General features: G+C 68.1%; 47 protein-coding genes (1 of these 47 cut by a window edge). 28 read left to right on the forward strand and 19 right to left on the reverse strand.

Translation table 11 applies throughout. The features are described from left to right. Both D2E22_RS04630 and fmt read left to right on the forward strand, forming a co-directional pair. Nucleotides 1-815, forward strand: partial view of a primosomal protein N' gene (locus D2E22_RS04630; protein ID WP_126031950.1) — the 3' end only. It extends 1390 nt beyond the left edge of the window; only the last 815 of its 2205 coding nucleotides appear in the window; its start codon lies beyond the left edge, outside the window; the stop codon is at nt 813-815. Between the two features lie 141 nt (nt 816-956). Continuing rightward, a complete protein-coding gene (gene fmt / locus D2E22_RS04635; RefSeq protein ID WP_126031951.1) occupies nt 957-1934 on the forward strand; it encodes a methionyl-tRNA formyltransferase in 978 nt (325 codons plus the stop codon). Between the two features lie 73 nt (nt 1935-2007). On the opposite strand, the gene serB is transcribed toward fmt, so the two are convergent. Next, nucleotides 2008-2691, reverse strand: a complete 684-nt coding sequence (gene serB / locus D2E22_RS04640) for a phosphoserine phosphatase SerB (protein WP_126031952.1) — start codon at nt 2689-2691, stop codon at nt 2008-2010. Between the two features lie 120 nt (nt 2692-2811). On the opposite strand from serB, the gene D2E22_RS04645 reads away from it, so the two are divergent. From D2E22_RS04645 to D2E22_RS04670, 6 genes are all read left to right on the forward strand, one after another. Further along, complete coding sequence (locus D2E22_RS04645; protein ID WP_126032103.1) at nt 2812-3435, forward strand: VTT domain-containing protein; 624 nt, start codon at nt 2812-2814, stop codon at nt 3433-3435. Between the two features lie 192 nt (nt 3436-3627). Beyond that, nucleotides 3628-5259, forward strand: coding sequence for a proteasome ATPase (gene arc / locus D2E22_RS04650; RefSeq protein ID WP_241218184.1), 1632 nt, complete (start codon nt 3628-3630; stop codon nt 5257-5259). Continuing rightward, nucleotides 5256-6887, forward strand: a complete 1632-nt coding sequence (gene dop / locus D2E22_RS04655; protein ID WP_126031953.1) for a depupylase/deamidase Dop — start codon at nt 5256-5258, stop codon at nt 6885-6887. The genes arc and dop overlap by 4 nt, the downstream gene beginning before the upstream one ends. Nucleotides 6888-7050: 163 nt before the next feature. Further along, a complete protein-coding gene (locus D2E22_RS04660; protein ID WP_420897238.1) occupies nt 7051-7941 on the forward strand; it encodes an inositol monophosphatase family protein in 891 nt (296 codons plus the stop codon). Nucleotides 7942-8035: 94 nt separating this feature from the next. Further along, a complete protein-coding gene (locus tag D2E22_RS04665; RefSeq protein ID WP_126031954.1) occupies nt 8036-8239 on the forward strand; it encodes a ubiquitin-like protein Pup in 204 nt (67 codons plus the stop codon). Continuing rightward, a complete protein-coding gene (locus D2E22_RS04670; RefSeq protein WP_126031955.1) occupies nt 8239-9726 on the forward strand; it encodes a proteasome accessory factor PafA2 family protein in 1488 nt (495 codons plus the stop codon). Before D2E22_RS04665 ends, D2E22_RS04670 begins: the two co-directional genes overlap by 1 nt. Before the next feature lie 101 nt (nt 9727-9827). On the opposite strand, the gene D2E22_RS04675 is transcribed toward D2E22_RS04670, so the two are convergent. The 12 genes from D2E22_RS04675 to D2E22_RS04725 all read right to left on the reverse strand — a co-directional run bounded on the left by D2E22_RS04675 (nt 9828) and on the right by D2E22_RS04725 (nt 22597). Beyond that, on the reverse strand, nt 9828-10109 hold the full coding sequence (locus D2E22_RS04675; protein ID WP_022857750.1) for an HU family DNA-binding protein: 282 nt from the start codon (nt 10107-10109) through the stop codon (nt 9828-9830). Nucleotides 10110-10271: 162 nt separating this feature from the next. Then, the gene (locus D2E22_RS04680; protein WP_126031956.1) at nt 10272-12743 is read right to left on the reverse strand and encodes a lysylphosphatidylglycerol synthase transmembrane domain-containing protein; all 2472 of its coding nucleotides are present in this window, start codon (nt 12741-12743) and stop codon (nt 10272-10274) included. A 222-nt stretch (nt 12744-12965) separates the two neighbouring features. Continuing rightward, a complete protein-coding gene (gene purB / locus D2E22_RS04685) occupies nt 12966-14408 on the reverse strand; it encodes an adenylosuccinate lyase (protein ID WP_126031957.1) in 1443 nt (480 codons plus the stop codon). 76 nt (nt 14409-14484) lie between these two features. After that, nucleotides 14485-15993 carry an esterase/lipase family protein gene (locus D2E22_RS04690; protein WP_164518419.1) on the reverse strand — a complete coding sequence of 503 codons (1509 nt, stop codon included), beginning with the start codon at nt 15991-15993 and terminating at the stop codon, nt 14485-14487. Beyond that, a complete protein-coding gene (locus tag D2E22_RS10490; RefSeq protein ID WP_164518420.1) occupies nt 15990-16367 on the reverse strand; it encodes a hypothetical protein in 378 nt (125 codons plus the stop codon). The genes D2E22_RS04690 and D2E22_RS10490 overlap by 4 nt, the downstream gene beginning before the upstream one ends. A 208-nt stretch (nt 16368-16575) precedes the next feature. Further along, entirely contained in the window at nt 16576-17160 is a 585-nt protein-coding gene (locus D2E22_RS04695; protein ID WP_126031959.1) for a DUF6466 family protein, read from the reverse strand. Then, nucleotides 17157-18167 (reverse strand): vWA domain-containing protein, encoded by a 1011-nt coding sequence (locus D2E22_RS04700; RefSeq protein WP_126031960.1) that lies wholly within the window; start codon nt 18165-18167, stop codon nt 17157-17159. The genes D2E22_RS04695 and D2E22_RS04700 overlap by 4 nt, the downstream gene beginning before the upstream one ends. Then, nucleotides 18164-19216, reverse strand: coding sequence for a VWA domain-containing protein (locus D2E22_RS04705; protein ID WP_126032106.1), 1053 nt, complete (start codon nt 19214-19216; stop codon nt 18164-18166). Before D2E22_RS04705 ends, D2E22_RS04700 begins: the two co-directional genes overlap by 4 nt. Before the next feature lie 2 nt (nt 19217-19218). Continuing rightward, on the reverse strand, nt 19219-19752 hold the full coding sequence (locus tag D2E22_RS04710; protein WP_126031961.1) for a hypothetical protein: 534 nt from the start codon (nt 19750-19752) through the stop codon (nt 19219-19221). Next, nucleotides 19749-20726: a DUF58 domain-containing protein gene (locus D2E22_RS04715; protein WP_126031962.1), complete on the reverse strand. Its 978-nt coding sequence runs from the start codon at nt 20724-20726 to the stop codon at nt 19749-19751. The genes D2E22_RS04710 and D2E22_RS04715 overlap by 4 nt, the downstream gene beginning before the upstream one ends. Then, complete coding sequence (locus D2E22_RS04720) at nt 20723-21781, reverse strand: AAA family ATPase (protein ID WP_126031963.1); 1059 nt, start codon at nt 21779-21781, stop codon at nt 20723-20725. Before D2E22_RS04720 ends, D2E22_RS04715 begins: the two co-directional genes overlap by 4 nt. Nucleotides 21782-21895: 114 nt before the next feature. Next, nucleotides 21896-22597, reverse strand: coding sequence for a uracil-DNA glycosylase (locus D2E22_RS04725; protein ID WP_126031964.1), 702 nt, complete (start codon nt 22595-22597; stop codon nt 21896-21898). A 144-nt stretch (nt 22598-22741) separates the two neighbouring features. Here D2E22_RS04725 and D2E22_RS04730 point away from each other — a divergent pair, with 144 nt between their 5' ends. The 3 genes from D2E22_RS04730 (at nt 22742) to groL (ending at nt 25802) form a co-directional block, all read left to right on the forward strand. Next, the gene (locus D2E22_RS04730; protein ID WP_126031965.1) at nt 22742-23419 is read left to right on the forward strand and encodes a LytR C-terminal domain-containing protein; all 678 of its coding nucleotides are present in this window, start codon (nt 22742-22744) and stop codon (nt 23417-23419) included. 249 nt (nt 23420-23668) lie between these two features. After that, nucleotides 23669-23878, forward strand: coding sequence for a cold-shock protein (locus D2E22_RS04735; protein WP_126031966.1), 210 nt, complete (start codon nt 23669-23671; stop codon nt 23876-23878). A 310-nt stretch (nt 23879-24188) separates the two neighbouring features. Further along, nucleotides 24189-25802: a chaperonin GroEL gene (gene groL, locus D2E22_RS04740; RefSeq protein ID WP_126031967.1), complete on the forward strand. Its 1614-nt coding sequence runs from the start codon at nt 24189-24191 to the stop codon at nt 25800-25802. A gap of 113 nt (nt 25803-25915) precedes the next feature. On the opposite strand, the gene D2E22_RS04745 is transcribed toward groL, so the two are convergent. After that, nucleotides 25916-26209 carry a WXG100 family type VII secretion target gene (locus D2E22_RS04745; RefSeq protein WP_095613161.1) on the reverse strand — a complete coding sequence of 98 codons (294 nt, stop codon included), beginning with the start codon at nt 26207-26209 and terminating at the stop codon, nt 25916-25918. A 97-nt stretch (nt 26210-26306) separates the two neighbouring features. On the opposite strand from D2E22_RS04745, the gene D2E22_RS04750 reads away from it, so the two are divergent. From D2E22_RS04750 to D2E22_RS10985, 5 genes are all read left to right on the forward strand, one after another. After that, the gene (locus D2E22_RS04750) at nt 26307-27308 is read left to right on the forward strand and encodes a TPM domain-containing protein (RefSeq protein WP_126031968.1); all 1002 of its coding nucleotides are present in this window, start codon (nt 26307-26309) and stop codon (nt 27306-27308) included. An 89-nt stretch (nt 27309-27397) separates the two neighbouring features. Further along, on the forward strand, nt 27398-28135 hold the full coding sequence (locus D2E22_RS04755; RefSeq protein ID WP_126032107.1) for a response regulator transcription factor: 738 nt from the start codon (nt 27398-27400) through the stop codon (nt 28133-28135). A 65-nt stretch (nt 28136-28200) separates the two neighbouring features. Next, on the forward strand, nt 28201-30093 hold the full coding sequence (locus tag D2E22_RS04760; protein ID WP_126031969.1) for a sensor histidine kinase: 1893 nt from the start codon (nt 28201-28203) through the stop codon (nt 30091-30093). Between the two features lie 177 nt (nt 30094-30270). Continuing rightward, on the forward strand, nt 30271-30660 hold the full coding sequence (locus D2E22_RS04765; RefSeq protein WP_126031970.1) for a cold-shock protein: 390 nt from the start codon (nt 30271-30273) through the stop codon (nt 30658-30660). A gap of 3 nt (nt 30661-30663) precedes the next feature. Continuing rightward, nucleotides 30664-32235 carry a DUF3027 domain-containing protein gene (locus tag D2E22_RS10985; RefSeq protein WP_126031971.1) on the forward strand — a complete coding sequence of 524 codons (1572 nt, stop codon included), beginning with the start codon at nt 30664-30666 and terminating at the stop codon, nt 32233-32235. Nucleotides 32236-32347: 112 nt separating this feature from the next. Here D2E22_RS10985 and D2E22_RS04775 read toward each other — a convergent pair whose 3' ends face one another. Both D2E22_RS04775 and D2E22_RS04780 read right to left on the reverse strand, forming a co-directional pair. After that, the gene (locus D2E22_RS04775; RefSeq protein ID WP_126031972.1) at nt 32348-33361 is read right to left on the reverse strand and encodes a hypothetical protein; all 1014 of its coding nucleotides are present in this window, start codon (nt 33359-33361) and stop codon (nt 32348-32350) included. A gap of 102 nt (nt 33362-33463) precedes the next feature. Beyond that, nucleotides 33464-34435: a universal stress protein gene (locus tag D2E22_RS04780; protein WP_126031973.1), complete on the reverse strand. Its 972-nt coding sequence runs from the start codon at nt 34433-34435 to the stop codon at nt 33464-33466. Between the two features lie 205 nt (nt 34436-34640). Between D2E22_RS04780 and D2E22_RS04785 the strand changes: the two genes are divergently transcribed. Further along, nucleotides 34641-37190: an ATP-dependent Clp protease ATP-binding subunit gene (locus D2E22_RS04785; RefSeq protein WP_126031974.1), complete on the forward strand. Its 2550-nt coding sequence runs from the start codon at nt 34641-34643 to the stop codon at nt 37188-37190. Between the two features lie 290 nt (nt 37191-37480). Then, nucleotides 37481-38080, forward strand: a complete 600-nt coding sequence (locus D2E22_RS04790; protein WP_126031975.1) for a hypothetical protein — start codon at nt 37481-37483, stop codon at nt 38078-38080. Nucleotides 38081-38806: 726 nt separating this feature from the next. Here the strand turns inward: D2E22_RS04790 and D2E22_RS04795 are convergent. Continuing rightward, nucleotides 38807-40234 (reverse strand): DUF349 domain-containing protein, encoded by a 1428-nt coding sequence (locus tag D2E22_RS04795; RefSeq protein WP_126031976.1) that lies wholly within the window; start codon nt 40232-40234, stop codon nt 38807-38809. Between the two features lie 118 nt (nt 40235-40352). On the opposite strand from D2E22_RS04795, the gene hisS reads away from it, so the two are divergent. The 8 genes from hisS (at nt 40353) to D2E22_RS04835 (ending at nt 49752) form a co-directional block, all read left to right on the forward strand. Next, nucleotides 40353-41744 (forward strand): histidine--tRNA ligase, encoded by a 1392-nt coding sequence (gene hisS / locus D2E22_RS04800; RefSeq protein WP_126031977.1) that lies wholly within the window; start codon nt 40353-40355, stop codon nt 41742-41744. Between the two features lie 90 nt (nt 41745-41834). Further along, nucleotides 41835-43631 carry an aspartate--tRNA ligase gene (gene aspS / locus D2E22_RS04805; RefSeq protein ID WP_126031978.1) on the forward strand — a complete coding sequence of 599 codons (1797 nt, stop codon included), beginning with the start codon at nt 41835-41837 and terminating at the stop codon, nt 43629-43631. 311 nt (nt 43632-43942) lie between these two features. After that, nucleotides 43943-44725 (forward strand): alpha/beta hydrolase, encoded by a 783-nt coding sequence (locus D2E22_RS04810; protein WP_126031979.1) that lies wholly within the window; start codon nt 43943-43945, stop codon nt 44723-44725. A 318-nt stretch (nt 44726-45043) separates the two neighbouring features. Then, complete coding sequence (locus D2E22_RS04815) at nt 45044-45823, forward strand: amino acid ABC transporter ATP-binding protein (protein ID WP_126031980.1); 780 nt, start codon at nt 45044-45046, stop codon at nt 45821-45823. 92 nt (nt 45824-45915) lie between these two features. Continuing rightward, nucleotides 45916-46764 (forward strand): glutamate ABC transporter substrate-binding protein, encoded by an 849-nt coding sequence (locus D2E22_RS04820; RefSeq protein ID WP_126031981.1) that lies wholly within the window; start codon nt 45916-45918, stop codon nt 46762-46764. A gap of 1 nt (nt 46765) precedes the next feature. Further along, a complete protein-coding gene (locus D2E22_RS04825; RefSeq protein ID WP_126031982.1) occupies nt 46766-47443 on the forward strand; it encodes an amino acid ABC transporter permease in 678 nt (225 codons plus the stop codon). A gap of 3 nt (nt 47444-47446) precedes the next feature. After that, on the forward strand, nt 47447-48553 hold the full coding sequence (locus D2E22_RS04830) for an amino acid ABC transporter permease (RefSeq protein WP_126031983.1): 1107 nt from the start codon (nt 47447-47449) through the stop codon (nt 48551-48553). Nucleotides 48554-48771: 218 nt separating this feature from the next. Then, the gene (locus D2E22_RS04835; RefSeq protein WP_126031984.1) at nt 48772-49752 is read left to right on the forward strand and encodes a PPK2 family polyphosphate kinase; all 981 of its coding nucleotides are present in this window, start codon (nt 48772-48774) and stop codon (nt 49750-49752) included. 40 nt (nt 49753-49792) lie between these two features. Here D2E22_RS04835 and D2E22_RS04840 read toward each other — a convergent pair whose 3' ends face one another. After that, entirely contained in the window at nt 49793-52360 is a 2568-nt protein-coding gene (locus D2E22_RS04840; protein ID WP_126031985.1) for a DEAD/DEAH box helicase, read from the reverse strand. 87 nt (nt 52361-52447) lie between these two features. On the opposite strand from D2E22_RS04840, the gene D2E22_RS04845 reads away from it, so the two are divergent. Together D2E22_RS04845 and D2E22_RS04850 are read left to right on the forward strand one after the other, a co-directional pair. Then, nucleotides 52448-53863, forward strand: a complete 1416-nt coding sequence (locus D2E22_RS04845; RefSeq protein ID WP_126031986.1) for a replication-associated recombination protein A — start codon at nt 52448-52450, stop codon at nt 53861-53863. A gap of 127 nt (nt 53864-53990) precedes the next feature. After that, nucleotides 53991-55445, forward strand: coding sequence for an MFS transporter (locus D2E22_RS04850; RefSeq protein WP_126032108.1), 1455 nt, complete (start codon nt 53991-53993; stop codon nt 55443-55445). A gap of 138 nt (nt 55446-55583) precedes the next feature. Here the strand turns inward: D2E22_RS04850 and D2E22_RS04855 are convergent, their stop codons facing one another. Continuing rightward, a complete protein-coding gene (locus D2E22_RS04855) occupies nt 55584-57461 on the reverse strand; it encodes an AMP-dependent synthetase/ligase (protein WP_126031987.1) in 1878 nt (625 codons plus the stop codon). Nucleotides 57462-57671: the final 210 nt, after the last annotated feature.

Genomic DNA, 57671 nt, shown 5'->3' on the forward strand with positions numbered 1-57671 from the left:
GCCGCTGGTGCGGCGCCCCGGCCGTCGACTGGCACTGCCCGCACTGCGGCGGCGAGCGCATGCGCGTCGTGCGCGTGGGCGCCGCCGGCACCGCGCAGGAGCTGCAGGGGCTGTTCCGCGGCGTGCCGATGATCCTGTCGAGCCCGCATCAGCCGCAGGGCGTCATCGAGCAGGTCGCCGACGCGCCGGCGATCGTCATCGCGACCCCGGGCGCGGAGCCCCGCGTGCGCGACGGCGCCTACTGCGCCGTCGCGATCCTTGACGCGTGGACGAGCCTGTACCGGCAGAACATCGACGCGTACGTCGACGTGCTGCGCGACTGGATGCGCGCGATGGCGCTGTGCGCGCCGCGTGCCGACGGGGGAGTGGGGCTCCTCGTCGGCGAGACCGATCCGGTGATCGCGCAGTCGCTGATGACATGGGATTCGCGCGTCCTCGCCCGCGCCGAGCTCGCGCAGCGGCGCGAGGCCGGTCTGCCGCCGTTCGTGAGCGCGGCCTGCGTGTGGGGGCAGCGCAACGCCGTCGCCGAGGCGCTGCGGCGCATCGGGGTCGTCGGCGGCGGCGACTGGGCGGCGCTGCACATCGGCGACGACGAGTTCCCGGCGGTGCTCGGCCCGGTGCCGATCGCGCCCGAACGTACCGTGGACTCGCGCGAACTCGAGCAGATGCGCGACCGCGTCAAGGCCGTCGTGCTCGTCACGCATGCGCGGCGCGCCGAACTGGCGACGCGGCTGCGCACCGCCGTCGCGAGGCATGTCGCGGCGCGTGAGTTCGGCGAGCTGCGCTTCCGCATCGACCCCAAGGACCTGCTGTAGCGCTCAGCTTACGGCGACACGCGCCGTGCGCCGGCCTCGTCGACTACGATGGGGGACGACCTGCGGCGGATGGCCGGACCGTCCGCCCGCTCGCGATGGCGACGTCATCATGGATGGACAACGGACAAGGAGAACGTGAGGATGCTGCGAGTACTGTTTGCGGGCACGCCGGAGGTGGCGGTGCCCTCGTTGAGGACGCTGGCGAAGGACACCGAGCATTTCGAGGTCGTCGCCGTGCTCACGCGTCCCGACGCGCCGACCGGCCGCGGCCGCAGGCTCATGGCGAGCCCGGTCAAGATGGCCGCGCTCGAGCTGGGGCTGCCGGTCATGGAATGCGATCCGAACGAGGAGGCCTTCCTGTCCGCGCTCAAGGCGACCGGCGCGGAGGCCGCCGCGATCGTCGCCTACGGCAGGATTCTCAAGGAGCCGGTGCTCGAGGCGCTGCCGCTGGGCTGGTACAACCTGCACTTCTCGCTGCTGCCGCAGTGGCGCGGCGCCGCCCCGGCGCAGCGCGCGATCTGGGCGGGCGAGTCGGTGACCGGTGCGTCGGTGTTCCGCGTCACGAAGGGCATGGACGAGGGGCCGGTGCTCGCGCAGTCGACGGTCGAGATCGGCGCGCACGAGAACGCCGGCGAGCTGCTCGGCCGCCTCGCCGAGGACGGCGCGCATCTGCTCGCCGCCTCGCTCGAGGGCATGGCCGAAGGCCAGATCACGCCGGTCGAACAGCCGGCCGGCGCCTTCGAAGTGGCCGCGAAGATCTCGCACGACGACGCGCATATGCGCTTCGACGTGCCGGTCTTCGCGCTCGACCGCCAGATCCGCGCCTGCACGCCGCTGCCCGGCGCATGGTGCGGTCTGCATGCGCAGGGCGACGCGCTCGCACCGACGACGCTGCATGTGACGAAGGCATCGCCGGCGAGCGCCGAGCTGCGCGAAAGCGTCGAGGTCCCCGACGACCTCAAGCCCGGCGAGCTGCGCGCCACGAAGCACCATGTGTGGGTCGGCACGAGCACCGAGGCGCTTGAGCTGCAGCTCGTCAAGGCGCAGGGCAAGAAGGAGATGGGCGCGGCCGAATGGGCGCGCGGCGCGCATCTGGGCCCCGGCGCGTTCCTCGACTGAAGGCTGACGTACGACGACGGCCGCAGGCTCCGCGGAGCCTGCGGCCGTTTTGCATCGTCGCCGCGCCGCGCGCTCAGCGGCGCAGATAGTCGAGGACGCGCGTCAGGTCGCGTTCGTCGATCGTGTGCGGCGCGGCGCGGCGCACGGCCGGCTTCGCGCAGAACGCGATGCCCAAGGCCGCCTCGCCGATCATCGGCAGGTCGTTCGCTCCGTCGCCGACGGCAATCGTCTGGGTGGCGTCGACGCCGTCGGCGGCCGTCCAGCGACGCATCGCGCGCAGCTTGACGTCCTTCGTGACGATCGGGCCGTCGACGCGTCCGGTGAGAGTGCATGTGGATCCGTCCACCTCGAGCCGGTTCGCGATCCGGTAGTCGAGGCCGGCCGCCTCGGCGAGCCGGTCGACGATCTCATGGAAGCCGCCGGAGACGACGCCTACCTTCCACCCGTGCGCATGCAGCTCGTCGATGAGCTGCAGCGCGCCGTTCGTGAAATGCAGCCTGCGGTACACGTCGTCGAAGATCGATGTGGGCAGTCCCTTGAGCAGCGCGACGCGCGCGTCGAGCGCCTGCGCGAAGTCGAGCTCGCCGTTCATCGCGCGCGCCGTCACCGCGCTGATGCGTTCGCCGACGCCGGCGGCCTCGCCGAGTTCGTCGATGACCTCCTCGTCGATCAGCGTGGAGTCGACGTCCATGACGAGCAGGCCGGGACGGCGCAGCGTGGGCGTCTCGTCAAGGATTTGCAAAGGTGTTGGGCTCATGTGACGATTGTCGAAAAACGCTGGGACAATAATGCAATGCGCTTTTCGATGATTCTCTCCCAGATCCCGGTCGACGAGCGGCTGCAGTGCGCGACGAGCTCGGACGGCCTCATCGGCTCGATGACCGCGTGGCTCGTGCAGCTCATGGAGACCGTCGGCGGCGTCGGCGTCGCGCTCGCGATCGCACTCGAGTCGATCTTCCCGCCGATCCCGAGCGAGATCATCCTGCCGCTTGCCGGCTTCACGGCGGCCCGTGGCAGCATGGGCCTCGTTGCCGCGGTCCTGTGGGCGACGATGGGTTCGCTGATCGGCGCGTGGGCGCTCTACGGCATCGCCCGCTGGTTCGGTCTGCACCGCATCCACCGCGCCGCCGACCGCATCCCCGGCGTCAGCCGCGACGACGTCGACAAGGCGAACCGCTGGTTCACGAAGTACGGCAGCTGGTCGGTGCTGCTCGGACGCGTCATCCCGGTCGTGCGCTCGCTCATCTCGATCCCGGCCGGCTTCAATCGGATGAACTTCGCGCAGTTCTCGCTGTGGACCTTCATCGGCTCGGCCGTCTGGAACACGGTGCTCGTCACCGCCGGATACATGCTCGGCGACCGGTGGTGCTCGATCCTCGGCGTGCTCAATGTGTTCGAGGACGTCATCATCGTCGTCTTCGCCGCCGTCCTCGTCCTCTTCGGCGCACGTTGGATTCGCAATCTGATACGCGAGCGGCGAGCCTCGCGCGCCGACGGGTAGCATGGCGGTACGCGTTACGCGTTGAAGTCAAGGCCGGATGGTCGCTTCCGCTACACTGGGATGGGTCGCCTTCGCGGCGACGCCCCGATGCGGCGGCGGAAGCCGTCCGGCCGTTTTTCATGCATGCGCTTCGCCGGACACACCATGCCGTCGCCGCAGGCCGGACACCCGATGAAGCGCATGGCGAGGTGGATGATGCACGTTTGCGACGATTGCGGCGAATCCCGCGCCGACTGCCCCGAGACGCCCGCCGCGCACGCCGACCGCCTGCAGGCGAAGAACCACGCGCTCGCGGCCGCCCTCAGGCGCGCGACCGACGAGCTCGCCAAGGCGAAATCCCAGCTCGAGCAGTTCACGAAGCCGCCGCTGGGCTTCGCGACGATGCTGCGGGCGCACGGCAGCAGCCGCGACGAACACGGCGTACGCCACGCAAGCGTTGAGGTGATGCACGGCGCACGGCGGATGATCGTGCCGGTGGCCGCGCAGGTCGACGCGTCCCGGCTCGAACCGGGCATGACGCTGCTGCTCGACGAGAACCTCGTCGTCGTCGCGACGGCGGCGGCCGAGACCGTCGGCGCCGTGCGCGCCATCGACGACGTGCTCGACGACGGACGCCTCATCGTCGTCGACGCCTCCGGCGACCACCGTCTCGTGCGCCGCGCCCACGACCTGCGCGACGCGCGCCTGACCTGCGCCGACCGCGTCGTCGTCGACCCGTCGAACCGATTCGCCGTGGCGATGGTGCCGCGCGAGGACACGGCGCAGCTGCTGCTCGAGGAGACGCCGGACGTCTCCTTCGCCGACATCGGCGGCCTCGACGCGCAGATCGCGCGCATCCGAGACGCCGTGCAGCTGCCGTTCGAGCACCGCGACCTGTACACGGCCTACGGGTTGACGCCGCCGAAAGGCGTGCTGCTGTACGGGCCGCCCGGCAACGGCAAGACGCTGATCGCGAAGGCGATCGCGCACGAACTCGCCGGGGAGGATGCGCGCGGCGTCTTCCTCGCCGTCAAGGGCCCCGAGCTGCTCAACAAATACGTCGGCGAATCGGAACGGCTCATCCGCCTGCTGTTCGACCGCGCACGCGAACGCGCCGCGGACGGGCAGGCCGTCATCGTCTTCATCGACGAGATGGACGCGCTGCTGCGCACGCGCGGCTCGGGCGTCTCCTCGGACGTCGAGACGACGATCGTGCCGCAGTTCCTCGCCGAACTCGACGGCGTCGAACGGCTCGACAACGTCATCGTCATCGGCGCGTCGAACCGCGTCGACATGATTGACCCGGCCGTGCTGCGCCCGGGCAGGCTCGACGTCAAGATCCGCGTCGAGCGGCCGGACCGGGACGCGGCGCTCGAGATCGCCGCGCGCTACCTGACGCCGCGGCTGCCGTACGCCGACGGCGTCGACGCGGACGCGCTCGCATGCGCGCTCGTCGATGGCGTCTACCGGCGCGACGGGACGCGCAGGCTCGGCGCCCTGCGGCTCGACGACGGCTCCGAGCGGCCGCTCGACCTCGCCGACGTCGTCTCCGGCGCGATGCTGCGCAACATCGTCGACCGCGCCAAGACGGCGGCCGTCAAGGCGAGCGTCGGCCGCGGCGAGCCCGTCGCGCTCGACGCGGCGATGATCGCGCAGGCGGTGGCCGACGAATACCGATCGGCATGGGACACGCTCGGCGACGTCGACGCCGCGCAGTGGGCGAAGGTCAACGCGCTCGGCGACGGCCGCGCCGTCGAACTGCGCAGGATCGGCCGGATCGACGATGATGGCGACGAGGCGGACGTGGCGCATCGCGCGCCGGAATGGGAAAGGACACATGCATGAGCGTCAGAAGGGTGGTCGGCACCGAGACGGAGTACGCGGTCATGGCGGATCGGGGCAACCCGGTGCAGTGGTCCTTCGACGTCGTCGCAGGCGCCGCCGCAAGCGACGATGCGCGCCGCATCCGCTGGGACTACCGGCAGGAGGACCCGGTCAACGACATGCGCGGACGGCGTCTCGACCGCGCCGCCGCGCGCCCGGAGATGCTCACCGACGAGCCGCAGCCGCAGATCACGAACGTGCTCGCCGACAACGGCGGCAGGATCTATGTGGACCATGCGCATCCCGAATACTCGTCGCCGGAGACCGACGACCCGTTCACGGCCGTCGTCTACGACGCGGCGGGCGACGTGCTGATGCGACGCGCCGCCGCGCGCGCGAACGCCGAGGGGCGGGCCGGCGGCACGCTGCGGCTCTACCGTAACAACGTCGACGGCAAGGGCGCGAGCTGGGGGTCGCACGAGAACTACCTGATGCGCCGCGACGTGCCCTTCGACGTGACGGCGGCGATGATGACGGCGCATTTCGTCACCCGTCAGCAGTACACCGGCTCGGGCAGGATCGGCCTGGGTGAGCGCGGCGAGCGGATGGGCTACCAGCTGAGCCAGCGCGCCGACTACTTCCATATGCAGGTCGCGCTGCAGACGACCTTCGACCGTCCGATCGTCAACACGCGCGACGAGGCGCACGCGCCGGCCGACATGCGCCGGCTGCACGTCATCGTCGGCGACGCGAACCGCATGGACGTGCCGCGCGTGCTCAAGCTCGGCACGACGAGCATGCTGCTGTGGACGCTCGAGCACGCCGACGAGGCGGGCGTCGACATCGCCGCGCGCCTCGGGGAGCTGCGCCTGGCCGATCCGGTCGACGCGATGCACCGCGTCTCGCACGACCTGACGCTCTCCGAGCCGCTCGCGATGGCGCACGGCGGCACGATGACCGCATGGCAGATCCAGGTCATGCTCAACGAGCTCGTCTACGAGACGGCCGCCGCGATCCACGGCACCGACACGCGCGGCGAGCCGGTGTGGCCGGACCGCGAGACCCGGTCCGTCATGGCGATGTGGAGACAGGCGCTGCTCGACGTGGCCGCCATCCGCCACGCCGACGACGGCGAACGTTTGCAGTCGCATGCCGAGGCGAGCCGTCTCGAATGGCTGTGCAAATGGCAGCTCATCGAGGGGATGCGCCGCAGGCTGCACCCGGACGAGCCGCTCGCCGACGCATTGGAGGACCCGCGACTGCAGGCGATCGATCTGAGGTGGGCGAGCCTCGACGAGTCCGAGTCGATCTATGCGAAGCTGCGCGGGCGCACCGAGCGCACGGCGAGCGACGAGGAGATCGCCGCCGCCGTGGACGCGCCGCCCGAGGACACGCGCGCATGGCTGCGCGGAACGCTTGTGCGCCGATGGCCCGAGCAGCTGCGCGCGGTATCGTGGACGCATGCCACGACGCGCGACGACGCCGACGGCAGGCAGTGGACGCTCGACATGGCCGACCCGTGCGCCTTCACGAAGGAGGCCTGCGCCGAGGTGCTCGACGGCGCCGGAGACGCATGGCAGGCCGTGCGCGCGCTCGGGGGCGCGCCGGCCGGGCGGCCTCAGGCCGACGGTGACGGGCGTACGCTATGATGGCTGAAGCAGGTATGCAAACGTTATACTTATTCCGGTCGCCGTTGTGTTCCAACCACTTTGCCGACGTCGTATCGAAGCGATGCCGGAGGGACGCGCCGGCCGACGTGAACGCGCCGGTGCGCCGTGCGGACGCAGCCGACGAGAATCGAGGACGGGCACGATGACGATGGAACTGCGCGAGCTGGCGATGCAGGTCGCCCGCATCGCCCAGGACGCCGGCAAGCATGCGCTCAGCAACCAGGTGACGCCCAGAAGCCTGACCGAGATGAGCGCGGCCGCGCGCGACTACTCGCGCGGACTCGAACTGGACGGGCGACTCAGCCAGTTCATCTACAACCGGCTCACCTATGTGGACGCGTTCAACGGGCGCTGGGACGAACGCAGCGACGCATGGCACGCGGGGGATCGCTACTGGTGCATCGGCGGCATCGACGGCGTCATCAACTACACGCGCAACATGGCCGAATGGTCGGTCACCGTCTCGCTGTTCGAGTTCAACGAGTTCGGCTCCGCGCAGCCGATTCTCGGTGTCGTGCACGCGCCGGCGCTGCAGCTGACCTACATCGCCGCGCGCCGCAGCGGCGCGATCCGCATGCGTGCGACGCCGCTCGGCGAGAAGCGCGAGAAGATCATGCCGTCGACGACGCGCAGCCTCGACGGCTCGGTCATCGGATTCGGCATGTCGTTCAAGTCCGTTGAGGCTCGCCACGCGCTCAAGGTCGTCGGCGACATCGCCGGGCTGCCCGCCGACATGAAGCGCATCGGACCGTCGTCGCTCGACCTGTGCAAGGTGGCCGACGGCACCTACGACGCCTACTTCGAGCCGCATCTGCACAAGTGGGACGTGCCTGCGCTCTCCGCCGGCGCCGTCGTGCTGTGGGAGGCGCAGGGGCAGCTGAGCAACTGGCGCGGCGACCTGATCCACTGGCGCAGCGAGAACAACCTCGTCGCCACGAACGGCCTCATCCTCGACGAGCTCAAACCCTACCTCGTCGAATCCTGGGACGCCGGCGACACGGCCGGCGCCGGCTCGCGGCCGCCGACGCGGTAGGCCGGCCGCGCCGCTCGTGCCGATGCAGCCGATGCAGCCGATGCAGTAGTGTGGCAATCGGAGAACGAAACCCGACCCGACGGGAGGAACGACGATGCCACAGGAGCAGCACAGCCAGTCCATGGCACACGACGACCAGCACGAGGAGGACGCCGCGATCGGCGTCGGCACGGCGCGCGAGGCGGCCGCCGACGCCGCGATCGACGACCTCGACGCGATCCTCGACGACATCGGCGCGGTGCTCGAGACGAACGCCGAGGAATACGTCAGCGGCTTCGTGCAGAAGGGCGGCCAGTGATGCCGCAGCTGCACGACAGCGGCAACCGCGGGCACGCCGGCGCCTCGGCCTTGGCGCACGCCGGCGACTTCGCGAGGATCTTCGGCATCGAGACCGAATACGGCCTGAGCGTCACCGGCGCATCGCGACACTGCGACGCCGGTCAGGTCGCGATGATGATGTTCCAGCCGATCGTGCAGCGCGTGCGCTCGACGAACACATATCTGACCAACGGCTCACGGCTCTACCTCGACGTCGGGGCGCACCCCGAGTACGCGACCGCCGAGGCGCGCACGCCCGGCGACGCGACGCTCGCCGACGTCGCCGGCGAGCGGATCATGCGCGACCTGGCGCTCGACGCGCAACGTCGGCTGCGCGCGACGCACGGGCAGGACGCGACGATCCATCTGTTCAAGAACAACGCGGACAGCGCCGGGCACTCCTTCGGCTGCCACGAGAACTACCTCGTGCGCCGCGGCGTCGCACTCGGCCGGATCGAGACGCAGCTGCTACCGTTCCTGATCACCCGCCAGATCCTCACCGGCGCCGGCCGCTTCGACGGCGCCCGCTGGCACATCACGCAACGCGCCGCCTTCGTCGACGAGACCGTCTCGTCGGCGACGACGCGCTCGCGGCCGATGATCAACACGCGCGACGAGCCGCACGCCGACCCCGAATCCTTCCGCCGCCTGCACGTCATCATCGGCGACTCGAACCGCTCGCAGTGGGCGACGATGATGAAGCTCGCGATGACGCACCTCGTGCTGTGCCTGATGGAATGGGGCGCCCGGCACGATCGGCGCACCGGACTCGAATCGATCGCGCTCGCCGACCCGGTCGAGGCGAACCTCGCCGTCGACGCCGACGGCGCCGACGCGCCGCTGCGGCTCGCCGACGGCACGGCGACGAGCGCGCTCGCGCTGCAGCGGCGCGTGCTCGACGCGGTGCTGCGCTTCGTCGACGCGCGGCGTGAGCGGGTCGCCGCATCCTTCGACGGCGACCCGCTCACGACGCTCGACGACGTGCTCGGCGACTGGGAACGCGGCCTCGCCGCGCTCGCCGACCACGACGAGGCCGCGCTCGCCGACCGCGCCGACTGGTCGTGCAAGCGCCGATTCGCGGCCCGGCTCGCCGGCCGCGGCGCCGTCGACCCGATGCGTCTCGCGCAGCTCGACCTCGACTACCACGACATCGCCAACGGCGCATTGTTCGCGTCGCTCTCGCGGCACGGCATGATGCGCGCGCTGTGCGACGACGCGCAGATCGGGCATGCCATGACGACGCCGCCGGCGGGTACGCGCGCCGTGCTGCGCGGCGCCTTCGTCGCGCGCGCCGAGGCCGCGCCGGTGACGTGGTCCTGCGACTGGACGCAGCTGAGGCTCACGGATCCGGTGAAGGACGAGGTCATGCTCCTCGACCCCTTCGACGCCGTCAGCGACGCGCGGTATGCGCGGCTGCTCGCGTTGATCGACGAGGCCCGGCGCACTGGCGCCGACGCGGCCGTATGAGCGTGCACGGCGATCGCCGATAGGCGCGCGGATACGATGAGGCCCCCGACCAGCGCTGGTCGGGGGCCTCATCGGTTGATGCCTTCAGCAGATTCAGCCGATCACTCGGTGACGGCCTTCTTCAGCAGGGAGCCGGCCGAGATGCGCACGCCGTAGGTCGCCGGGATCTCGATGGTCTCGCCGGTGCGGGGGTTGCGGCCGGTGCGGGCGGCGCGCTTGACGCGCTCGGCGGAGAACAGACCGGTCAGCTTCAGGCCTTCGCCGGACTTCATGGCCTCGACGAACACATCCTGGAATGCGTTGACGGCGGCCTCAGCCTGAGCCTTGGTCAGGTGGGACTTCTGAGCGATCTTGGTGACGAGATCAGACTTGTTGTATGCCATGTGAGCATCCTTCTTGGTTCAGGGGTTGAGCCCATTGCACGTCTCAACCACATGTTCAGTAATGAATCTTAGCGCATAAATGTGGCGAAAGCGGCGTTTCGCAAGGGTTTCGGGAACTTTTTTCGCGTTCGGCGCCCTGCGGGGCACCGTCGGGGCGCGAAATCAGATCATATTGTGCTTGTCGAGCCATTTCATTGCGAGCGCGCCGATCGGGATGCGCAGCCAGTAGAAGCCGAGGCGGTAGACGAGCGTCGCCGAGATCGCGATCGTCGACGGCACGCCCACGGCCGTGAACGCTACCGACAGCGCGGCCTCGACGGCGCCGAGGCCGCCCGGCGTCGGCACGGCGGAGCCGAGTGTGTTCGCGAGCAGGAAGAGGAAGGTCGTCTCGATCGGGTTCGTCGAGTATCCGAAGGCCTCGAGGGCCGCCCAGAAGCCGAAGCCGGTGGCCACGTTGAGCAGCAGGCCGCCGGCGGCGCTCACGATGAGCTTCGTCGGCTGCGTCAGCGTCTCGAGCAGGCTGCGCGCATACGATTTGACGAGCGGCAGGTACTTGTCCGTCACCTTCTTGCGCACCGGCGGGATCGCCATCGCGACCGACACGATGAGCGCGACGGCGGCGATGACCATGATCAATGTGTTCGTCGGCACCATGCTCGACAACGAGTTGCGGCCGGTGAAGATACCGATGGCGATGAGCAGCAGCACGGTGACGGCGGCCTGCACGGCCCAGACGGCGCTCATGATCGCCGTGGCGACGGTGTTGCGGTAGCCGCTCTTGCGCAGGAACTGCAGGTTGACGAAGGCCGGGCCGATGCCGGCGGGCATAGAGACGGCGGTGAAGCCGGCGGCCATCTGCGAGAACAGGATGCCGAGCGGATGCCTGCGGTCGGGGTCGATGAAGCCGCCCAGCGAGACGGCCGAGCCGACCCAGGCGAGGAAGCTGAACAGCAGCACGACGAGCGCCATCCAGATGTTCGCGTCGCGCGCCGCCTTGATCATCTCGCTCGGGTTCATCTGCGTGATGACGACGACGACGGCGACGACGAGCAGCGCGAGAGCGAAGAACGAGCGCGCGCTGAATCGCGAGAGCGTCACCTGCTCGAGTGATTCGGAGACCTCCTCGGGCGCGAGCGTGCCCATGGACTTGCGCAGGTCCTCTAGCAGCGTCTTGCTCCATCCGTCGAGCGTGCGCGTGGAGGCGGGCACGGCGGCCTTCTGCACGAAGGGGATCAGGTTGACGAGCGTTTCGTCTCCCCAGACGCGGCGCGCGATGCGGATCGTGCGGTCGATGCCGGCGAGCGCCGCGCACAGCGCGAGCAGCTGCACCTTGTCGAGCGAGACGTTGGCCGGCGAGCTCGCGTCGTCGCCGTTCTGCCATCCGGCGATGACCGGCGCGCCGTGCGCGGTGCGGGCGAGGACGTCGGTCGTGATGCGCCGGTGCGTGTAGCCGCGCCGGTGCGCGCGCTGCAGGTAGGTCATGTATCCGGCGATCGCCTTGTCGTCGAGATGGTCGACGTCGGCGGGGCGCAGCGCCGAGTCGCGGTCGAGCACGAGGATCGACGACTCGCCCGAGTCGACGACGCCGTAGGGGCGCATCGAGGCGAGGCCGAGGTTGCGCAGGCCGAGCAGCATCGCGAAATGATGGTGCGTCGCGCTGACGGCGGAACGGTCGTGGCGCACGGCGACACCGCTCAGCCGGATGAGCTGCCACAGCTGGTTGAGGTAGCCGGTCACGTGCAGCTGGTTGTCGAGGACGGAGACGACGTAGCGCGCGCCGTCCTTCGTGCGGCACGAGTAGATGCGCGAGTTCTCGACGAGGTCGTCCTTGAGCGAGGTGTGCAGGATGCCGTCGTGCGCGCCGTCGGCGTCGCGCAGCCGCAGCTCGGCCGGGTCGAGGCCGATCTGCCGGAGCGCCGAGACGACGTGGACGCCCCAGGCACCCGAGTTCGGCGTGCCGATGGCGAAACGGATGACGAGTCCGACGACGCGGCCGACACAGATCGAGACGATGACGCCGGGGACGGAGTCCCACGAGCTGACGATGAGCAGCAGCGCGCCGACGAGCAGCACGTTCCAGCCCCATTTGACGGTCGAATGCATGCGCCGCGGACCCGCCACCGTCAGGAAGGCGCCGATCGCCGCATAGAAGTCCGGCAGCAGCGACGGGCCGCTGTGCGTGCCGGTCGACAGCAGCGAGTTGACGAGGATCGCCGAACCCTGCGAGGACAGCAGATAGGAGACGCCCCAGACGGCGCCGAAGCCGAGTATGAGCGCGCCGACCGCGCATGCCGAGCGCAGCCAGTCGCGGTTGATGACGAGCTGGATGAGCACGCTGACGACGGTGAACACGACGATGAGCTGCTGCAGGAACGACGCCGGAACGTCGAGCAGCCATTCGAGGGCGCGCGCGGCCGTGTGCGCGTCGCTCTCGACGCCCTGCGTGATGCCGCGCAGGTAGACGGCGAACACGATGATGAGCACGCCTGCAATGAGCGCGGCGGCCGCATGGAGCAGATCGGAGAAGACATGCGCGCGCTGCGGTTCGTTGTCCGCGATGACGACGTCGGCGACCTGCGGCCCGTCGTCGGCGTGCGGCCGGCTCGTCGGCGTTTCCTGTTCAGATGCTTGCATCGGCGTCCTTTTCCCATGGGTGGCGGCGGGCGTCGTCCCCGCCATGTCGTGCCGTCTTCGAACCTTACCATTCTAGGGGAGCGGCTGCCAAAAAAGGCGCCGGCGGCGCAGGGGACGGCCGCGCCTGCACGCCGCCCGCGCAAAGGCCGCCGCCCGGTCGCCGTCGGACCCTTTGGAGGATCGGACGGCGACCGGGCGGCGGCCTGCAGGGGTTTCGACGCGTCAGCGGTCGTGGGAGACGAGCTTCGCGGCGTCGCCGACATAGGTCGCCGGCGTCAGCGCCTTGAGGCGTGCGGCCGTCGCCTCGTCGAAGGCGAGCGAGTCGATGAACGCCTCGACGTCGCGCTGGCCGATCTCATGGCCGCGCATCAGCTCCTTGACCTTCTCGTAGGGCTTGTCCATGCCGGGCAGCCCCGCGAGTTCGCAGGCGCGCATCGCCGTCTGGATCGGCTCGCCGAGCACCTCCCAGTTCTCGTCGAGCTCGCGCGCGATGACGGCCTCGTTCGGATGGATCGACTTGAGGCCGCCGAGCAGGTTGTTCAGGGCGAGCACCGAATAGCCGATCGCCGAGCCGATGTTGCGCTGCGTCGTCGAATCGGTCAGGTCGCGCTGCCAGCGCGATTCGACGAGCGTCGCCGCGAGCGTGTCCAGCAGCGAGCACGAGATCTCGAAGTTCGCTTCGGCGTTCTCGAAGCGGATCGGGTTGACCTTGTGCGGCATCGTCGACGATCCGGTCGCGCCCTTGACCGGAACCTGCGCGAACACGCCGCGCGAGATGTACATCCACACGTCGACGCACAGGTTGTGCATGATGCGGTTCGCGTGGCTCATCGTGCCGTAGAGCTCCGCCTGCCAGTCGTGCGATTCGATCTGCGTCGTCAGCGGGTTCCACGTCAGGCCCATGCGGTCCTCGACGAAGACGCGCGACACGTCGATCCAGTCGACGTCCGGGACGGCGGCCAGATGGGCGCCGAAGGTGCCGGTCGCGCCGTTGATCTTGCCGAGGTACTGCTGCGCGCGCACATGGCCGATCTGGCGGTTCAGGCGGTAGACGTAGACGGCGAGCTCCTTGCCGAGCGTCGTCGGCGTGGCCGGCTGGCCGTGCGTCAGCGACAGCAGCGGCAGGTCCCGGAAACGCTCCGCCTGCTCGGCGAGCAGGTCGACGATCGCGTCGGCGCCCGGCAGCCAGACATGTTCGACGGCGTTCTTGACGCAGCGCGCCGTCGACAGGTTGTTGATGTCCTCGGAGGTGCAGGCGAAGTGCACGAGCGTCTTGAGGCCGGTCAGCTGCGTGGGCCGGCCGAGCACGTCCGCGGCCTTGTCGAGCTGGTCGTCGATGTAGTATTCGACTGCCTTGACGTCATGATGGGTGACGGCCTCGTGCGCCGCATGGCTCCTGATGCCCTCGGCGCCGAACTCCTCCGGGATCGCGCGCAGGAACGCCTGCTCCTGCTCGGTCAGCGGCTCGACGCCGGGGACGATCGGCTTCCAGCCGTTGCCGGCGTAGCCGTTGGCGAGCATGATCATCCATTCGACCTCGACGCGCATGCGCTCGCGGTTGAGTGCCGGCTCGCTGAGGTATTCGACGAGTTCGGCGGTCTGGGCATGGTAACGGCCATCGAGCGGCGTGAGCGCGATGGCTGGGGTGATGTCGGTGAGCTTCATGCTCCTCACTCTACGCAGGACCGTGAACGCGGGGGCGTCCCCGTCCCATCCATGAGACGGGGACGCCCGCCGGCCGTCACTCGTCCGCGTCGTCGCCGAGGCGGCCCCGCCAGTACGTTGTGCCTTGGTAGTCGCCCCCGATCGTTGAGCGCAGATGCGCGTCGTGCCGTTCGAGCGCCGGCGAGCCGAGCTGCGCGGCGCTCGCGTACGCGGCCTCGTGGAATGCGAGGTCGTGCGTCAGGCGCAGCGGCCCGTCATCGATGTCGACCGGGCTCGAGACGAGCGGCCGGTCGTCGCCGGCGTCGGCGAGCCGGCCTCGCACCGTGAGCCAACGGTCGCGCTCCGGGTTCGCGGCCCCGTCGAGCGCGGCGACGAGCTCGTCCTCCATCTCGATGCTCGTCACCCACACGTCCTCGCCGATCGGGTGGTTCGCGATCGGCGAGCCGGCGGTCACGATGTGCTCGACGCGGAACTCGCCGACGTAGTCGCTCGCGAGCGTCGCCGCGACGATGCCGCCCTGTGAATGCCCGACGAGCGCGACCGGCTCATCGGCGCCGACGCCGGCGCGCCTCATCGCCTCGGCGACGAAGCGCGCGCTGTCCGCACGCGCCCGCCGCGCCGCGTCGTCGCCCATGAGCTCGACGTTCTGCTCCCATCCGAACGGCGAGTCCGGCTGGCCGTCGGTGCCGGGGATCGTAACGAGCCATGCGTTCGTGCCGTCCGCGCGCGCATAGCGTGAGATCGCGATCGTCGCATACGACAGCCCGGTGCGCCCGCCGTCGCCGTTCGCGGCGCCGAGCCGGCGCAGGTCGTGCAGCGCCGCGGCCGTGCCGTCGACGTAGCCCACCGGCCGTTCGGAGGCGACCGGCGTGGTCTGCGTCACGACGAGGCGGTCGCCCTGCGCGCGGTCGTTGAGCGGCGCGCTCACGGCCGCGATCCGTCCGGCCGCCGCGGCGACGTGCCTTCCGTCGCCGCCGAGCGCTCCGACGCCCATCAGGCCGGGCAGGCCCGCCATGCCGGACAGATGCGCGCCGATGCCGGCCATCAGCCCCTCCTGCATCCAGGATGTGGCCCGCGACGCATGGGCGATGCCGAAGGACCCTTCGACGGCGTAGCCGTACGCCGCGCCGCACAGGCCGACCGAGGCGCCGATGGCCGTCATCGCCAGCGGATTGAGCGTCGTCAGCAGCTGCACGGCCTTCGACGTCAGTCCGCGGCTGTCCGATTCGGCCGCGCTGTACAGGCCGTGGGCGCGCGCGACGAGATCGGCGAGACGTCCGCATTCATCGCCGACGCGACGCAGCATCGCGCCGATGTCGTTGCAGGCGTCGACGGCGCGTGCGATGCGGTGCGACGCCGTCGCCGACGCCCCCGCCGCGCCGCCCGCCGTCTCGATGGCGGGCAGGCGCGCGAGCATGTCCATCTGTCGCGTCGACAGCGCGAAGGCCGTGCCCGTCCAGGCGTCGGCGCAGGCCGTGAGCGCCCGCTGCGTCGCCTCGAGCCGCGCCCAGGCCTCGAGATACCCGCCGTCGTCGGCGACGCCGTAGGAGCCGCCGTGCACCGAGGAGGTCACCAGTCTGGTCATCGCGCGCCTCCCGTCCCCAGCAGCATCGCCGGCGCGAGCTCGGCCTGCGCGCGTACGATGCGCGCCTGCGTCGAGACCGAGCGGATGCGCTCGCGGTAGAGTTCGCAGGCCGTGCCGTGCCATCCGTCGATCGCACAGGCGCCGAGCGAGGCGATGGCCCCGTCGATCGTCGACGCGCATTCGCGCGCCATCCGCTGCATGATCAGGTGGCAGTCGGCCATGGCGGCCTCGAGCGTCGCCATGGGGTCGTTGCCGCGCAACAGGGGTTCCGGGGTCGTGGGCGGCATGAGCGTCGGCGCGCCGTCCAGCGTTCGTATCGGCCGGCGCCCGTGGAGGGGGCCGGCCGTCCGCATCGTGTCTTGTGTCATGTCCATGCCTCCATTGGACGCCGACCTATACGGACGTGTCCAGCCGTGCCGTCCATGGTGACCGGAAGGCCGGCTCGGCCCCGGAATGTGGACGACACGGCGTGTGGATAACAGCCGCGTGCATCCACACCGCATGTGGACGGGGCCCGTCGCGTCCACGGCATGTGGATGAGACGGGCCCCGGGGGATGGATGCATCGGCGTGGGGGAGCGGCTCACCAGGGTTTGGCGTCGCGATCGCCGGCCGTGCCTCCCTGCTGTGTGCGCGTGCCGTCCTGCGCCGGGTCGGATTGGTCGCTTTCGGTCGGCTCGTTGTTCTTGAGCAGCTCCTCGAGCTTGCGCCGTTCCTGCTCGTCGAGCGCCGGATCGGCGCCGCCCCCGGCGTTCTGCGTCGACGTGCCGCCGGAATCCTGCGGCTGCTTGTCGCGCTCCTCCTGCGCGATGCGTTCCTCGAGCCGCCCCGTCAGCGCCTTGGAGACCTCGGCGTTCGCCTCGACGGACGAGGCGAGCTGCGGCAGCAGCGTCGCCTTCGCGGCCATGAGCGCGTCGTAGCGTGCGTCGGTCTGCCGCTGCTGCGTCAGCAGCCGCTTGAGGTCGGCGTCAGATTTGGACGCCTCGTCGATCGTGCGCGTCAGCGTCGCCGTGGCGTCGGCGTTCTCATCGGCGGCGTGGATGTTCCACAGCGACCAGACGGCTGTGGCCACGGCCACGGCGGCGACGACGAGCAGGACGATGCGGGCGGCGAGCGGGAGACGCCGCGTCCGCGCCGTGCGCGGTGCCTCGGATGGTGCGTCGGTCATTGCAGCAGCCTCCTTGATCGGCCGAACCAGGCGCCGGTCTCCCATGCCATGACGGCGAGCAGCGCGAGCACGACCGGCCAGACGACCGGCGTGACGCGCACGCGTTCCTTGTACGTCGTCGTCGAGCGCCAGCGCCGCGATTCCTTCGCGATCGCCGACGAGGCGACGGTGCCGCCGTCCTCGGTGAACAGCGCCGTGCCGCTCAGCTCGTCGGCGATCGACTCGATCTGGCTCCTGTCCATGATCGAGACGCCCGGCTGCCCGGTCGACGGGTCGACGACCCAGCCGCCGTCCGCGCCGTCCGCCGCCGGCTTCGGCACCTTGCCGCCGGACTCGGTGCCCACGCCGATGACGCAGGCGTCGTCGAGATAGCGGCGCAGCGACGAGAACGTGCGCCGCGACGTCGGGATCGTCTGCTCGCCGTCGGTGATCAGATACAGCACGATGCGGTCGTCGGGATGCGCATCGCGGATCGACTTGAGCGTGAGCAGCAGCTGGTCGATCGCCGCGTCCGCCGACGATCCCGACGACGCGGCCGTCGCCTCGGCGCGCAGCGACGCCGCCCAATGGTCGATCGCCGCCGCGTCCGGGGTCAGCGGCACGTCGAGCGTGCCCGCCGAGCCGAAGCTGACCGCTGCGAAGCTCGAGTTCGCGTAGGACGCCGTGATGTCGTCGATCGCGGCCTTCGCCGCATCGAGGCGGCTGATGTCGCGCCGGTCGCCGTAGGTCGCGTCGCCCACGCCCATCGATCCGGTCACGTCGGCCGCGATGACGACGTCGGTCGCGTTCACGGCGCGGCTCGTCGTCGTCGCGGCGACGCTCGGCGTGAACGCGAGCACGGCGAGCAGCACGCAGATCACGACGCGCCTGACGCACATGCCGAGCGTCTCGTCGCCATGCCGTCGCGCATACAGCGCGACGACGCCGACGGCGAGCGCGACGAGCGCGGCCGCGATGATCGACGCGGCGACCCATCCGAGCGCGGGAGCGAAGGTGAATCCGTTCATCGTCCCAACCTCCATGCCACAAGCAGCCATGCGCCGACGAGCACGGCGAGTGCGAGCGTCCACCAGCCCGGCGCGTCCGTCCATGCGGCGCGGCCCTCATCCTCGACGTCCTTCGTGCGCCGTGCGTCGATTGAGCGCACGAGCTCGTCGACCGAATCGCCGTTCGAGCGCGTCAGGAAGACGCCGCCGTGCTCCTCGATGAGCGTGCGCATCCGCGTCGTCGCCTCGTCGCCTTCGCTCTGGGGAGGTCCGGAGAACAGGCCGTCGACGGCGATATGCGCCTTCGACGTCATCGCGAGCGCCTCGTCGAGCGTGTAGGTGGGCGTGCCGGAGACGACGTTGTCGGTCGCCAATACGATCGACGCGTCACGGCTCATGTCCGAGGACGAGCGTCCGTAGGAGAATCCGGGCAGCATCGCCGCGCAGCTGACGAGGCCGTCGCCGATCAGGCTCGTCGCGTTCTTGCGGTTCTGCGTGCCGGCGAGCCAGTCGGAGATCTGCTGGTACTGTTGTTCGCTCATGCCGTCGATGTCGTCCTGCGATTCGACGCCGGCGAGTAGCTCGCTCGCTTCGTCGAGCTGCCGGCTGACCATCGCGTAGTCGTCGGTGAGCGGGAACACGGTGCGCGACGTCGAATTGAAGATGCTCATGCCGATGCGTTCTCCGCGGAAGTGCGCGACGAGCGAGCGGTAGGTGTCGATTACCTGACGGTCGTAGGGCAGCGCCGAACCGGAGACGTCGAGGCACAGCACGATGTCGCGCGTCGCGCTGCGTTCGGACTGCGCGTCCACTTGGGCCGGGCGCGCCGCGAACACGCAGACGAGCATGAGCGCGAGCGCGATGAGCGCGGCGGCTGCGCGGTTGAGCCTGCGCCACAGGCGCAGCAGCCGCGAGCCCTGCTCGGTCCCGAGGCCGTCGTCGACGTCCCACGCCTCGGCGTCCGCCGGGTCGGCGCCGCCGCGCGCGTTGAGCCAGAAGGCGAACGCGCCGATCGCGCACGCCGCGGCGAGGGCGACCGGGATCACCCAGGGCCATTGCCAGTGCAGCATCGTCAGCGCCACCTTTCCACGAGATCGGACACCCAGCCGGCGGCCGTCGCCACCGACGCCTCACGCACGCGCGGATGGTCGGCGTCGGCGAATTCGGGCGGGTAGAGCGCGGCGATCGTCATGCGCAGCGCATCCCAGTTGCCGGCGTCGCCGCCACGTGGTTCGCGTTCGAGCTCGCGCAACGTGCGCGTGGCGAGCGGACGGCCCGAGCGCGCCGACGCGAAGGCGCGCGCGATCGCGGCGAGGCGCGCATAGGCATCGTCGGCCGTGATTCGCCGCGCGTCGTAGTCATGCACGACGGCGTCGATACGCGCAAGCCAGGCGCGTTTGTCGGAACCATCGGCGTGCGCGCCGGCGGGGCGTCGCCTCGCGTCCGCGCGCCGTGGCATGAACGCGAGCGCGATGCACACGGCGGCGAGGGCGAGCGCGACGGCGCAGCAGATCCACAGCGGCGTCGCGAGCTGTGGCGCCGGAACAGGCCTGAGCTCATCGGAGGCGGCGAGACCGGACGGCATCATCATGACGGATGGTCTCATGCGGACACCCCCTTGCGCGGTCGCGCCGCGCCGACGCGCAGATGGGAGCGCGCGCCGGGCGCGCCCAGACGGCTCAGCGAGATCAGACGGACGAAATCGTGGAACATCGCCTCGCTCGAATCGGCGTGGATGAGGCGTGCGCCGGCGCGCGACAGCTCCTGGCGCAGCGCCGAGACGCGGTATGCGCGGTGCGTGGCGACCTCGTCGGTGAGCGTGCGGCGCGTCAGGAACGCGGGGATGCGCCGGCCGCTCGCTCCGTCGACGACGCGCATGCCGCGCCTGCCCGCGACCGGCTCGGCGGCGAAGGGGTTGATGGTGGCGACGTCGATGAGGACGAAGGGATGGGTCTGCGCGATGCGGCGGACGCGGCGCAGCTCGTCGTCGCCGACGGCGCCGCCGCAGGTCGCCAGCACGATGAGCGCGTGGCGGTCGCGCAGACGGACCGCGTAGTCGAGCAACGCGCCGAGGTTGCGCGGGCAGCGCCACGGGCGGTCGAGCGTCTCGTCGATCCTGCGCTCGAACTGCGCGAAGCCGCCGTGGAACGGCACGCGCATGATGCGCGACGCGTCGCCCAGCACGAGGGAGACGTTGTCGCTGCGGCGCAGCGTCAGCGCCGCGAACATGCACAGCGCGTTCGCGGCGACGGCGTACGCGCGTTCGCCCGACGGGCACGTGGCCGTCATCTCGCGGCCGGCGTCCATCAGCAGATGGACGCGGCTGCTCGAGCAGCGCTCGCGCTGCACGACCATCGTGCGGCCGGAGCGCGCGCTGATCTTCCAGTCGATCCGGCGCGCCTCGTCGCCGATCTCGTAGGCGCGCACGTCGAGCAGGTCGTCGGTGCCGCCGCGCCGCGGCGAGCGGTGCTCGCCCTCGAGCACGCCGAGCGCGCGTGCGACGGTCGGCAGCGACATCGACGTGCCCAGGGCCTCGATGCGCCGGCGCACCGGGTCTTCGTGTCGGCGGGCGTCGATCATGGAACCGGGACCGCCCTGACGATCTGGTCGACGACCTGATCGGCGTCGACGCCGTCGGCGAGGGCCTCGAAGGTCAGCAGGATGCGGTGGCGCAGCACCTCGTGCGCGAAGCGCTTGAGGTCCTCGGGGATCACATAGTCGCGGCCGGCCATCAGCGCCGAGGCCTGGCCGATGCGCACGAGCGCGATCGAGGCGCGCGGCGAGGCCCCCAGGCGTACGAGCGACGACAGCCCCTGGACGGGCTTCGGGCCGCCGCCGCGGGACGTGTCGGCGATGTCGACCGCGTATTTCATGATCGGGTCCGAAACGTGGACCTTCCGGGCGGCGGCGCACAGGAACTCGACGTCGGGGATTGAGACGACGTCCGGCGTCACGGCAGTCGGATCGAGCGTGTCGGAGCCGCGGCGCGCGAGCATCGCGAGCATCGCGACCTCCTGCTCGGGCGTCGGGTAGGTCATGACGGCCTTCATCATGAAGCGGTCCATCTGCGCCTCGGGCAGGTTGAAGGTGCCCTCCTCCTCGATCGGGTTCTGCGTGGCGATGACCATGAACGGCTTGGGCAGCGGGATGCGCTGGCCTCCGATCGTCGTGGCGCCCTCGGCCATCGCCTCGAGCATCGCCGACTGCGTCTTCGCGTTCGAACGGTTGATCTCGTCGAGGAGTACGAAGTTCGCGTGGATCGGACCGATCTGCGTCGAGAAGCGCTGCGTCGAGAAGTCGAAGACCTGCGTGCCCACGAGGTCGGAGGGCATCAGGTCGGGTGTGCACTGGACGCGTTTGAAGGTGCCGGAGACCGAGGTGGCGAGCGTCTGGGCGGCCGTCGTCTTCGCGAGGCCCGGCACTGATTCGATGAGGATGTGGCCGCCGGCGACGAGCGTCGTGATCAGCGATTCGCGCAGGTTGTCCTGTCCGACGAGCGTCGCCGCGAAGCGGTTGCGGATCTGTGCGACGAGCTGCTGCGCACGCGCCGCGTCCTGGGCGGACAGCGCCGGGGGTTTGGGGGCGGCCGGCGGGGCGGCCGGCGGCGTCTGTGGTTGCTGTTGGAACAAGGCCATGGCATGCACTCTTCTGTAGTTCGGATGGGTTCGAGAGCACATTGTACTTGCCGTGCTTGAGCGTGGGCCGTGTTCACTGGGGGCGGCGCCGGCCCTCCGATGCCCCGGCGGCGTCTAGAGCGACCAGTCGATCGGGGAGGCGCCCATCGCCTCGAGTGCGGCGTTCGCGCGCGAGAACGGGCGCGAGCCGAAGAACCCGCGCGAGGCGGACAGCGGGCTCGGATGCGCCGAGGCGATGATGAAGGCGTTCGACAGCAGCGGCGCGAGCGTCTGCGCGTTGCGGCCCCACAGGATCGCGACGAGCGGCAGCGGGCGGCCCTGTTCGTCCACGCGCGCGTTGAGCGCCTTGACCGCGGCGTCGGTGACCGGTCGCCATCCCTTGTCCTGATGGCTGTTCGGATGGTGCGCCTCGACCGTCAGGCTCCTGTTGAGCAGCATGACGCCCCGCCGCGTCCAGGGGCTCAGGTCGCCGTTGCGCGGCGGCGGCACATGCAGGTCGTCCTGCAGTTCCTTATATATGTTGATCAGGCTCTTGGGAAGCGGGCGCACATCGGGCGCCACCGAGAAGCTCAGGCCGACCGGGTATCCCGGCGTCGGATACGGGTCCTGCCCGACGATGAGCACCTTGACGTCGCGCATCGGCGGCACCCGGAACGCGCGCAGGATGTCGTGCGCGGCCGGCAGGATCTGCCTGCCTTCGGCGGCCTGTTCGCGCAGGAAGTCGCCCATATGGTGGATCTGCTCCTCGACGGGGGCGAGGGCGAGCGCCCACTGCGGGTCTATCGATTCGCTCAGTGGCTTGCATGGTCTGCTCATGGCTCCAAGCGTACCCGCGGCGTGGGTCCTGCGGCGTTGCGGCGTGCCCAGTGCCTTCGTTATAGTGAGTTGCGGGAACGTCGTGCGCGCGCCTTGATGACCGCGCCGGCCGCGCACACGCCCGTACGACACGGAAGGACCATTATGGCTCGCAAGGACAGCGAAGGTTACGACTCCTACCCGAAGGACGCCTACGACGACCCGCCCCAGGGGCCGGTCGGCGTGCACCGGGGCGCCCGCCCCTGGGGCGTCAGGCTCACGCCGTTCGCCATCGTCATCATCGCCGCGGTCGCCGCCGGCGTGCTGTTCTGGGGCATCTTCTCCGGCGAGGCGGCGAACCTGCTGCGCGGCCGCGTCTCGTCGTCGGCGAGCTCGAGCGCGCAGGTCGCGCAGACGACGGCGGCCGCCGGGAACGGCGAATCCGCGGCCTCGTCGGACGAATCCTCGTCTGCGTCGTCCGAACCGGCCTCCCCGAGCGAATCGGCGTCGCCGTCCGAACCGGCCTCCCCGAGCGAATCGTCCCAGGCGCCGACGCCCGAGGAGTCGCAGCAGGTCAACAAGGCGGCGGCGATCAGCGTCGTCAACGGCACCGCCCAGGACGGCTACGCATCCACCGAGGCGCAGAAGCTCGTCGCCGAAGGCTACACGAACGCGACGCCGATGAACCCCGGCGACATGGCGCTGCCCGGGCAGAGCGTCGTGTGGTACCAGAACGACGCCGATCTGGCCACGGCCCAGGCGGTCGCCAACACGCTTGGCATCTCCGCCGTCGAGCAGGCGCCCGGCATCGGGGCGCCGGTCGTCGTCGTGCTCATGCAGTGATCCCCGGTTCACGGCAGACGTCACGGGTCCGCGCGCCTTTGGGTGCGCGGACCCGTTTTTCTGCGCCCGGGACGGGAGGAAACGCCGTCCGGGGCGTCCAAATTCGGGGCGTGCGCCGCATCCCGGTCATATGGGTGGCTACACTGGGGTAGCGATTGCGGTCTGATTCCCGATGATTGGGGACGTTTTAGGTCACGGGTCATGCCGATCGTGATCTTCTATGGTTTGGCTAAAGAAAGAAATAGGGAAATGACACAGGGAACCGTCAAGTTCTTCAGTGCTGGCAAGGGTTATGGTTTCATCACGGCGGCGGAGGGAGGAAGCGACGTCTTCGTCCATTATTCGGCGATTCAGTCGGACGGCTTCCGCACGCTGCGCGAGGGCGACGCCGTCGAGTTCGCGCTGGAGGACACGCCGAAGGGGCTGCGCGCGACGAAGGTATCGGTGATCAAACGGTAGCATCCCGCCGCAAGCCCCGTCCCGGCCGGACGCCGACCCGCGTGGAACCGCCCGCGGGAACGCCGTCCGGCCTTGTCGTATCCGGGACACACCGATGGGCGCCGGCGCGGCGCGCCGCACATCCGGCCGGTCATATCTTGCCCACAGCGCAATGTGCAGCATGTCGGGTTGGCACTCGAGCGGTGAGAGTGCTAATCTGCGATGTAGCACTCGGGCGATGGGAGTGATCGCCGAAAGCTGACGGTCGGCGGCCGCTTCGATGTCCCGGGTGATGTCGTAATGACGTATCTATCCCATAGCGGAGGAACACATGGCAAAGATCATTGAATATGATGAGGAAGCGCGCCAGGGCATGCTGGCCGGTCTCGACAAGCTCGCGGACACCGTCAAGGTGACGCTGGGACCGAAGGGCCGCAACGTCGTGCTCGACAAGACCTACGGTGCGCCGACCATCACCAACGACGGCGTCTCCATCGCCAAGGAGATCGACCTTGAGGATCCGTTCGAGCGCATCGGCGCCGAGCTCGTCAAGGAAGTCGCGAAGAAGACCGATGACGTCGCAGGCGACGGCACCACCACCGCGACCGTGCTCGCCCAGTCGCTCGTGCACGAGGGCCTCAAGAACGTCGTCGCCGGCTCGAATCCGATCGCGCTGCGCCGCGGCATCGAGAAGGCCTCGGACGCCATCGTCAAGGAGCTCGTCGCCTCGGCCAAGCCGGTCGAGACGAAGGAGCAGATCGCCGCGACCGCGACGATCTCCGCCGCCGATCCCGAGGTCGGCGAGAAGATCGCCGAGGCGCTCGACAAGGTCGGCCAGGACGGCGTCGTGACCGTCGAGGACAACAACCGCTTCGGCCTCGACCTCGAGTTCACCGAGGGCATGCGCTTCGACAAGGGCTACATCTCCCCGTACTTCGTCACCAACGCCGAAGATCAGACCGCGGTCCTCGACGACCCGTACATCCTGCTCACGTCGAACAAGGTCTCGTCGCAGCAGGACGTCGTCCACATCGCCGAGCTCGTCATGAAGACCGGCAAGCCGCTGCTCATCGTGGCCGAGGACGTCGACGGCGAGGCGCTGCCGACGCTGATCCTCAACAACATCCGCGGCACCTTCAAGTCCTGCGCCGTCAAGGCCCCGGGCTTCGGCGACCGCCGTAAGGCGATGCTTCAGGACATGGCCATCCTCACCGGCGGCCAGGTCGTCTCCGAGGAGATCGGTCTCAAGCTCGACTCGATCGACCTGTCCGTCTTCGGCACCGCGAAGAAGGTCATCGTCTCCAAAGACGAGACGACGATCGTCTCCGGCGGCGGCTCGAAGGAGGACGTCGAGGCCCGCGTCGCGCAGATCCGCGCCGAGATCGAGAACACCGACTCCGACTACGACCGCGAGAAGCTGCAGGAGCGTCTCGCCAAGCTCGCCGGCGGCGTCGCCGTCATCAAGGTGGGCGCCGCGACCGAGGTCGAGGCCAAGGAACGCAAGCATCGCATCGAGGACGCCGTGCGCAACGCGAAGGCCGCCATCGAAGAGGGCCTCGTGCCCGGCGGCGGTGTCGCGCTCGTGCAGGCCGCTGCGAAGGCCGAGAAGAACGTCAAGCTCGAAGGCGACGAGGCCACCGGTGCCGCGATCGTCTTCGGCGGCATCGAGGCGCCGCTCAAGCAGATCGCCGACAACGCCGGCCTCTCCGGCGACGTCGTGCTCGACAAGGTGCTGTCGCTGCCCGAGGGCGAAGGCTTCAATGCCGCGACCGACACCTACGAGGACTTGATGGCCGCCGGCGTCACCGACCCGGTCAAGGTCACCCGTTCCGCGCTGCAGAACGCCGCGTCGATCGCCGGCCTGTTCCTGACGACCGAGGCCGTCGTCGCGAACAAGCCGGAACCGGCCCCGGCCGCCGGCGCGGGCCAGGACATGGGCTACTGATCCACGTCCGCTACCATGCGACGATGACCATGGCCGCCTGACCATGGGAAGGTCCCGACTCCCCGGAGGGGGAGCCGGGACCTTCGTCGTTCGGCGAGGGGCGCCGCGCCGCGTCAGCCGGCCGCGAAGAGCCTTGCGGCCGCATGCTCGGCGTCGGCGTACACCGTCGACGCCTGCGTGAGCGCCTGCTGGATCGATTCCAGCGACCGCTCCATCTGTTGCTGCGCGGCGCGCCACTGCGCGGCGAGCGCCGTGAACTGCGTCGCCGCGGCGCCGTGCCAGCAGTCCTGCAACGCGTTGAGGTTCGCGTACATGCCGCCCACCGCCTGCCTGATCTGCGCGACCGACGAGCACACCGCCGCGCTCGACGCCTGGATGCGTTCCGAATCCACCTGATACTGGGGCATCGTCCCTGTTCCTTTCTTCCGTTGTTCCGATGAACTGCCGCTCCGCCTTGGCGGAACGCCGGAGGGCATGTGACCGCCGACCGGTACTGTGGAATGTATGACAACGCGAATCGAGAACCAAGGCGAGACGACCCCTGTGTACGGACGGAACGGTCGTCCACATTCCACCGACGGCGTGATGCGGCGGCTCGCGCGCCGATGCGCGGCGTCCGCGCTCGCCTTCGTCCTCGCCGGCGCGCTCGCCGGCGCGCCCGTCGCCCTCGCCGACGACCCGTCGCCCTCGCCGACGACGTCGCAGACCGCCGACGGCGCCGCGACCGACGACGCGACGACCGCCGTCGACCCCAACGGCGGCTACATCCTCGACACGCAGAACCTGCTCGGCAACGACATCGCGAAAGTCTCCGACGCGATCACGCGCACGCGTGAGCAGACCGGCGTGCAGGTGCGCCTCATCTACGTCGATTCGTTCAACTCGACCGACCCGCCGGACGAATGGGCGCGCCAGACGCTCCGGTCGCTCGATCCGGAGCCGAACACCGTGCTGCTCGCCGTCGCGTCGAACGACGGCAACCTCGCCGTCGTCGTCTCGCCGGGCTCGGACGAATGGCTGGGCAGCCAGAAAAGCGTCGACGCGCTCTCCGAGGCGGCGTCGGCCCCTCTCACCGACGTCAAGGCCGGCGAAAGCCCCGACTGGGCGCGTTCGGCGATCGACATGATGGACGTCATCGCCAAGGAGAAGGACACGGCGACGTCCCGTTCGGCCGTCGCGGTCGGCCTCATCGCGTTCGGTGGCGCCGTCGCGCTCGCGGCCGTCGTCGTCGGCGTCGCCGTCGTCGTGCGCCGCCGGCGCGAGGTCGCCGCCAGCGCGGAAGCGGGGGTCCGCGACGAGGAGCAGGTTGCGCATGACAATGCGTCCACTGATGCCACTGATGCCACTGATGCCACCGATGTCACCGAGGGCACTGATGCCGCCGACGCGGACGCCGCATCGGCGGGGACGGACGCCGCGGCCGTGGCGCCCGCGGCCGATGCCGCCTCCCCAACCGCCGAGACCGCCGTCGAGGGCGCCGATCCGCATGCGAAGTACAAGGGATGAGCCGGCGGTCGCGAGGATGCGCCGGTATGCGACGGAACTCACAGAGGACATTCAGGAAACCTTCAGACGGCGAGTCCATCATGAGCGGTATGAACGCGAGCAAAGGTACTGAAGCAAAGATCGTCGTCGTCGACGACGAGCCGTCCATCCGCGAGCTCCTCGTCGCCTCGCTGCATTTCGCCGGCTACGAGGTCGAGACCGCGGCCTCCGGGTCCGAGGCGATCGAGGTCATCGAACGCACGAAGCCGGACCTGATCATCCTCGACGTCATGCTGCCGGACATCGACGGCTTCACCGTCACGCGCCGCATCCGCCAGGAGGGCATCGACGCGCCGGTCCTCTTCCTGACCGCACGCGACGACACGCAGGACAAGGTCATGGGGCTGACCGTCGGCGGCGACGACTACGTGACCAAGCCCTTCAGCCTCGAGGAGGTCGTCGCGCGCATCCGGGCGATCCTGCGCCGTACGCGCGAGCACGTCGAGGACGATCCGGTCATCCGCGTCGGCGATCTCGAGATCAACGAGGACTCGCACGACGTGACGCGCGCCGGCCAGCCCATCGACCTGAGCCCCACCGAGTACAAGCTGCTGCGCTACCTGATGGACAACGAGGGGCGCGTGCTGTCGAAGGCGCAGATCCTCGACCACGTCTGGCAGTACGACTGGGGCGGCGATGCGGCGATCGTCGAATCGTACATCTCCTATCTGCGCAAGAAGGTCGACGACCTCGAGGTGACCGACGAGGACGGCACGAAGCGCAAGGTGCAGCCGCTGATCGAGACGAAGCGCGGCATCGGCTACATGATCAGGGTCCCGCGCAGCTGAACGCGCCCGGGACGGCGGGTGGATCCTCACGGGGGAACGGCAAGGAACGGCAGGAGGCACGGACGATGGGCAGGACCGGCACAGGCGCGGCCTCGCGAGGCGAGGGCGGGCCGCTTGCGCGTGTCTCGTTGAGCGCGAAGCTCGTCGCCTCGATCATCGTGCTGCTGTCGGTGGGCACCGTGTGCATCTCGCTGGCGCTCACGCAGCTCGTCAGCAACTACATGATGCAGCGCACCGACAGCCAGCTGCTGCAGCAGGCGGAGCTCGTGTTCAAGAACACGGTGCTGCTCAACGACAAAGCGAACGCGTCGAATCCGATGATCAGCTACTATGTGCAGGCCTACGACGCGTCCTCGCACACGTCGACGGTGCTGCTGCAGCCGGTCTACAAGGACGGCGTCGTCTCCCGCCCGCAGCTGCCGGCGAACGGCGACCTCTCCGGCCACGAACTCGCGAAGCCGTACACGACGCCGGCGATCGTCGACACGTCGAACGCGACGCGCACCCCCGACCATTCGACGATGACGATGGCCGAGTATCCGTGGCGCGTCGTCGCGCTGCGCTGGATCAGCGAGGACGCGAACGGCATCCAGCACGACCGCGGCATCATCTATATCGGCCTGTCGCTGGGCAACCAGATCGACATGATTGACAACCTGACGAAGTTCTGCGTCATGGTGAGCATAGCCGTCGTCATGCTCGGCGGCGTCGTCAGCGCGTTGCTCGTGCAGCGCACGCTCGAGCCGCTCAAACGCATCGAGAAGACGGCCGCGAAGATCGCCAACGGCGACCTGTCGCAGCGCATCCCGTCGGCGCCGGAGGGCACTGAGATCGGCTCGCTGTCGCGTTCGCTCAACCTCATGCTCGCGCAGATCGAACGCAGCTTCCGCCAGCAGCAGGCGACGACCGACAAGATGAAACGCTTCGTCTCCGACGCGAGCCATGAGCTGCGCACGCCGCTCGCCGCGATCCACGGCTACGCCGAGCTGTACAAGATGCAGCGCGGAACCGGCGACGCCGCCGACGCGCTCTTGCGCGCCGACGATTCGATCGACCACATCGAGGCGTCGAGCGCGCGCATGACGGTGCTCGTCGAGGACCTGCTCTCGCTCACCAGGCTCGACGAGGGCCAAGGCATCTCGATCACGCAGCGCGTCGACCTCGGCGCCGTCCTCGCGGACTCGGCGAGCGACCTGCACGCGCTCGACCCGGAACGCCGCATCAGTACCGGCGTCGTGGGCCTCGACATGGCCGACCCGGCGCATCCGGCGCTGACGATGACCGACGGGCCGCTGCCGAAGGTCACGATCATCGCCGATGGCGCGCGTCTGCAGCAGGTCGTCACGAACATCGTCGGCAACATCCACCGCTACACGCCGCACGATTCGCCGGTCGAGCTGTCGCTCGGCGTCATCGGTGTGGCGATGGACGTCGACGAACTGGCGCAGCTGCCGCCCGACGACGAGTCGATGGCGCGCGTGTTGCGCGCAGCCGCCGAATACACGACGACGAACCGCGGCATGATGGTCGCCGTCGCGCGCTTCGCCGACCACGGTCCCGGCGTGCCGGCCGAGGCGCGTGCGAAGATCTTCGAACGCTTCTACACCGCCGACCCCTCCCGCGCGCGACTCAAGGGCGGCACCGGACTGGGCATGGCGATTGCGCACTCGGTCGTCAACGCGCATCAGGGCTTCATCTGCGCCGGCGAGAGCGACGGCGGCGGCCTGACGCTGACGTTGGTCCTGCCGCTCACGCGCGGCGACGACACGACGTTGGACGATGCCGCGGGCGCCGATCAGGCGCATAAGGACGCCGACCGCAGGGACAGGACGCGCAAGGGCACCGCGCACAAGGAGGCCGCCGGCAAGACCGTCCGCCGTCCCCCCGCGGCGCGCACGCCGTCCGGCGAAGGCGGAAGGAAGGGCTTCGAGTCCAGGGGACGGCTCCGGACCGCATGAGCGGCGCATGCGCCCCGTACACGCCGGACCCCATGCGCCGCCTATGCCGAACGCAAGCGCTCGACGGATGCGCAGGCGGTGCGGTAGAATGAAGATTTGGTAAGAACGCGGGGAGGTCCCCGCGTCAGGACGGCAACAGTAACAAGACGATAATCTGGTGAACAGTGAGAGGTGGACATGCCTAGCGGACGTGTACGTTGGTTCGATGCGAAGAAGGGATTTGGGTTCATCGCCGGCGATGAGGGTCCGGACGTGTTCCTTCCGCAGACCTCGCTGCCTGCGGGGGTGAGCGAACTGCGCAAGGGCGCCCGTGTCGAGTACTCGGTCGTCGACGGCAACCGCGGACCGGTCGCGATGAGCGTGACTCCGGTCAGGACGGCCCCGTCGCTCGTCAAGGCGACACGGCCGAAGCCGGACGACATGGCTGCGATCGTCGAGGACCTCATCAAGCTCCTCGACGACGCCGGCAACCAGCTGCACCGCCGCCGCTACCCGTCGCAGGCGGACAGCCACAAGCTCGCGCAGCTGCTGCGCGCCGTCGCGGACAACTTCGACGTACAGGAATGAACGATGGCAGAAGAATTTGACCCTGAGGCGCTTGCGCGCGCCGTCGCGATCGACACGGCCCAGGACGCCTCCCACGTCGGCGACTTCGTGACGAGCGAGACGACCTGCGACGGGGTGACCGATTTCCGTTTCGTGGCGACGATGGTCGGCTATGAGGGCTGGCAATGGTCGGTCACGTTGTTCCACGACGTCGGTGCGGACCGATGGACCGTCGACGAGGCGTCGCTGATCCCGACCGACAAGGCGCTGCTGCCCCCGCCATGGGTGCCGTGGAAGGACCGCCTCGAACCCTCGGATCTGTCGGTGACCGACTCGATCGGCACCGAGCCCAGCGACGAACGGCTCGAGGCCGGCGTCACCGAGGAGGCGGTCGAGCGGATCGAGACGACCCATGGACCCGTCGACGAGGCCGCCGCGAAGGACGCCGTCCGGGGGGCGCAGACGGCCGAGACGATCGCCGGGACGCGCCTCGACGCCGCCGCGGCGGTCGTCGAAGGCGTCGAGACGGTGACCGAGGCGGTCGAGGATGTCGAGGAAGGGCGGCGCGACGCCGATGGGGCGGATGGCGCCGGCTCGGCGACGACGCAGCAGGACCTGCATGACGCGATCGAGGAGTTCGACCTGTCGCGGCGTTCGGTGATGTCGCCGATCGGACGCGCGCAGACGGCGCAGCGCTGGTACGACGGGCCGCACGGCCCCAAGTCGCTTTCGACGAAGACGGCGAACGGCAACGTGTGCTCGACCTGCGGTTTCTTCATCTCGCTGCGCGGCGACCTGTCCGAGATGTTCGGCGTCTGCGCGAACCGTTGGAGCCCCGACGACGGACGCGTCGTCTCGCTCGACCACGGCTGCGGCGAGCATTCGCAGATCGAGCCGCCCGAGCCGAGCCGTCTGTGGATCCAGACGAAGCCCGCCTACGACGACGTGCATATCGACATCGTCGCGCAGAGCCCGCGCGAGGAACGCGGCGAAGTCGAGTTGATCGAAACGATCGTCGACGCGAAGAGGCACGGCGTTGCCGGCGGCCTGCACGGCGCGGACGCGGCGGACGGCGACGACGTGCGCCGCGAGGAGCGGCGTGCCGTGCAGGGCGCCGTCGTGCCGATGCCCGACGCCGACGCGCAGCGTGAGGCGGCTCGTGACGCGATCGCCGACGAGGCGGCCGCCGATGCGCCGCGGCAGGCCCAAGCGCAGCAGATCGTCGACGCGGCCGAGGACATCGTCACCGACGAACAGCGCGAGACGGTCGCCGCCACCGGCGACGAGGACACGATCGGCCACACACAGGTCGTCGCCGAGTTGACGACGGACGCCGAAGGCGAAGGAGAGGACTTCGTCGATGCGCTGGAGGCGAAGGCCGAGGCGGCGCAGGACGCCGATGCCGCTGCGACGACGGCGGACGCCGGGGCGTCGGCCGTCGTCGAGCCGGAGGACTCCGCCCAGATGGAGGACGCTGCGCAGCAGGAAACGCTCGAGCGTGCCGAGATCGAAGTCGAGAACATCGCCGGGGCCGCATCCGACGCGACGCAGGGGAATGAGGACGTCGTCGAGCCGTATCAGGAGGCGCACGACTGACCGATCCGCGGCGCCGCCGATGCGGATGACGGCGGATACGGCGGGGGCGTGTGACGGCATCATCCGTCACACGCCCCCGCCGTATCCGCGAAGACTGGGCTCCTTCCCGCCGTCAGCGGTCCGCCGCCGACGCCGTATCGCGCCGCGCACTGTTAGACTGCGTGTCCGACTGCGCCGCCGCCGACTGCCGGGCGGAGGAATCGGGCGACGGCGACGCAGCGCCGGTCTGGGTAGGCGTCGGCGTCGCGCTCGGCGAGGAGGTCGGCGAGGCCGACGTGCTCGGCTCCGGCGAGGATGTGGCCGTCGCGTCGGGCGTCGGCGTCGCGCTCGCCGACGGGTCGCTCGTCGCGCTCGGCGCCGGCGACGGTTCCTCGGTGACGGTCGCGGTCGGCTCCGGCGTCGTCGCATCGGAGGAGGACCCGTTGTCGAGGCCGTCGATTGTGCCACCGGTGATCGCGAGCAGCTCCTTCGCGATCGTGATGTAGACGTCGTGCAGCTCCTTCGACGTCTTCGCATGCGCCTTGAGATCGTTGTCCCGCGTCGTGATCGTGCATGCCGGGATCGCCGGTTCCTTGCCGGCGTCGTCCATCAGGACGTTGAGCCTGCGCAGGTCGTCGGTGTCGATCCGCGTCTTCGTGTCGTCGATGTACGTCTTCGTCGAGTCGATCGCCATGTCCGCGAGCCGTTTCGCCTCGGCGGCCTGCGCCGCCTGCGTCTGGCACGAGGCCATCGCCTTCGCGCGCGGCGTGCCGCTGATGTTGCCGTTCGCGTACAGGTAGCCGAAGGCCGCGCACAGCACGAGCACGCCGACGACGGCCGTCAGCCACGGCAGGCGCCGGCGCCGCTTCGTCGAACGGCGCAGCTCGGAGCGGTCCTCATGATCGGGATGGTCGTCGCCGTCCTGATGCTTCGAGCGCTCCGACCTGCGTCCTTCGCCGTCGTCATCGTCATCGTCATCGTCATCGCGCGGTGCGAAGGAGGAAGGCGTCTGCCTGTTGAACTCGGCCGTGTCGCTCGACGCCTCCCGCGTCGCGTCGCATGCCGAGATGGATTCCTCGATCTCGTGCGCCGACGTCGTCTCGTCGTTCGTCGTCTCGTCGTCTCGTGAGTGCGTGTCGTTCGTCATCGTGTCCTCATCAGCCTTCCGGATGCACTCAGTCTATGCGCCGCACGGAGGGACGCGCCGCGACGCTGAGCTCAGGGTGAACCGCGCCGAGGCGCGCGCCGCTCAGTGCACGACGGTGACGTTGCATTCGGCCGAGTTGATCACCTGCTTGGAGACGGAGCCGAGGAAGTGCGCGTCGAGACCGCTGAGGCCGCGTGAACCGACGACGACGTGCCGCGCGTACCGCGACGCGCTCACGAGCCCCTTGCCGGGGGAGATGTGGAACGCGTTCGGCGTCACGTCGAGCGGCTTCGGCAGCTTCACGTCGTCGATGAACCCCTCGAGGCGGCGCATCGCGTACTTCTGGGCGACGTCCATCGGCGCGACGCTCGTCTCATAGCCGGGCACCGTGTCCAGATCCTTGATCCTCCAGAAGAACATGACATGCAGCGGCGCGTCGTTGAGCCTGGCGAGGCCGGCCGCGAACACGAGCGCGCGCCGCGATATGTCCGAGCCGTCGACGCCGACGACGATCGGGCGCGCCGTACGCGGGATCTCGACGTGCGGCGTCACGAAATGCACGTCCTGGTCGTTCGGCGACAGCGCGTTCGCGATCTGGTCCTGCACGTCGATGTCCTCGTCCTGCGCGCTGCGGATGATCGTGACAGGAACACTCGCCTCCTCGGCGAGCGACGAGGAGAGCGAGCCGAGCAGCCAGCGCGCGACGCGGCTCATCGAACGCCGTCCGATGACGATCTGCTGTGCGTTCGCGCCGATCTCGAGCAATGCCGTGCTCGCGGCCGCGCGGAACGACGTCAGCTCGATCTGCTCGTCGGCGAGGTCCATGTCCTTCGACGCCGCCTCGACCCAGACATGCAGTTCGTCGGCGATGCGCTCGCGCAGCGCATCCGCCTTGTTCGCCGGCTCGGGACCCATGTCCCACGAATACGACCACCCGTACACGGCGTTGACTCGCTGCCCGGACAGCCGCGCCTGCTGCAGCGACCAGCGCAGCGCCGAGAACGATTCGGGGGAGCCGTCGACGCCGACGACGATGTCCCCGGAGGGATTGAGGGAATCGATTGCTGCGTTCATGCGTTGCTCCTTCGTTGGTAGTATCGGCCGGCCCGTGCGCATACGGCGCCGGACTCGTTCCTCGTCGCGCGCCCCGCGCGCGGCTTCGCTCACCATCTTCAAGCATAACGTAGTCGTCCGGCGGAGAAACTCGGACGGCATGGAAATAAACGTCATCAGAAATCTGTAGAGTGGTGTGGAATTACTAAGTCATGGAAGGACAAGCATGTTCGAACGGTTCACCGACCGTGCGCGGCGCGTCATCGTGCTCGCGCAGGAAGAGGCTCGTGCCCTCCAGCACAACTATATTGGCACCGAGCATCTGCTGCTCGGCCTGATTCGTGAGGGAGAGGGCGTCGCCGCGAAGGCCTTGGAGGCCAAGGGCGTCACGCTCGAGGACACGCGCAAGCAGGTCGAGGAGATGATCGGCAAGGGCAATGCGGCGCCGAACGGCCACATCCCCTTCACGCCGCACGCCAAGCAGGTGCTGGAGCTCTCGCTGCGTGAGGCGCTGCAGCTGGGGCACAGCTACATCGGCACCGAACACATCCTGCTCGGCCTCATCCGCGAGGGTGAAGGCGTGGGCACCCAGGTCCTCATCAAGATGGACGTGGACCTCGGGGAACTGCGTACCACGACGATCGACATGATCCGTGGCAATTCGAACGGTTCGGAAGACAAGGGCGACATGGCGAACGCCGGCGGCGTGCAGGACAAGCGCGGCCAGAGCGGCTCCGCCATCCTCGACCAGTTCGGCCGCAACCTCACCGCCGAGGCGCAGGAAGGCAAGCTCGACCCGGTCATCGGGCGCAGCAAGGAGATCGAGCGCGTCATGGTCGTGCTCTCGCGTCGCACGAAGAACAACCCGGTGCTCATCGGCGAGCCGGGCGTCGGCAAGACCGCCGTCGTCGAAGGGCTCGCGCAGAAGATCGTCTCGGGGGACGTGCCCGAGACGCTCAAGGACAAGCAGGTGTATTCGCTCGACCTCGGCTCGATGGTAGCGGGATCGCGCTACCGCGGTGATTTCGAGGAGCGCCTCAAGAAGGTGCTCAAGGAGATCAAGACGCGCGGCGACATCGTGCTGTTCATCGACGAGATCCACACGATCGTCGGCGCGGGCTCCGCGGACGGCGCGCTCGGCGCGTCCGATATGCTCAAGCCGATGCTCGCGCGCGGCGAGCTGCAGACGATCGGCGCGACGACGACCGACGAATACCGCAAATACATCGAGAAGGACGCGGCGCTCGAACGCCGTTTCCAGCCGATTCAGGTCGCCGAGCCGTCGATCGCCGAGACGATCGAGATCCTTAAAGGTCTGCGTGCACGTTACGAGAACCATCATCATGTGACGATCACCGACGGCGCGCTGCAATCGGCCGCGGAGCTCTCCGCGCGCTACATACAGGACCGCAACCTGCCGGACAAGGCGATCGACCTGATCGACGAGGCCGGCGCGCGTCTGCGCATCAAGCGTCTCACGGCGCCGCCGGAGCTCAAGGAGCTCGACGGCCGCATCGCGAAGATCGCCAAGGACAAGGACCAGGCGATCAAGGACCAGGAGTTCGAGAAGGCCGCCGAGCTTCGCGACAGCCAGGAGAAGCTGGAGGGCGAACGCAAGGAGAAGGAGAAGGCCTGGCGCGAAGGCGAATCCGACGTCCGTATGGTCGTCGATGAGGAAGTCATCGCCGAGGTCATCTCGCAGAGCACCGGCATCCCGGTGTTCAAGCTCACGCAGGCGGAATCGAAGAAGCTCATGTCGATGGAATCGGAGCTCCACAAGCGCATCATCGGCCAGGACGAGGCGGTCTCCGCGCTGTCCCGTTCGATTCGCCGCACGCGTGTGGGTCTCAAGGATCCGAAGCGCCCGGCGGGCTCGTTCATCTTCGCCGGCCCGACCGGCGTAGGCAAGACCGAGCTCGCGAAGACGCTCGCGCAGTTCCTGTTCGACGACGAGGACGCGCTCATCCGCGTCGACATGTCGGAGTTCTCCGAGAAGTACGCCGCGTCGCGCCTCTTCGGCGCGCCTCCGGGATACGTCGGCTACGAGGAGGGCGGCGAGCTCACCGAGAAGGTGCGCCGCAAGCCGTTCTCGGTCGTGCTCTTCGACGAGATCGAGAAGGCGCATCCGGACATCTTCAACACGCTGCTGCAGGTGCTCGACGACGGTCATCTCACCGATGGCCAGGGACGTAAGGTCGATTTCAAGAACACGATCATCATCCTGACGACGAACCTCGGCACGCGCGACATCGCGAAGGCGGCGAACACCGGCTTCAACATGGGCGGCAACACCGAGTCGAGCTACCAGCGGATGAAGGACCAGGTCTCGAACGAGCTCAAGCAGCAGTTCCGCCCCGAGTTCCTCAACCGTCTCGACGACATCATCGTGTTCCGCCAGCTCACCGAGCCGCAGGTGCGCCAGATCGTCGATCTGGACGTCAAGCAGCTCAACGACCGCCTCTTCGAACGCCACATGGAGCTCGACCTGACGGACAAGGCGAAGGACCTGCTCGCGCAGAAGGGCTTCGACCCGCTGCTCGGCGCGCGTCCGCTGCGTCGCGTCATCCAGCGCGACATCGAGGACACGATCTCCGAGAAGATCCTGATGGGCGAACTCAACGACAACGAACGCGTGGTCGTCGACGCCGAAGGCGACGGCATCCTCGGCGAGTTCACCTTCAAGGGCGAACCCTTCGAGCTGCCGGCGGCCGACGAGGGCGATGCGAGCAAGGACGTCGTCGTCGAGGAGCCGCAGCCGGTGGGCGGCGCCGAATGAGCCTGTGCTGACGACGCGTATCCGCCGCGATGAAAGGGCGCGCACCGAATCCCGGTGCGCGCCCTTTCGTATCGTGCGTCCCGCAGCCCGCGTCAGTCCGGATCATGCGACGACGTGAGAAGGTTCGCCATGCGTAAAAGCGACGGACGGAAAATACGGCAGTACGGCGCGGGAATGACGGCGGACGCGCGGCGATTATCCTGATGGGGAGAATCGGAGGATGTCACGGGCGTCGCGCCTACCATCGTCAATAGTCATCGGAAAGTCGATGAGCACGAAAGGACTTGATTATGGCCACTTTGGAACTTGGTACGATCGACGCGCAGACCATCGATCCGGAGGCGTTGACGCGCGCATACGACGCCTATCAGCATGACGCTTTCGACGGATACTTCCCCGACGAGGAAGGCGTGGGCGCGCTCGCGTCGGGCTTCGTCGGCGCGGCGGTGTCCACGATCGCGGCACATGCCGGATCCGGCGAGGAGACGTCGTTCATCAACGAGGACACGGCGGCGCAGGACGTGGACACGCTGCGTTCGTCGTTGAAGACGGACGGCTTCCGCACACCGCTGCTCACCATCGCCCATGAGACGGTGAAGTCGTGGCTCGCCGCGCAGTTCGAGGACGCTGACGATCCACTGCGCACCGCGATCGGCGCCTACGCCGACGACGTGTTCGCCGCCGCGCCGCGCGACGAGCAGGAGGCTTCGCTCAACGCCGCGCAATACATTCAGGAAGGTCCGGCGCTCGCGGCCATCATCAACGAGATCAGCGAAGTCAACATCGAGCATCTGTCCGGCAACGACCTGCAGTCCGGCGCCTTCCTCGTCTACGACGGCACCAAGTACGGAACCGCCACCGACGATCCGAACATGGTGCTCTTCGAATGACGCATGCCTCCCTGCGCCACCGGTAGCGACTCCTGCCGATGGCATTGCTTGTAGGCGGCGCGCGCCACCCATGACCTAGTGGTTTTGATTGTTGCGATTGCGATTCCCTATCGGTCGCAGTGTTCTTCATGGTGCGGCGGACATCCGATACGGTTGTCCGCCGCACCTTTCCTTTTGCGTCTTTTCGCGGCGCCTGCCTGCTGATGGCGGCGAGGGCGTCGATCGCCGCCGCAAGAGGATGCGGACCAGGGGCATTGCGATCGGAGCCGCCGCCCGTAAGCGGGACGGCGTTGTACGTGCCGTAAGATTCCGCAAGATGATGTGGCGGGAGCGCCGGCGGCGACGATGCCGTCGGCAGGGGGAGGGCGATGGATGCGCCCCGAGCATGTGACTTCTAATCTCAAGTTCGGCGGATGCCGCCCGTAAGCGTTGGATGCGGGCCGCATCCGGGTAAGCCAAGGCCGGGGATGGGCACCGCCGGTAAGGGGCATAGGCGGCGCGTGCCGCCCGTAGCCGGTGATCGGGAACGGTGGCGCCGGTAAACGATCGGAGGCGGCGTCCCGATGAGCGACGGGGGAGCGGAGAGCGTGCGCAGAGGGATGGCGGAAACGTGGCGTCAGGCGATGGACGCGAAAAACGAATGGACAGGAAACGAACAGGAAAACGAAGGAGGGACGCACCATCGGGTGCGTCCCTCCTTATGCGTCGCTCCGGAAGCGGACGCGATCACATGATCGCGTTGAGCCACTGCTCCTTCGTAGCCTTCTCGGCTTCGAGCTTCGCCTTGACCTTCGGGTCGCTCGCCTTGGCGATCCGCTCGTCGAGTTCATCGAGCTGCGCCTTGAGCTGCCCCTCGAAGCTGGACTTGCGGGCGTCGGCCTCCGGATCGCTGCGCTTCCACGCGGCGTCCTCGACGGCCTTGATCTGCTTGTCCACGTCATCGAGACGCGATTCGATGCGGCGCATGTCCTCGCGCGGCACATAGCCGATCTGATCCCATTCCTCCTGGATCTCGGCGAGTTGGCGGCGCGCCTGCTTCGCCTCGGCCTCGTCCTTGACCGGCACGAGCGCCTCGGCCTTGACGAGCAGCGCCTCCTTCTTCGCGAGGTTCTCCTTCTCGGCGCTGTTCATCTGGTCGCGGTCGGCCTGACGCGCGTTGAAGAACGTGTCGGCGGCCTCGCGGAACTGCGCCCACAGCGCGTCGTCCTCCTGGCGGCCGGCGCGTCCCGCCTGCTTCCAGCGGGCCATCAGGTCGTTGAAGCGATGCGAGGTCTCCGCCCATGCGGTCGAATCCTTGAGCTCGTTCGCCTCGGCGATGATCGCCTCCTTGGCCTTGCGTGCGGCCGCGCGTTCGTTGTCACGCGCCTGCGCCCACTTGCGGCGCGACTGGTTGAAGGTCGTGCGCGCCGACGAGAAGCGCTTCCACAGCGCGTCCGCGTCGGTCTTGTCGATGCGCACGGTCGTGCGCTGATGCTGCTGCCACTGGTCGAACAGCGAACGGAACTTGTCCGCCGTGGAACGCCAGTTCGTGTTGTCGCCGAGGCCCGCGGCGAGCTCCTCCGCCTTCTCGACGATCTTCGTGCGTTCGGTGACCGCCTTCGCGACGGCCTCCTTGCGCGCGGCGGCGATCGCCGTCTTCTTCTCCTGCGCCTTCGTCTTGAGCTCCTCGAAACGGCTGCGCAGCGCGGGGATGTCGCCGACGACGTCGGGCTTGGCGAGCTCCTCGCTCAGCGCCGTCACCGTCTCGTCGATCTCGCGCGGCTTGATCGAGTTCGACTTGAGACGCTGCGCGAACAGGTCGAGCTTCGCCTTGAGGTCGAGGTAGCGGCGCGCGTACAGCGAGAGCGCCTCCTCCTTCGAGGCGTCCGGGAACTGACCGACCTCACGTTCCTCGTCGCCGTCCTTGACGTAGACGGCGCCGTTGTCGTCGACGCGGCCGAAGCGCTCCGCGTCCTTGATCTCCGATTCGCCGAAGCCGCCGGTCTTCGGGGTCGGAACGTGCGCCGCGTTCTTCGCGAACGCCGCCGGCGAGGGAGCATGGGCCTTGATGGCCGCCGGCGTCGGCGCTGCCTTCGCGTTCTTCGCCGCTTCGGTGGCGGACGTCTGCTGCGTCGGGTCGTTGGTCTGGGGTTCGGTGACGTTGTTGTCGGCCATAGTCAGCTCCTTAGGCTTGGTGGACACGTAAGAATGGGAACGTATCCACACTCTTACGCCTCTAGTGTAGGCAATGGTATCGATACATTTTCCGCGACATCCCTTATGATGTGGAACCGTGGCAAAAGGTGCATCTATATCAGGTTTCCCAGAGTGGCTCCCCTCTGAACGCGTAGTGGAGCAGCGTGTCATCGACACGCTCCGTGAAGTATTCGAGCTCAACGGGTTCATCGGCATCGAGACCCGCGCGATCGAACAGGGGTCGAGCCTGCTCAAGAAAGGCGAGACGAGCAAGGAGATCTACCTGCTCTCGCGTCTGCAGGAGGTCGGCCATGAGTCGGACACCCCCGTCGAGCAGCGTCTCGGGCTGCATTTCGACCTCACGGTGCCGCTGAGCCGCTATGTCGTCGAGCATTCGGGGCAGCTGCCGTTCCCGTTCAAGCGCTGGCAGATCCAGAAGGTGTGGCGCGGCGAGCGTCCGCAGGAGGGGCGTTTCCGCGAGTTCGTCCAGGCCGACATCGACGTCGTCGGCGAAGGCACGCTGCCCGAGCACTACGAAGTCGAGCTGCCGCTCGTCATGGTCGGCGCGCTCGAGCGGCTGCGCGAGTTCGGCCTGCCGAAGGCCACCGTCCACGCGAACAACCGCAAGCTTTCCGAAGGCTTTTACCGCGGCCTGGGCCTGACGGACATCGAAGGCGTGCTGCGTGAGATCGACAAGCTCGACAAGATCGGCGCCGACGAGGTGGCCTCGCTGCTCGTGTCCGAATGCGGAGCGACGCCCGACCAGGCGAAGGCGTGCCTCGAGCTCGCGCAGATCACCGCGTCCGACGGCGCCGCGCTCATCGACCGTTTCGACGGCCTGTGCGAGATCCACCACATCGATATGGACGGCGGCGACTACGCGATGGCGAAGGAGGGTCTCGACACGCTGACGATGATCGTCGATGAGGCCGCGCGCATCCGCCCGGGCTCGGTCATCGCCGACCTCAAGATCGCCCGCGGACTCGACTACTACACCGGATCCGTCTACGAGACCTTCCTCGACGGCGCCGACTCGCTCGGCTCGATCTGCTCGGGCGGCCGCTACGACAACCTCGCGACGCAGGGCAGCCGCAAATATCCGGGGGTCGGCCTGTCCATCGGCCTGTCGAGGCTCGTCTCCTACATGCTGCACTCGGCCGGCGCGACCGCGTCGCGCATCTCGCCGGCGTGCGTCCTCGTCGCCGTGTGGAACGAGGAGAACCGCGCCGACTCGAACGAGGTCGCGCGCCTGCTGCGCGCGCGCGGCATCGCGGCGGACGTCGCGCCGACGGCCGCCAAGCTCGGCAAGCAGATCAAATATGCCGACAAACTCGGTATCCCCTATGTGTGGTTCCCCAACGAGGACCCGGCGGACGACGGCCCCGACCAGGTGAAGAACATCGTCAGCGGCGAGCAGACCGACGCCGATGCGCGGTCATGGGAGCCGGATACTGTGTATGCCCAGCAAACGGTGAAGACGAACGCCTGAGCCGCCCGCGCCGGCACGCTCTGCGGATGCGGGCGCGCCGGCGCGACGCAGGAACCACAACAACCGAAAAACGAACAGAATAGAGGAAGTATGAGCCAGACGGCTTATCGCACCCATCACGCCACCGAGGTTACCGAGGATCTCGTCGGCGAACGCGTCACGCTCGCCGGTTGGGTCGACCGTCGCCGCGACCACGGCGGCGTCGCATTCATCGATCTTCGTGACAGCAGCGGACTCGTGCAGGTCGTCATCAACGACGAGGAGATGGCGCGGCCGCTGCGCAGCGAATACGTCATCGAGGTCGAGGGCGCGGTGCGCCTGCGTCCGGAAGGCAACGAGAACGACCATCTCGCGACCGGCAAGGTCGAGGTCGTCGCCGACCGCATCGACGTGCTCGCGAAGTCGGACGCGCTGCCGTTCCAGGTGTCCACGGCGCTCGAGAACGAATCCGAGAACAAGCTGCCGGGCGAGGACGTGCGCCTCAAGTACCGTTATCTCGACCTGCGTCGTCCGGCGATGCAGCGCAACGTCAAGCTGCGTTCGGACATGATGCGCGCCGCGCGCGCCGTGCTCGACAAGCTCGGCTTCACCGAGGTCGAGACGCCGACGATGATCAAGTCGACTCCGGAGGGCGCGCGCGACTTCGTCGTGCCGGCGCGCCTCGTGCCGGGTTCGTGGTATGCGCTGCCGCAGTCGCCGCAGCTGCTCAAGCAGCTGCTCATGGTCGCGGGCGTCGAGCGCTACTACCAGTTCGCGCGCTGCTACCGTGACGAGGACTTCCGCGCGGACCGCCAGCCGGAGTTCACGCAGCTCGACATGGAGATGGCCTTCGTCGATCAGGAGGACGTCATGGCGATGGCCGAGCAGGTCATCGCGGCGATCTGGAAGGCCGACGGCTACGACGTCAAGCTGCCGATCAACCGCATCACCTGGCAGGACGCGATGGACAAGTACGGTTCGGACAAGCCGGACCTGCGCTTCGGCAATGAGCTCGTCGAGCTCACCGACTACTTCAAGGACACGCCGTTCCGCGTATTCCAGGCCCCGTATGTGGGCGCCGTGCTCTTCAAGGGCGGCGCCGCCACGCCGCGCCGTCAGTTCGACGCGTGGCAGGATTGGGCGAAGCAGCGCGGCGCGAAGGGACTCGCATACGTCGTCTTCGCCGAGGACGGCGAGCTCAAGGGGCCGGTCGCGAAGAACCTCTCCGAGCAGGAGCGCGCCGGGCTCAAGGAGGCCGTCGGCGCCGAGGACGGCGACGCTGTGTTCTTCGCCGCGGGCGCGCGCGAATCCTCGCAGCTGCTGCTCGGAGCCGTGCGCGTCGAGCTCGCCGAGCGCGCCGGACTGCTCAAGCCCGACGAGTTCGCGTTCACGTGGGTCGTCGACTTCCCGCTGTTCAAGCGCACCGATGATCCGGATGACGACGACGTGGCCGTCGGTCACTCGAAGTGGACGTCGATGCACCATCCGTTCACGATGCCGTCGAAGGATTGGATCGACACCTTCGACAAGGATCCGGAGCACGCGATGAGCGATTCGTATGACATCGTGTGCAACGGCAACGAGATGGGCGGCGGCTCGGTGCGTATCCACCGCGACGACATCCAGGACCGCGTGCTCAACGTGCTCGGCATCACGCCCGAGGAGGCGAACGACAAGTTCGGCTTCCTGCTCGAGGCCTTCAAGTACGGCGCGCCGCCGCACGCGGGCATCGCGCTCGGCTGGGACCGCACCGTCGCACTGCTCGCCGGTGCGGACTCGATCCGCGACGTCATCGCCTTCCCGAAGGCCGGCGGCGGCCGCGATCCGCTCACCGGCGCACCCGCTCCGATCAGCGATGAGCAGCGCGCGGAGACCGGAGTCGACTACGATCCGGAGGAGGACGACTGAGTCCGCGCCGATTCGGATGATTCGGCCGATCTGACCGATGCGAAGAGGGCTGGGCGCAACCATACGGTTGCGCCCAGCCCTCTTCGTCATGCGCCGCTGGCGGCATATCCGCCCCTGCTGCATGCCCTACCGGTTGCGGGCCTATGGGTGGTTGCGATGCTTATCGGCGTCCAGTGCTTATCGGTGGCGGTATTTGGCGTGTCCGCCGCCGGTCGTCTCTCCGGGTTGGCCCTCGGCATGACGGCGGACGTCTCGCGGCCTCGGCGTCTACGATGGCCGGTAGTGCACGCCAATGGTCAGGAGGACAGCAGATGACGGACAGGACAAGCGAGGAAATCGAAGTCAGGCGCGACGGGCTCACGCTGCGCGGACTCGTCGAACGGCCGCAGGATTCGCCGCACGGACCGGCCGTCGTCTTCATGCACGGCTTCATGCGCGACATGGGAGCCAAAGAGGGCGACGTCTACCAGCAGATCGCCGACGGGCTCGTCGGGCAGGGCTTCACCGTCGTGCGCTTCGACTTCAACGGGCGCGGACGCAGCGACGGCGCCTTCGAGGACTCCGACGTGTTCAACCAGATCGAGGACGCGATCGCCGTGCTCGATGATGTGCGCGCGCGCATCCGGCCGGCCGGGATCTCGCTGATGGGCCATTCGCAGGGCGCCGTCGTCGCCGGCATGACCGCGGGCATGTACTCCGACGTGATCAACAACCTCGTCATGCTCGCGCCGGCCGCGGCGATCAAGGACGACGCGCTGCGCGGCACGCTGCTCGGCGTGCCCTTCGACGCGAACCACATCCCCGACGAGATCACACTCAGGAACGGCAAGGACGTCGCCGGCAAGTACGTGCGCATCGCGCAGACCTTGCCGATCTACGAGACGACGGCGATGTTCAGGGGGCCCGCGCTCGTCATCCAAGGCGAGGACGACGCCGTCGTCGGCGACGGGGCGGCCCGTCGGTACGGCGCGGCGATGCCCAATTGCGCGGTGAGCCTGTACACGCATCTCGGCCATCCCCTCACCGGGGCCGACCGCGACGCCGCCGTCGCCGAGGCCGTGCAGTTCCTCGCATCGCACAAGCGCATCGTCTGAGCCGGCGTCCATGCCGTCGCGCAAGTCCATGCCATGCGCATGCGCGACGGGGATGTGGGCACGGCCGTGTCGCGCGCACAAAGCATATGGAACGGAACGTACAGCACGCCTGTGAGGGGACTCGATGAGACGGTGCATGAATCCACTTGCGGGGAGCGTGCGGGGCGCCGATGTTCCGCCTGCGCGGCCATGTTTGCTCATCCGGCAGAGCGGATAATGATACATCGTCCCACAATATGACCGGATGATATTCGGAATCGGCGAACGGGCGTCGTCGCGTTTGCCAGATGAAACATACAAACCCTAGACTGTGCGCCTATGACAGCAACTACAGTGACACAACAGGACGCGCAGGGCGACGACCGTTACCTCGTCGAGCTCGAGCACGTGGAGAAGCACTTCGGCAATCTGCATGTGCTGCGCGACATCAATCTCAAGGTCAAGAAGGGCGAGGTGCTCGTCATCGTCGGGCCTTCCGGTTCCGGAAAATCGACGATGTGCCGCACGATCAACCGTCTCGAGACGATCGATTCGGGCGTGATCCGCATCGATGGGCAGCCGCTGCCGAAGGAGGGCCGCGGGCTCGCGCAGCTGCGCGCCGAGGTAGGCATGGTCTTCCAGTCCTTCAACCTCTTCGCGAACAAGACGATCCTCGACAACGTGACGCTCGCGCCGATCAAGGTCCGCCACATGGACAAGACGCAGGCCGAACGCGAGGCGATGGACCTGCTCGCGCGCGTCGGCGTCGACTCCCAGGCGAACAAGATGCCGTCGCAGCTTTCCGGCGGCCAGCAGCAGCGCGTCGCGATCGCCCGCGCGCTCGCGATGCACCCGAAGGTCATGCTCTTCGACGAGCCGACCTCGGCGCTCGATCCGGAAATGGTCAACGAAGTGCTCGACGTCATGGTCGAACTCGCCCATGAAGGCATGACGATGCTGTGCGTCACCCATGAGATGGGCTTCGCGCGCAAGGCCGCCGACCGCATCATCTTCATGGCCGACGGGCAGATCCTCGAACGCGGCACGCCGGACGAGTTCTTCGAGCATCCGCAGACGGAGCGCGCGAAGGACTTCCTGTCGAAGATCCTCACCCACTGACGGCGCGTGCCGGCGCCGTCCCGCGACGGCCGACGGCTCCCGCGGGAGGAACGGGATCCGGACACGCAACGAAAGCAAGCAAAGAAGGAACAATGACCCAACGAACAAGCATGCGCACGCTGCTGCGCAAAGGGCTCGCCGCGCTGTGCGCGCTCGCGTGCGCCGCGGGGGTGGCGGCGTGCGGCTCGAGCGGCGACGAAGACGGCGACGTCATCAAGGTCGGCATCAAATTCGACCAGCCGGGACTCGGCTTCAAGAAGTCCGGGACCTATGAGGGGTTCGACGTGGACGTGGCCCGTTACATCGCGAACCAGCTCGGCTACACCGATTCGCAGATCGTGTTCAAGGAGGCGCCGAGCAAGCAACGTGAGGCGATGCTGCAGAACGGCGACGTCGACATGATCCTCGCATCGTATTCGATCACCGACGAACGCAAGAAGGCGGTCGATTTCGCCGGCCCGTACTTCGTGGCCGGCCAGGATCTCATGGTCCGCGCGAACGACGACTCGATCAAGGGGCCGCAGGATCTCAACGGCAAGCGCCTGTGCTCGGTCACCGGATCGACGTCGGCGAAGGTCGTCAAGGAGAAGTTCGCGAAGGAGGTGCAGCTCATGGAGCAGCCGGGATACGCGGAATGCGCGACGGCGCTGCTCTCCGGCATCGTCGACGCCGTGACGACCGACGACATCATCCTCGCCGGCCTCGCATCGGCTTCGCGCGGCAAGCTCAAGGTCGTCGGCAAGCCGTTCACCGAGGAATACTACGGCGTCGGCATCAAGAAGGACGCCGATTCCAAGGAGTTCGCGACGAAGATCAACGCGGCCATCGAGGAGATGGAGAAGACCGGCGAATGGGAACGCGCGATCGAGAACGCGACCGAGGGCACCGGTTACAGGCCGAACCCGAAGTACAATCCGCCCAAACCGGACGAGGGGGAGTGACATGGAAGGATTCATCTCGCTGTTCCAGCAGTACAACGTGCCGGCCGCATTCCTTGTCAACCTCGAACTGACGTTCTGGTCGGCGCTGTTCTCGGCGATCCTCGGCATCATCCTCGTGCTCATGCGCATCTCGCCGATCGCGTCGATGCGGCATGTCGCGGGCGGCTACGTCGAGTTCTTCAAGAACATGCCGCTGACGATCATCATGGTCTTCATGGTGCTCGGCGCGTTCGCGCAGCTCAAGCTGAGCTTCTCGGACAACTTCGAGACGAACTTCTTCTGGCTCGCGGTCGTCGGCCTGTCGCTGTATACGGCGGCCTTCGTCTGCGAGTCGCTGCGAAGCGGCATCAACACGGTGCCTCTCGGGCAGGCCGAGGCGGCCCGCGCGATGGGCCTCAACTTCATGCAGTCGGCGACGCTCGTCATCATGCCGCAGGCGCTGCGCGGCTCCGTCGCGCCGCTTGGCAACACGCTCATCGCGCTGCTCAAGAACTCGACGGTCGCCGCGGCCGCCTCGGTCGCCACCGAGACCTCGTCGCTGATGAGCGAGATGATCGAGTTCCGTCCGGACGTCATCATCCAGATCTTCCTGATCTTCGCGTTCGGCTACGTCATCCTGATCATCCCGATCGGTCTGCTGACGACGTTCCTGTCCAACAAGCTCGCGGTTCGGAGGTGAGTCATGGCCGCAAACGAAAGCGCGTTGCTCTTCGACCAGCCCGGTCCGAGGATGCTCCGCAGGATCAAGATCATCAACTGGGTCGCCGCGATCGTGTTCGTCGCGATCGCCGTCCTCATCATCATGCGTCTGCACAACCCGCCGGACGGCGAGAACCAGCTCAGCTGGGAGCTGTGGAAGCCGGCGCTCGACGGCGAGGCATGGGCCGACTTCTATCTGCCGGGCCTGTGGGCGACGCTGCGCGCGACGTTCCTCGCAGTGATCGGCGCCGTCGTCTTCGGCCTGCTGTTCGGCGTGGGCCGACTCATCCCGAACGCCGTCGTGCGCGGCGTGTGCGGCGTCATCATCGAGTTCTGCCGCGCCGTGCCGGTGCTCATCATGATGATCTTCTTCTGGCGTTGGTTCGCGTTCATGGACCTGCCGAGCCCCGCGTACTGGGCGGTCGTCATCTCGCTCGTGCTGTACAACGGCTCGGTCGTCGCCGAACTTGTGCGCTCCGGCGTCGGCAACCTGCCCAACGGGCAGCATGAGGCGGCCGTCGCGCTCGGCCTGACGCGCACGCAGTCGTTGCTGAACGTCGAGGTGCCGCAGGCGATCTACGCGATGATGCCGGCGGCGGTCACGCAGCTCGTCGTCGTGCTCAAGGACACGGCGCTCGGCTCGATCATCATGTACACCGATCTGCTGCAGGAGTCGCGCCGACTGGGCTCGATGTACTTCAACATCCTGCAGACGCTCGTCGTCGCCGGCGTCGTCTACTTCATCCTCTGCTGGCTGCTGTCGAGGCTCGCCGAATGGCTGCCTGTGCGCATGCAGCAGCGCACGATGGCGCCTGCCGCGGCCGAGCCGGTCGCGCCGATCGCGATCCTCGACCCGTCGAACGTCAACCAGATCGCCGTCGCACGCGAGGAGCGCCCGCTGGGCGGTTCGCAGCGCCTCTACCATGTGCATCACCGCGGTTCGAACGCGTCGATCCACAACTGGAGGCGCACGCGCTACACACAGGGCTACGACGAGACGCAGCCGCAAAGCCAGGTCGCCAAGAACGGCCATCAGCATCACCACAGGGGGCACGCCGGCCGTACGAAGCCGGACCCCGGAAAGCAGTGAGGCGGTCACGGTCGTAAGGCGGCCGCGGTCGGAACGGGAATCAGCCACTCCGCTCCGGCCGCGGCCGCTTTCGTCTTTACGGGTGGTGCATCGTTACGGGTGGCGCTGCCAGCAGCCCTCGGGGAAAGGCGCTGCCCGTAATCCTCAAGGGAGGGGGAGGCGGCGGGGCATATGGGGCGATGGGGTCCGGGCGGCGGATCGGGCGTTAGACTGGGGACATGGCGAAGGACAAGCAGTTGAAGAACATCAGGAAGACGATGAAGCGGATCGCCTCGCAGGCCCAGGACGTCAAGGACGCGGACACGATTACCGAGCGCCTCGCGCGTGCGGCGAAATCCAGCGACATGCTCAGCTCGGTGTGGACGCTGCCGCCGGCGCAGCGGCTGCGTTTCTCGGCGAACACCGAGCTCACCGGCATCGACGCCGGCTCGACGCCCGGATTCGATGGCGACCAGGAGGACGGCGAGCGGTTCATCGCGTTGAGCGCCACCGAGATCGCGCGCTACCAACGGCTCATGTACGCCAATGGCATACGTGGGGACCATCACCGGCTGCTCATCGTGCTGCAGGGCATGGACGCCTCCGGCAAGGGAGGCATCGTCCGGCACGTGTTCAGCCAGGTCGACCCGATGGGCATCCACTACCATGGCTTCGGCGCGCCCACGCCGCAGGAGCGCCGTCACGACTACCTGTGGCGCATCCGCAAGGAGCTGCCGGCGAACGGCTGGATCTCGATCTTCGACCGTTCGCAGTACGAGGACATCGTCATGCCGCGCATCCAGGGGACCGTGCCGGAGGAGGTGTGGAGGGAACGCTACGACGAGATCAATGCCTTCGAGCGCGACCTCGTCGCCGGAGGCTGCGCGATCATCAAGATATTCCTCATCTCCAGCAAGGAGGCCCAGCGCAAGCATTTCCTCGACCGCCTCGACGACCCGCGCAAATACTGGAAGTTCGACCCGAGCGACCTTGATGCGCGAGACCGTTGGGACGAATACATGATCGCGTGGCAGGACGTGTTCGAGCGCACGAGCACCTCCTATGCGCCGTGGTATCTTGTGCCGGCCGACAAGCGTTGGTATTCGCGCATCGTCGTCTCCGAGCTGCTGCGCACGACGATGAAGAACTTCAACATGACGTGGCCGCCGCTCGACGTGGACCGCGACGAGGCCATCCGAAGGCTCGCCGCCGATTCGTGATCGCGGCCGGCGAACGCCGTCGTCGGCCGTATCCTGCGGCTCAGTCGGATTCGGTCATGTTCCTGACGCTGTAGTCGCGGAAGACGACCTCGCCCTGCTCCTGCGTGGCGTCCAGGTCGACGACGCCGGTGATCGCCCAGTCGTGGTCGCCGTCGGAGTCGTCGAGGATCTGCCGCACCGTCCACGTATGGCCGCGTTTCTCGTCGCGGTCGTCGATGATGAAGAACTCGCCGCTGCGCGCCTTCATGTCGGTGCCGACGTATTCATGCTCGTCGTAGAACGCGTCGAGCGCGTCCTCCCATTCGTGCACGCCGTAATGCCAGTCCTTGTCGAGCGCGCCGAGTGCCTCGGGGTCGTCGAGGTCGATGAGCTGGACGCGGCGGAACAGCGCGTTGCGCACGAGCACGGTGAGTCCACGGCGGTCCTCGACGACGGCGTCCGCCGTGGCGGGCGCGGCGAGCGTCGCCGCCTCGCCGGCGTCGAGACGGCCGGCGTTCTCCCATTCGTCCACCAGACTCGAATCGATCGAACGGACGACGACACGCAGCCATGCGATGATGTCGTCGAGCCGCTCGTCGCGTTTCTCGGGGGGCACCGTGCGGGACAGCACGCGGTAGGCGTCGGACAGGTAGCGCAGCAGCGTGCCCTCGGAGCGCGCGATGTTGTACCGGGCGATGTATCCGGTGAAATCGGACGCCGTCTCGACCATGTCGCGCACGACCGACTTCGGGCTCAGCCAGTAGTCGTTCGCCCAGGGCACGTCATGGCGGTATTTGGCGAAGGCGGCGTCGAGCAGCTCGGCGAGCGGCTTCGGATAGGTGATCTCCTGGATGCGCTCCATGCGTTCGTCGTAGCCGACGCCGTCCGCCTTCATGTCCGCCATCGCCGCGTCGCGCGCCTGGCGCTTCTGGGCGCGCAGCACCTGCTTGGGGTCCTCGAGCGTCGCCTCGACCATCGAGATCACGTCGAGCGCGTAGGTCTCGCTGTCCGGATCGAGCAGCTCGAGCGCGGCGAGCAGGAACGGGCTCAGCGGCTGGTCGAGCGCGAAGTCGCGCGGGACGTCCACCGTCAGGTAGTAGTCCCTGCCGCCGTCGGGACGGTCCTCGGTCTCGATGACGTCGGTGTCGAACAGCGTAGTGAAGATCTCGTCGGCGCGTGTGTGCAGCTGGTCCTTCTGCTCGGGGGTCTGCTGCGAATCGTCGATGAGCGCGTCGATGCGCCTGCGCGCGTCGCCGCCCTGCTCGACCTCGTTGAGCACCATCGCATGCGTGATCCTCATCTGGGGGACGAGGGTCTCCGGCGCGGCGTCGATCAGCTTGTCGAAGGTCTGCCCGTTCCAGGTCACGAACCCTTCCGGCGCCTTCTTGCGCTTGATCTTGCGCAGCTTCTTCGGGTCGTCGCCCGCCTTCGCGACGGCCTTCGCGTTCTCGATCTCGTATTCGGGCGCCTCGGCGATGACGAGTCCCTCGGTGTCGAAGCCGCTGCGGCCGGCGCGGCCGGCGATCTGATGGAATTCGCGGGCGCGCAGGCGGCGCATGCGCGAGCCGTCGAACTTCGTGAGCTGGGTGAGCACGACGGAGTGGATCGGCACGTTGATGCCGACGCCGAGCGTGTCGGTGCCGCAGATCACCGGCAGCAGCCCCTTCTGCGCGAGCTGCTCGACGAGGCGTCGGTAGCGCGGGAGCATGCCGGCGTGGTGGATGCCGACGCCGTTGGCCAGCAGGCGCTTGAGGATCTTGCCGAAGGCCGTCGTGAACTTCGTGCCGGCGACGGCCTCGGCGATCGCCTTGCGTTGCTCCTTGCTGGAGACGCCGGCGCTTGCGAGCGACTGCGCGGTGTCGAGGGCGGCGTCCTGCGAGAAGTGCACGACGTAGATCGGCGTCTCATGCTTCGCGATGGCCAGTTCGACGGTCTTCTCGAGCGGGTCGAGCGTGTACTCGTAGGAGAGGGGGACCGGGCGCGGCGCATCGGCGATGACGTCGACGTCGGCGTCGGTCATCTCCTCGAGCTTGTCCGCGATCGCGTCCACGTTGCCGAGCGTGGCGCTCATCAGCAGGAACTGCGTCTGCGGCAGCGTGAGCAGCGGCACCTGCCATGCCCAGCCGCGCTCGGGGTCGCCGTAGAAGTGGAACTCGTCCATCGCGACGCAGCCGATGTCCGCGTGCACGCCCTCGCGCAACGCCTGGTTCGCGAGGATCTCCGCCGTGCAGCAGATGATCGGCGCTTCGGCGTTGATATGGGAGTCGCCGGTGATCATGCCGACGTTGTCGCGACCGAACACGTCGACGAGATCGAAGAACTTCTCCGAGACGAGCGCCTTGATCGGCGCCGTGTAGTAGGAGCGCCTGCCGGTGCACAGCGCGGCGAAGTGCATGCCGAGCGCCACGAGGGACTTGCCCGAGCCGGTGGGCGTGTTGAGGATGACATGGTCGCCGGCGAGCAGGCCCATGATCGCCTCCTCCTGATGCGGCCAGGGTTCGACGCCCTTCACGTCGTTGACCCAGGTGAAGAAGCGTTCGTAGATCTCGTCGTCGCTCAGGGGTTCCATATGCGATCCCCAGTTCGGCGCGAGCTCGCCGAGGGAACCGTACTTCGTTGCATCCGTCATACCGTCCAGTCTAATGGGGGGAGGGGCGGGACGCCCGGGCGGCGTGTCGAACAAATGTTCGAATCGAAAGGCGTTAGACTGGAGTCCATGACGGAAGACCTGTTCTCGGCCACGGACGCCGATGATGAACTCGTGCGGCCGCTGGCCGTGCGGATGCGCCCGACGACGCTCGACGACGTCGTCGGACAGCGGCGCGTGCTCGCGAACGGCTCGCCGCTGCGCAGGCTCGCCGACCCCGCGTCACGCGGTTCGCTCACGGCGCCGAGCTCCATCATCCTGTACGGACCGCCCGGCGTGGGCAAGACGACGCTCGCGTACATCGTCGCGCGGCAGTCGGGACGCGTCTTCGAGGAGCTGTCCGCGGTCACGTCCGGCGTCAAGGACGTGCGCGCCGTGCTCTCGCGGGCCCATGAGCGGCTCGTGACCGAGGGGCGCGAGACGGTGCTGTTCATCGACGAGGTGCACCGCTTCTCCAAATCGCAGCAGGACGCGCTGCTGCCGAGCGTCGAGAACCGCGACGTCACCTTCATCGCGGCCACGACCGAGAACCCGAGTTTCTCGGTGATCAAGCCGCTGCTGAGCCGATCGGTCGTCGTCAAGCTCGAACCGCTCGAAGCGGACGAGCTGAGGACCGTCGTCTCGCGCGCCGTCGACGATCCGCGCGGCCTCGACGGGAAGGTCGTGCTCGAGACGGCGGCCCTCGACGACATCATCCGCATGGCCGGCGGCGACGCGAGGAAGTCGCTGACGATCCTCGAGGCCGCCGCGGGCGCGCTCGACGGGTCGCGGGTCGCGGCGCAGGACGGTCCGCAGGCGCCGAAGCCGGCCATCACGCCGCAGGTGGTCGCGCAGGTCATGGACGCCGCCACCGTGCGCTATGACAAGGACGGCGACGACCACTACGACGTCATCTCCGCGTTCATCAAATCGATGCGCGGCTCGGATCCGGACGCCACGTTGCACTATCTGGCGCGGATGATTCGTGCGGGGGAGGACCCGCGGTTCATCGCCCGGCGCATCATGATCGCCGCCGCCGAGGAGGTGGGCATGGCCGCCCCGCAGATCCTGCAGGTCACCGTCGCCGCGGCGCAGGCGGTGGCGATGGTCGGCATGCCCGAGGCGCGGATCATCCTGTCGGAGGCCGCGCTCGCCGTGGCGACGGCGCCGAAGTCCAATGCGAGCTACCGGGCGATCAACGACGCGCTCGCGGACGTGGACGCCGGCCGTATCGGGCAGGTGCCGCTGCATCTGCGCAACGCGCCTACGAAGCTGATGGAAAGCTGGGGCAACCACCGCGGCTACCAGTACGCGCATGATGCTCCCGGCGCCGTCGCCGCCCAGCGGTACATGCCCGACGAGCTGGTGGGACGCGAGTACTATCATCCCAATGACAGAGGCTACGAGCGCGAGCTCGGGCCACGTCTCGAGGCCATCCGTTCGATTCTGCGCCGGGCGCCCGCACCGGGCGCGTCGCAGACGCATGACGGCGCGGCCGACCAGTGAATAGCCGATATGCGTTCCGGCCTTCGCCGTCGCGAAGCGCCGGACAGGAAGGAGCATGCCCGTTTTGAGCGTGAAACAGACGAGATCCGGTGATGCCGGCGAGCACGGAACGGAACACGTCGCCGACATGGCCGTGGCGGCCGATGAACGCATCCCGCGCAGGCTCATCGGCTCGATCGTGGCGGTGGGGTCGCTCGCCTTCATCGGCATTCTCACCGAGACGGTCATGACGGTGCTGTTCCCGCAGCTTATGGAGGAGTTCGGCGTCGACATGGCGACCGTGCAGTGGATCACGACGATCTACCTGCTGTCGGTTGGCGTCACGATGCCGCTGTCCTCGTACCTCAACCGCCGGTTCGCGATGAAGTCGACCTTCGTGGCCGCCGTCGTGCTCGCCGTCGTCGGCTCGGCGATCATGGTCTTCACGTCGGACTTCGCCGTCATCCTGCTGGCGCGCGTCATCCAGGGCGTCGGATCGGGCGTCGCGACACCGTTGATGATGAACATCATCCTTCAGCAGTCGCCGCGCTCGAAGGTCGGTAGGCTCATGGGCGTCGGCTCCCTCGTCATCACCGTCGCGCCGGCGATCGGACCGACGGTCGGCGGCGCCGTGACGAGCGTACTGCCGTGGCGCAGCATCTTCGTGTGCGTCATCCCCGTCGTGCTGCTCGTCTCGCTGCCGATCGGCCTGGTGTGCATCCGTCAGCGGCGTCCGCTCGAGGAGGTGAGGCTCAACCCGCTGCAGTTCCTGGCCATCGTGGTCGGGCTGGCCTCGCTCATACTCGCGATCAACCAGGGCGGCGTCGCCATCAGCGACGCCGTGTCCGGACGCCGCGCCGCCGCCACGGTTGTAGTGGCCGCGGTAGCGTTCGTCGCCGGCGTCGCGTCGCTCGCGTTCTTCGTATGGTCGACGCGGCGCTCGTACTCGCCGCTCATCCGTCTGGGGTGGATGCGCGACCGCGTCGTCATGTTCCACCTCGCCGCCTATCTGCTCATGCCGATGGTCGGCATCGGGTTCGGCTACGTCATCACGAACCTCGCGCAGCTCTCGCTCGGCACGACGCCTCTCGTCGCCGGCCTGCTCGTGCTGCCGGGCGCGCTCATCGGCGCGTTCTTCGCGCCGGTCGGCGGCATGTTCTACGACCGTTACGATGCGCCGCGGCCGATCCTTTCCGCGTTCGCGGCGTGCGTCGTGGCGCTTGCGCTCATGCTCGCGTGCTCGATGCACATGACGCCGGCGCTGCTCGCCGGATTGTATTTCGTCTTCGGCGTGGGATACGCGCTCGGCTATTCGAACATCCTGACCTCGGCGCTGCGCGGCGTCGCGCCCGAATTCTCCCCCGACGGCAACGCCGTGTTCAACACGTCGCTGCAGTTCGGCGGCGCCGCCGGGACGACGCTGTTCTCGACCGTGTTCGCGATCGCGCAGGCGGGTGCGGGCGGCCAGGGCACCGCGCGGTTCGCGCATGCGACCGCTATCGGCGGCGCGTGGACCTTCGCGATCATGCTGCTCATCGTCATGGCGTCGTGGTGCCTGTTGTTCGCCGCCTTCCGGCTGCGGGCGAGGCGCGTCGTCCGCTGATCGCGCCCGCAAGGCGCCGACCCGGACGGTTGGGGCGTTCTCCGACGTTCCGCGGGATGTACGAAGCGGACGGGGGTGCGGTTCGCATACGTTCGATGTGAACCGCGCCCCCGTCCGCTTCGCCGGTGGTCCTGTCCGCTACTTCTTGCGCGGCACGTAGATGACCGTGTCGATGAGCTTGCGGTAGTGGTCGATGATCTGTTTGCGGCGCGTCTTGAGGCTCGCCGTGATCATGCCGTTGTCCTGCGTGAACTCGTCGGGCAGGATTTCGAACTTGCGGATCGATTCGGCGCGCGAGACGCCCTCGTTCGCCTTGTTGACGATGCGTTCGACCTCGGCGTAGACGATCGGGTTCTTCGAGAGCTCCTCGAGCGAGGCCGCCGGCGCGGCGCCCTGCGACGTGAGCCATGCGTTCGCGTCGTCGAGGTCGAGCGTGATGAGCGCGGCGATGAACGGCTTGCGGTCGCCGATGACCAGGCACTGCGCGACGACCGGCGACGTCATGACCGTCGTCTCCAGCTGGCTGGGGGAGACGTTCTTGCCGCCGGCGGTTATGATGAGGTCCTTCTTGCGGCCGGTGAGCGTGATGAAGCCCTCCTCGTCGACGTCGCCGAGGTCTCCGGTGTGCAGCCATCCGTCGGTGATCTGCTGCGCGGTGACCTCGGGCTGGTTGTGGTAGCCCATGCACACGCTTTCGCCCTTGAAGCACAGCTCGCCGTCCTCGGCGACGCCGACCGTCGTCCCGCACAGCGGCTGTCCGATCGTGCCGATGTGGTTGTTCTCCGGCAGGCTCACGCTCACCGGCCCGCAGGTCTCGGTCATACCGTATCCCTCGAGCAGCGGCATGCCGATGCCGTTGTAGAAGTGCGCCAGATCGGGGTCCATCGGCGCTCCGCCGGTGATCGCGAAGTCGGCGTTCGGTCCGAAGACGGTGCGGATCTTCCTGTAGACGACCCGATCGTAGAACGCGTGCCGCATCCTTACAGACATCGGCATCCGCTCGCCGGACTGTTCGTAGGACGACCAGTCCTGCGCCGCCCGGACGCCGCGAAGGAACATGCGCCCGGCGAAGCCGCTGCCGGCGCGCTGCGACGCGGCGTTGTACACCTTCTCGAACACGCGTGGCACGGCGAGCAGCAGCGTCGGGCCGAAGTTCTCGAAGTCCTTGATGATCGTCTTCATGTCGCCGCTCAGGCCGAGCGTGAGCGTGCCCGAGAAGGAGACGATCGTCATGAAGCGCGCGAAGACGTGTGACATCGGCAGGAACAGCAGCAGGCGGCGGTCGGGGATGTCGATCGCGCGCGGCATGTACTGCAGCGCATGCATGCATTCGGCCGCCATGTTGCGATGGCTGATCTCGATGCCCTTGGGCGTGCCGGTTGATCCGGAGGTGTAGATGATCGTCGCGAGCGTGTCGCCGTGCGCGGCGTTGCGGCGCTTCTCGAACTCCTCGTCGCCGACGTGGGCGCCGAAGGCGATGATCGCGTCGACGGCGTCGGATTCGATGATATAGGTCGCGCGCAGCGACGCGACGTCGGCGCCGATCGATTCGATCTTGTCGCGTTGGCCGTCGTCCTCGGCGAACGCTAGCACGACCGACGCGTCGTTGAAGACGGTGCGGATCTGCGCGGGGGAGTTCGTCTCGTAGACGGGGACCGTCACGCAGCCGATCGCCATGATCGCCAGATCGAGCGCGACCCACTCCCATCGGGTGTGCGCGATGATCGCGATCGATTCGCCCGGACGCGCGCCCCAGCCGATGAGGCCCTTCGCGATCTGGACGACCTTGTCGCGGAACTCGGCGGCCGAGAACGTCTGCCATGTGCCGGCGTCGTCCTTGTAGCAGACCATCGAACCGTCGGCGTCGCGCTGCGCTCGGCCCGCGAGGAAATCGAAGAGGTTGATATCCGGATCGATCGGCTTGTGCAACGGTGTCGTGTATTCCTTGACGATCGCCGTCGCGTTGGTGACTTCGTCGTCGGTGCGCCCGACGCGCTTTGTGTTGTCTTCGCTCATAGGTATACGATTACTCGATCGATGATACAAAAACACGTCCCGACATGTCCTCTTCCTACGGTTACGTAAGCGTTCACGGAGCGTTCCGGAGCGCGAACCTCGCGTGTCGTGCGCCGACGCGCGAGGTTCGCTATCAGAGAACAAACTGATATACTAAATGCAGCATTACTACTGAATGATGACTATTGATCGCCCTGTTTCTTTGGTGGC

The organism is Bifidobacterium castoris (assembly GCF_003952025.1).
GTDB classification, from domain to species: Bacteria; Actinomycetota; Actinomycetes; order Actinomycetales; family Bifidobacteriaceae; genus Bifidobacterium; species Bifidobacterium castoris.

What these genes read in the sequence shown, in the direction of transcription:
- D2E22_RS04790 (WP_126031975.1), top strand. Translation starts at nt 37,481, where the DNA reads ATGGCCACTTTGGAACTTGGTACGATCGACGCGCAGACCATCGATCCG.
- D2E22_RS04795 (WP_126031976.1), bottom strand. Translation starts at nt 40,234, where the DNA reads ATGGCCGACAACAACGTCACCGAACCCCAGACCAACGACCCGACGCAG.
- D2E22_RS04855 (WP_126031987.1), bottom strand. Translation starts at nt 57,461, where the DNA reads ATGAGCGAAGACAACACAAAGCGCGTCGGGCGCACCGACGACGAAGTC.
- D2E22_RS04810 (WP_126031979.1), top strand. Translation starts at nt 43,943, where the DNA reads ATGACGGACAGGACAAGCGAGGAAATCGAAGTCAGGCGCGACGGGCTC.
- D2E22_RS04775 (WP_126031972.1), bottom strand. Translation starts at nt 33,361, where the DNA reads ATGACGAACGACACGCACTCACGAGACGACGAGACGACGAACGACGAG.
- D2E22_RS04830 (WP_126031983.1), top strand. Translation starts at nt 47,447, where the DNA reads ATGGCCGCAAACGAAAGCGCGTTGCTCTTCGACCAGCCCGGTCCGAGG.
- D2E22_RS04670 (WP_126031955.1), top strand. Translation starts at nt 8,239, where the DNA reads ATGCCGCAGCTGCACGACAGCGGCAACCGCGGGCACGCCGGCGCCTCG.
- arc (WP_241218184.1), top strand. Translation starts at nt 3,628, where the DNA reads ATGATGCACGTTTGCGACGATTGCGGCGAATCCCGCGCCGACTGCCCC.
- D2E22_RS04720 (WP_126031963.1), bottom strand. Translation starts at nt 21,781, where the DNA reads ATGGCCTTGTTCCAACAGCAACCACAGACGCCGCCGGCCGCCCCGCCG.
- D2E22_RS04690 (WP_164518419.1), bottom strand. Translation starts at nt 15,993, where the DNA reads ATGACCAGACTGGTGACCTCCTCGGTGCACGGCGGCTCCTACGGCGTC.
- D2E22_RS04745 (WP_095613161.1), bottom strand. Translation starts at nt 26,209, where the DNA reads ATGCCCCAGTATCAGGTGGATTCGGAACGCATCCAGGCGTCGAGCGCG.
- purB (WP_126031957.1), bottom strand. Translation starts at nt 14,408, where the DNA reads ATGAAGCTCACCGACATCACCCCAGCCATCGCGCTCACGCCGCTCGAT.
- D2E22_RS04735 (WP_126031966.1), top strand. Translation starts at nt 23,669, where the DNA reads ATGACACAGGGAACCGTCAAGTTCTTCAGTGCTGGCAAGGGTTATGGT.
- dop (WP_126031953.1), top strand. Translation starts at nt 5,256, where the DNA reads ATGAGCGTCAGAAGGGTGGTCGGCACCGAGACGGAGTACGCGGTCATG.
- D2E22_RS04725 (WP_126031964.1), bottom strand. Translation starts at nt 22,597, where the DNA reads ATGAGCAGACCATGCAAGCCACTGAGCGAATCGATAGACCCGCAGTGG.
- D2E22_RS04765 (WP_126031970.1), top strand. Translation starts at nt 30,271, where the DNA reads ATGCCTAGCGGACGTGTACGTTGGTTCGATGCGAAGAAGGGATTTGGG.
- D2E22_RS04825 (WP_126031982.1), top strand. Translation starts at nt 46,766, where the DNA reads ATGGAAGGATTCATCTCGCTGTTCCAGCAGTACAACGTGCCGGCCGCA.
- fmt (WP_126031951.1), top strand. Translation starts at nt 957, where the DNA reads ATGCTGCGAGTACTGTTTGCGGGCACGCCGGAGGTGGCGGTGCCCTCG.
- D2E22_RS10490 (WP_164518420.1), bottom strand. Translation starts at nt 16,367, where the DNA reads ATGGACATGACACAAGACACGATGCGGACGGCCGGCCCCCTCCACGGG.
- D2E22_RS04705 (WP_126032106.1), bottom strand. Translation starts at nt 19,216, where the DNA reads ATGCTGCACTGGCAATGGCCCTGGGTGATCCCGGTCGCCCTCGCCGCG.
- D2E22_RS04760 (WP_126031969.1), top strand. Translation starts at nt 28,201, where the DNA reads ATGGGCAGGACCGGCACAGGCGCGGCCTCGCGAGGCGAGGGCGGGCCG.
- serB (WP_126031952.1), bottom strand. Translation starts at nt 2,691, where the DNA reads ATGAGCCCAACACCTTTGCAAATCCTTGACGAGACGCCCACGCTGCGC.
- D2E22_RS04660 (WP_420897238.1), top strand. Translation starts at nt 7,051, where the DNA reads ATGACGATGGAACTGCGCGAGCTGGCGATGCAGGTCGCCCGCATCGCC.
- aspS (WP_126031978.1), top strand. Translation starts at nt 41,835, where the DNA reads ATGAGCCAGACGGCTTATCGCACCCATCACGCCACCGAGGTTACCGAG.
- D2E22_RS04785 (WP_126031974.1), top strand. Translation starts at nt 34,641, where the DNA reads ATGTTCGAACGGTTCACCGACCGTGCGCGGCGCGTCATCGTGCTCGCG.
- D2E22_RS04700 (WP_126031960.1), bottom strand. Translation starts at nt 18,167, where the DNA reads ATGAACGGATTCACCTTCGCTCCCGCGCTCGGATGGGTCGCCGCGTCG.
- D2E22_RS04820 (WP_126031981.1), top strand. Translation starts at nt 45,916, where the DNA reads ATGACCCAACGAACAAGCATGCGCACGCTGCTGCGCAAAGGGCTCGCC.
- D2E22_RS04665 (WP_126031954.1), top strand. Translation starts at nt 8,036, where the DNA reads ATGCCACAGGAGCAGCACAGCCAGTCCATGGCACACGACGACCAGCAC.
- D2E22_RS04645 (WP_126032103.1), top strand. Translation starts at nt 2,812, where the DNA reads ATGACCGCGTGGCTCGTGCAGCTCATGGAGACCGTCGGCGGCGTCGGC.
- D2E22_RS04680 (WP_126031956.1), bottom strand. Translation starts at nt 12,743, where the DNA reads ATGCAAGCATCTGAACAGGAAACGCCGACGAGCCGGCCGCACGCCGAC.
- D2E22_RS04715 (WP_126031962.1), bottom strand. Translation starts at nt 20,726, where the DNA reads ATGATCGACGCCCGCCGACACGAAGACCCGGTGCGCCGGCGCATCGAG.
- groL (WP_126031967.1), top strand. Translation starts at nt 24,189, where the DNA reads ATGGCAAAGATCATTGAATATGATGAGGAAGCGCGCCAGGGCATGCTG.
- D2E22_RS04675 (WP_022857750.1), bottom strand. Translation starts at nt 10,109, where the DNA reads ATGGCATACAACAAGTCTGATCTCGTCACCAAGATCGCTCAGAAGTCC.
- D2E22_RS04750 (WP_126031968.1), top strand. Translation starts at nt 26,307, where the DNA reads ATGACAACGCGAATCGAGAACCAAGGCGAGACGACCCCTGTGTACGGA.
- D2E22_RS04710 (WP_126031961.1), bottom strand. Translation starts at nt 19,752, where the DNA reads ATGAGACCATCCGTCATGATGATGCCGTCCGGTCTCGCCGCCTCCGAT.
- D2E22_RS10985 (WP_126031971.1), top strand. Translation starts at nt 30,664, where the DNA reads ATGGCAGAAGAATTTGACCCTGAGGCGCTTGCGCGCGCCGTCGCGATC.
- D2E22_RS04815 (WP_126031980.1), top strand. Translation starts at nt 45,044, where the DNA reads ATGACAGCAACTACAGTGACACAACAGGACGCGCAGGGCGACGACCGT.
- D2E22_RS04835 (WP_126031984.1), top strand. Translation starts at nt 48,772, where the DNA reads ATGGCGAAGGACAAGCAGTTGAAGAACATCAGGAAGACGATGAAGCGG.
- D2E22_RS04730 (WP_126031965.1), top strand. Translation starts at nt 22,742, where the DNA reads ATGGCTCGCAAGGACAGCGAAGGTTACGACTCCTACCCGAAGGACGCC.
- D2E22_RS04845 (WP_126031986.1), top strand. Translation starts at nt 52,448, where the DNA reads ATGACGGAAGACCTGTTCTCGGCCACGGACGCCGATGATGAACTCGTG.
- D2E22_RS04850 (WP_126032108.1), top strand. Translation starts at nt 53,991, where the DNA reads ATGGCCGTGGCGGCCGATGAACGCATCCCGCGCAGGCTCATCGGCTCG.
- D2E22_RS04695 (WP_126031959.1), bottom strand. Translation starts at nt 17,160, where the DNA reads ATGACCGACGCACCATCCGAGGCACCGCGCACGGCGCGGACGCGGCGT.
- D2E22_RS04840 (WP_126031985.1), bottom strand. Translation starts at nt 52,360, where the DNA reads ATGACGGATGCAACGAAGTACGGTTCCCTCGGCGAGCTCGCGCCGAAC.
- D2E22_RS04755 (WP_126032107.1), top strand. Translation starts at nt 27,398, where the DNA reads ATGAACGCGAGCAAAGGTACTGAAGCAAAGATCGTCGTCGTCGACGAC.
- D2E22_RS04780 (WP_126031973.1), bottom strand. Translation starts at nt 34,435, where the DNA reads ATGAACGCAGCAATCGATTCCCTCAATCCCTCCGGGGACATCGTCGTC.